Origin of the sequence: Zunongwangia atlantica 22II14-10F7, assembly GCF_002094855.1 — a bacterium.
GTDB classification, from domain to species: Bacteria; Bacteroidota; Bacteroidia; order Flavobacteriales; family Flavobacteriaceae; genus Zunongwangia; species Zunongwangia atlantica.
Map to the genome: position 1 here is coordinate 1 of NZ_ARYN01000011.1, position 57,671 is coordinate 57,671.

Annotated in this window: 50 protein-coding genes and 1 tRNA gene (1 of these 51 running past the window's edge); 20 read left to right on the forward strand and 31 right to left on the reverse strand. The window is 36.0% G+C overall.

The window, feature by feature from the left end; genetic code table 11:
- Nucleotides 1–364: 364 nt before the first annotated feature.
- The 17 genes from IIF7_RS12510 to IIF7_RS12595 form a co-directional block, all read right to left on the reverse strand.
- Complete coding sequence (locus IIF7_RS12510; RefSeq protein ID WP_084842042.1) at nucleotides 365–1,165, reverse strand: DUF4138 domain-containing protein; 801 nt, start codon at nucleotides 1,163–1,165, stop codon at nucleotides 365–367.
- 11 nt (nucleotides 1,166–1,176) lie between these two features.
- A complete protein-coding gene (traM, locus tag IIF7_RS12515; protein WP_084842043.1) occupies nucleotides 1,177–2,121 on the reverse strand; it encodes a conjugative transposon protein TraM in 945 nt (314 codons plus the stop codon).
- Between the two features lie 23 nt (nucleotides 2,122–2,144).
- Complete coding sequence (locus tag IIF7_RS12520) at nucleotides 2,145–2,756, reverse strand: conjugal transfer protein TraK (RefSeq protein ID WP_084842044.1); 612 nt, start codon at nucleotides 2,754–2,756, stop codon at nucleotides 2,145–2,147.
- A 32-nt stretch (nucleotides 2,757–2,788) separates the two neighbouring features.
- Complete coding sequence (locus IIF7_RS12525) at nucleotides 2,789–3,616, reverse strand: hypothetical protein (RefSeq protein WP_084842045.1); 828 nt, start codon at nucleotides 3,614–3,616, stop codon at nucleotides 2,789–2,791.
- The gene (locus IIF7_RS12530; RefSeq protein WP_245801627.1) at nucleotides 3,616–4,209 is read right to left on the reverse strand and encodes a type IV secretion system protein; all 594 of its coding nucleotides are present in this window, start codon (nucleotides 4,207–4,209) and stop codon (nucleotides 3,616–3,618) included. Before IIF7_RS12530 ends, IIF7_RS12525 begins: the two co-directional genes overlap by 1 nt.
- Nucleotides 4,210–4,226: 17 nt before the next feature.
- The gene (locus IIF7_RS12535; protein WP_084842046.1) at nucleotides 4,227–6,632 is read right to left on the reverse strand and encodes a TraG family conjugative transposon ATPase; all 2,406 of its coding nucleotides are present in this window, start codon (nucleotides 6,630–6,632) and stop codon (nucleotides 4,227–4,229) included.
- Nucleotides 6,619–6,903 carry a hypothetical protein gene (locus tag IIF7_RS12540; protein ID WP_176218951.1) on the reverse strand — a complete coding sequence of 95 codons (285 nt, stop codon included), beginning with the start codon at nucleotides 6,901–6,903 and terminating at the stop codon, nucleotides 6,619–6,621. Before IIF7_RS12540 ends, IIF7_RS12535 begins: the two co-directional genes overlap by 14 nt.
- A 34-nt stretch (nucleotides 6,904–6,937) precedes the next feature.
- Complete coding sequence (locus IIF7_RS12545; RefSeq protein WP_041578720.1) at nucleotides 6,938–7,225, reverse strand: hypothetical protein; 288 nt, start codon at nucleotides 7,223–7,225, stop codon at nucleotides 6,938–6,940.
- 567 nt (nucleotides 7,226–7,792) lie between these two features.
- Entirely contained in the window at nucleotides 7,793–8,317 is a 525-nt protein-coding gene (locus tag IIF7_RS12550; RefSeq protein ID WP_084842047.1) for a DsrE family protein, read from the reverse strand.
- Nucleotides 8,318–8,361: 44 nt separating this feature from the next.
- Nucleotides 8,362–9,465 (reverse strand): efflux RND transporter periplasmic adaptor subunit, encoded by a 1,104-nt coding sequence (locus IIF7_RS12555; protein WP_084842048.1) that lies wholly within the window; start codon nucleotides 9,463–9,465, stop codon nucleotides 8,362–8,364.
- A 3-nt stretch (nucleotides 9,466–9,468) separates the two neighbouring features.
- Nucleotides 9,469–12,630, reverse strand: coding sequence for an efflux RND transporter permease subunit (locus tag IIF7_RS12560; protein ID WP_084842049.1), 3,162 nt, complete (start codon nucleotides 12,628–12,630; stop codon nucleotides 9,469–9,471).
- 15 nt (nucleotides 12,631–12,645) lie between these two features.
- A complete protein-coding gene (locus tag IIF7_RS12565) occupies nucleotides 12,646–13,992 on the reverse strand; it encodes a TolC family protein (protein WP_084842050.1) in 1,347 nt (448 codons plus the stop codon).
- 550 nt (nucleotides 13,993–14,542) lie between these two features.
- Complete coding sequence (locus IIF7_RS12575) at nucleotides 14,543–15,211, reverse strand: P-loop NTPase family protein (protein WP_084842052.1); 669 nt, start codon at nucleotides 15,209–15,211, stop codon at nucleotides 14,543–14,545.
- Nucleotides 15,208–15,582 carry a hypothetical protein gene (locus tag IIF7_RS12580; RefSeq protein WP_317041873.1) on the reverse strand — a complete coding sequence of 125 codons (375 nt, stop codon included), beginning with the start codon at nucleotides 15,580–15,582 and terminating at the stop codon, nucleotides 15,208–15,210. Before IIF7_RS12580 ends, IIF7_RS12575 begins: the two co-directional genes overlap by 4 nt.
- Before the next feature lie 164 nt (nucleotides 15,583–15,746).
- Nucleotides 15,747–16,025 (reverse strand): helix-turn-helix domain-containing protein, encoded by a 279-nt coding sequence (locus tag IIF7_RS12585; protein ID WP_084842054.1) that lies wholly within the window; start codon nucleotides 16,023–16,025, stop codon nucleotides 15,747–15,749.
- Between the two features lie 286 nt (nucleotides 16,026–16,311).
- Nucleotides 16,312–17,169, reverse strand: coding sequence for an RteC domain-containing protein (locus IIF7_RS12590; RefSeq protein WP_084842055.1), 858 nt, complete (start codon nucleotides 17,167–17,169; stop codon nucleotides 16,312–16,314).
- A gap of 89 nt (nucleotides 17,170–17,258) precedes the next feature.
- Nucleotides 17,259–19,685, reverse strand: coding sequence for an aminotransferase class I/II-fold pyridoxal phosphate-dependent enzyme (locus tag IIF7_RS12595; RefSeq protein WP_084842056.1), 2,427 nt, complete (start codon nucleotides 19,683–19,685; stop codon nucleotides 17,259–17,261).
- Between the two features lie 238 nt (nucleotides 19,686–19,923).
- Between IIF7_RS12595 and IIF7_RS12600 the strand changes: the two genes are divergently transcribed.
- From IIF7_RS12600 to IIF7_RS12615, 4 genes are all read left to right on the forward strand, one after another.
- Nucleotides 19,924–20,292, forward strand: a complete 369-nt coding sequence (locus IIF7_RS12600; protein ID WP_084842057.1) for a DUF7793 family protein — start codon at nucleotides 19,924–19,926, stop codon at nucleotides 20,290–20,292.
- 134 nt (nucleotides 20,293–20,426) lie between these two features.
- Entirely contained in the window at nucleotides 20,427–21,377 is a 951-nt protein-coding gene (locus tag IIF7_RS12605; protein WP_084842058.1) for a helix-turn-helix domain-containing protein, read from the forward strand.
- Between the two features lie 113 nt (nucleotides 21,378–21,490).
- Nucleotides 21,491–21,922, forward strand: a complete 432-nt coding sequence (locus tag IIF7_RS12610; protein WP_084842059.1) for a MauE/DoxX family redox-associated membrane protein — start codon at nucleotides 21,491–21,493, stop codon at nucleotides 21,920–21,922.
- Nucleotides 21,923–21,982: 60 nt separating this feature from the next.
- Nucleotides 21,983–22,231 carry a DUF6520 family protein gene (locus IIF7_RS12615; RefSeq protein WP_084842060.1) on the forward strand — a complete coding sequence of 83 codons (249 nt, stop codon included), beginning with the start codon at nucleotides 21,983–21,985 and terminating at the stop codon, nucleotides 22,229–22,231.
- A 73-nt stretch (nucleotides 22,232–22,304) separates the two neighbouring features.
- Here IIF7_RS12615 and IIF7_RS12620 read toward each other — a convergent pair whose 3' ends face one another.
- The 3 genes from IIF7_RS12620 to IIF7_RS12630 are packed head-to-tail and all read right to left on the reverse strand — an operon-like array spanning nucleotide 22,305 to nucleotide 29,116.
- A complete protein-coding gene (locus IIF7_RS12620) occupies nucleotides 22,305–24,620 on the reverse strand; it encodes a zinc-dependent metalloprotease (protein ID WP_084842061.1) in 2,316 nt (771 codons plus the stop codon).
- A 19-nt stretch (nucleotides 24,621–24,639) separates the two neighbouring features.
- Complete coding sequence (locus tag IIF7_RS12625) at nucleotides 24,640–26,055, reverse strand: RagB/SusD family nutrient uptake outer membrane protein (RefSeq protein ID WP_084842062.1); 1,416 nt, start codon at nucleotides 26,053–26,055, stop codon at nucleotides 24,640–24,642.
- 10 nt (nucleotides 26,056–26,065) lie between these two features.
- Entirely contained in the window at nucleotides 26,066–29,116 is a 3,051-nt protein-coding gene (locus IIF7_RS12630; protein WP_084842063.1) for a SusC/RagA family TonB-linked outer membrane protein, read from the reverse strand.
- An 882-nt stretch (nucleotides 29,117–29,998) separates the two neighbouring features.
- On the opposite strand from IIF7_RS12630, the gene IIF7_RS12635 reads away from it, so the two are divergent.
- The 14 genes from IIF7_RS12635 (at nucleotide 29,999) to IIF7_RS12700 (ending at nucleotide 47,228) form a co-directional block, all read left to right on the forward strand.
- Nucleotides 29,999–30,265: a helix-turn-helix domain-containing protein gene (locus IIF7_RS12635; protein WP_084842064.1), complete on the forward strand. Its 267-nt coding sequence runs from the start codon at nucleotides 29,999–30,001 to the stop codon at nucleotides 30,263–30,265.
- 296 nt (nucleotides 30,266–30,561) lie between these two features.
- Nucleotides 30,562–32,127, forward strand: coding sequence for a type I restriction-modification system subunit M (locus IIF7_RS12640; RefSeq protein WP_084842065.1), 1,566 nt, complete (start codon nucleotides 30,562–30,564; stop codon nucleotides 32,125–32,127).
- Entirely contained in the window at nucleotides 32,117–33,256 is a 1,140-nt protein-coding gene (locus IIF7_RS12645; protein WP_084842066.1) for a restriction endonuclease subunit S, read from the forward strand. Before IIF7_RS12640 ends, IIF7_RS12645 begins: the two co-directional genes overlap by 11 nt.
- A complete protein-coding gene (locus IIF7_RS12650; RefSeq protein WP_084842067.1) occupies nucleotides 33,246–34,418 on the forward strand; it encodes a toll/interleukin-1 receptor domain-containing protein in 1,173 nt (390 codons plus the stop codon). Before IIF7_RS12645 ends, IIF7_RS12650 begins: the two co-directional genes overlap by 11 nt.
- Nucleotides 34,400–35,023 (forward strand): SLOG domain-containing protein, encoded by a 624-nt coding sequence (locus tag IIF7_RS12655; RefSeq protein ID WP_084842068.1) that lies wholly within the window; start codon nucleotides 34,400–34,402, stop codon nucleotides 35,021–35,023. The genes IIF7_RS12650 and IIF7_RS12655 overlap by 19 nt, the downstream gene beginning before the upstream one ends.
- Before the next feature lie 4 nt (nucleotides 35,024–35,027).
- Nucleotides 35,028–35,729 (forward strand): TIR domain-containing protein, encoded by a 702-nt coding sequence (locus IIF7_RS12660; RefSeq protein ID WP_084842069.1) that lies wholly within the window; start codon nucleotides 35,028–35,030, stop codon nucleotides 35,727–35,729.
- A gap of 2 nt (nucleotides 35,730–35,731) precedes the next feature.
- Entirely contained in the window at nucleotides 35,732–36,316 is a 585-nt protein-coding gene (locus tag IIF7_RS12665) for a toll/interleukin-1 receptor domain-containing protein (protein ID WP_084842070.1), read from the forward strand.
- Between the two features lie 6 nt (nucleotides 36,317–36,322).
- On the forward strand, nucleotides 36,323–37,867 hold the full coding sequence (locus IIF7_RS12670; protein WP_084842071.1) for an RNA-binding domain-containing protein: 1,545 nt from the start codon (nucleotides 36,323–36,325) through the stop codon (nucleotides 37,865–37,867).
- Nucleotides 37,864–41,070, forward strand: coding sequence for a type I restriction endonuclease subunit R (locus IIF7_RS12675; protein WP_084842072.1), 3,207 nt, complete (start codon nucleotides 37,864–37,866; stop codon nucleotides 41,068–41,070). The genes IIF7_RS12670 and IIF7_RS12675 overlap by 4 nt, the downstream gene beginning before the upstream one ends.
- Nucleotides 41,067–43,697 (forward strand): AAA family ATPase, encoded by a 2,631-nt coding sequence (locus tag IIF7_RS20990; protein WP_084842073.1) that lies wholly within the window; start codon nucleotides 41,067–41,069, stop codon nucleotides 43,695–43,697. The genes IIF7_RS12675 and IIF7_RS20990 overlap by 4 nt, the downstream gene beginning before the upstream one ends.
- Nucleotides 43,698–44,972: an McrC family protein gene (locus tag IIF7_RS12685; RefSeq protein WP_084842074.1), complete on the forward strand. Its 1,275-nt coding sequence runs from the start codon at nucleotides 43,698–43,700 to the stop codon at nucleotides 44,970–44,972.
- Nucleotides 44,973–45,110: 138 nt separating this feature from the next.
- Entirely contained in the window at nucleotides 45,111–45,527 is a 417-nt protein-coding gene (locus IIF7_RS12690) for a LexA family protein (protein ID WP_084842075.1), read from the forward strand.
- Entirely contained in the window at nucleotides 45,527–46,783 is a 1,257-nt protein-coding gene (locus IIF7_RS12695; RefSeq protein WP_084842076.1) for a Y-family DNA polymerase, read from the forward strand. Before IIF7_RS12690 ends, IIF7_RS12695 begins: the two co-directional genes overlap by 1 nt.
- A gap of 97 nt (nucleotides 46,784–46,880) precedes the next feature.
- Nucleotides 46,881–47,228, forward strand: coding sequence for a hypothetical protein (locus IIF7_RS12700; RefSeq protein ID WP_139801324.1), 348 nt, complete (start codon nucleotides 46,881–46,883; stop codon nucleotides 47,226–47,228).
- Between the two features lie 56 nt (nucleotides 47,229–47,284).
- Here IIF7_RS12700 and IIF7_RS12705 read toward each other — a convergent pair whose 3' ends face one another.
- From IIF7_RS12705 to IIF7_RS12745, 8 genes are all read right to left on the reverse strand, one after another.
- Nucleotides 47,285–48,811 carry a hypothetical protein gene (locus IIF7_RS12705; protein WP_084842078.1) on the reverse strand — a complete coding sequence of 509 codons (1,527 nt, stop codon included), beginning with the start codon at nucleotides 48,809–48,811 and terminating at the stop codon, nucleotides 47,285–47,287.
- 228 nt (nucleotides 48,812–49,039) lie between these two features.
- Nucleotides 49,040–50,479: a type IV secretory system conjugative DNA transfer family protein gene (locus tag IIF7_RS12710; protein WP_084842079.1), complete on the reverse strand. Its 1,440-nt coding sequence runs from the start codon at nucleotides 50,477–50,479 to the stop codon at nucleotides 49,040–49,042.
- Complete coding sequence (mobB, locus tag IIF7_RS12715; RefSeq protein ID WP_084842080.1) at nucleotides 50,476–51,510, reverse strand: MobB family relaxase; 1,035 nt, start codon at nucleotides 51,508–51,510, stop codon at nucleotides 50,476–50,478. The genes IIF7_RS12710 and mobB overlap by 4 nt, the downstream gene beginning before the upstream one ends.
- Entirely contained in the window at nucleotides 51,473–52,060 is a 588-nt protein-coding gene (locus IIF7_RS12720; protein WP_008615809.1) for a BfmA/BtgA family mobilization protein, read from the reverse strand. Before IIF7_RS12720 ends, mobB begins: the two co-directional genes overlap by 38 nt.
- 387 nt (nucleotides 52,061–52,447) lie before the next feature.
- On the reverse strand, nucleotides 52,448–52,645 hold the full coding sequence (locus IIF7_RS12730) for a hypothetical protein (protein WP_008615810.1): 198 nt from the start codon (nucleotides 52,643–52,645) through the stop codon (nucleotides 52,448–52,450).
- 14 nt (nucleotides 52,646–52,659) lie between these two features.
- The gene (locus IIF7_RS12735; RefSeq protein ID WP_008615811.1) at nucleotides 52,660–53,109 is read right to left on the reverse strand and encodes a JAB domain-containing protein; all 450 of its coding nucleotides are present in this window, start codon (nucleotides 53,107–53,109) and stop codon (nucleotides 52,660–52,662) included.
- 76 nt (nucleotides 53,110–53,185) lie between these two features.
- A complete protein-coding gene (locus tag IIF7_RS12740; protein WP_008615812.1) occupies nucleotides 53,186–53,524 on the reverse strand; it encodes a single-stranded DNA-binding protein in 339 nt (112 codons plus the stop codon).
- A gap of 828 nt (nucleotides 53,525–54,352) precedes the next feature.
- Nucleotides 54,353–54,426: transfer RNA gene (locus tag IIF7_RS12745), tRNA-Met, on the reverse strand.
- A gap of 172 nt (nucleotides 54,427–54,598) precedes the next feature.
- On the opposite strand from IIF7_RS12745, the gene IIF7_RS12750 reads away from it, so the two are divergent.
- Both IIF7_RS12750 and IIF7_RS12755 read left to right on the forward strand, forming a co-directional pair.
- Nucleotides 54,599–54,988, forward strand: coding sequence for an START-like domain-containing protein (locus tag IIF7_RS12750; RefSeq protein ID WP_013071941.1), 390 nt, complete (start codon nucleotides 54,599–54,601; stop codon nucleotides 54,986–54,988).
- A gap of 52 nt (nucleotides 54,989–55,040) precedes the next feature.
- Nucleotides 55,041–55,886 (forward strand): aminotransferase class IV, encoded by an 846-nt coding sequence (locus tag IIF7_RS12755; RefSeq protein WP_084842082.1) that lies wholly within the window; start codon nucleotides 55,041–55,043, stop codon nucleotides 55,884–55,886.
- A 34-nt stretch (nucleotides 55,887–55,920) separates the two neighbouring features.
- Here the strand turns inward: IIF7_RS12755 and IIF7_RS12760 are convergent, their stop codons facing one another.
- The 3 genes from IIF7_RS12760 to fmt all read right to left on the reverse strand — a co-directional run.
- Entirely contained in the window at nucleotides 55,921–56,481 is a 561-nt protein-coding gene (locus IIF7_RS12760) for a YqgE/AlgH family protein (protein ID WP_084842083.1), read from the reverse strand.
- Between the two features lie 125 nt (nucleotides 56,482–56,606).
- On the reverse strand, nucleotides 56,607–56,879 hold the full coding sequence (locus IIF7_RS12765) for an HU family DNA-binding protein (protein ID WP_084842084.1): 273 nt from the start codon (nucleotides 56,877–56,879) through the stop codon (nucleotides 56,607–56,609).
- A gap of 184 nt (nucleotides 56,880–57,063) precedes the next feature.
- A protein-coding gene (gene fmt, locus IIF7_RS12770) for a methionyl-tRNA formyltransferase (RefSeq protein ID WP_176218952.1) crosses the window boundary here: on the reverse strand, nucleotides 57,064–57,671 show its 3' portion. The gene runs 337 nt beyond the window's last position; the window shows 608 of its 945 coding nt (coding positions 338–945); its start codon lies beyond the right edge, outside the window; the stop codon is at nucleotides 57,064–57,066.

Genomic DNA, 57,671 nt, shown 5'->3' on the forward strand with positions numbered 1-57,671 from the left:
TTTGTTTGTTTTGGTCTAATTGCCCGGCATTAGTAAATAACTGAACCTGGATTTATGGTATGTTAATGCACCAATAGGAATTTCCTAAGTGAATAAATCTCAACATCGCTTAGGATGTTTATGGTTAAAAAACTTAGTATGAGTTTATCATTTTAATCGAATTCAATTATATATGGAAGGCCATTGATTTTGGTGAACTTTTTGTCTATTAATGTGGAATAGAGTAAAATGAAAAGAACTACAGAATCTTTATGGTTACCTCGAGTATAGAAATTAAAAGATTAAATGTCATTACCGGCGTCTAATCGGTTTGATAATAAAACGGGATACGGGGTTATAGGGTAATCAATAAATCATAAGTGATCTAAAGCCTTTTTCTTAATAAAATCTTCCTTCTCCCATTTAACTCTCGTAATTCCAATTGCAATTTTTCCTTACTACCCAATACAAATTTGGGCAGCACATATACTAACCGTACCGATTTGCTGTTATAGATCTTCGAAGGCATTTTGTAGGTATAAATCGGTTTCATTTCCAGTTTTTGAAAGGAAGATTTTCTTTTTTTGTTGCCACTAACGCGATATATCTTCAGAAAATCTATTTCGAAGGTAATTCCCGAAGTATTGGTAAGTTCCATTACCAAATAGGTTTCTGAAGCATTGTAAGTTATCCTTTGTAACTGAAGCTTGATACCTCTCTTACGTTTGGTCTTGGACTGTTTTTTTCCTGATTTCATCAAATACTCTGAAAACCGTTGAAAATATTCCTGTCGCTTTTCCAGACTATACTTCTTTTCTTTTGAAGGCTTAGGAATTACTTTGGCTGGGATTTCCGTTCCAATACTTTCGTCTGCGGAAATAAAGTAATTTATCTTGGGAAGTTCTTCGGTATATTTCAGCATATAGGAAAAGACCTTTCCGTCATCGGTGACCACTAAAAGGTTACTTTCTTCTCCGGGTTGAGCCTGTAATAATCCAAAATATTGCCGTTTTTCGCGGTTATATGTAAACACAAAATTGGATGCTCCGGTTATGCCCTGTCGGATAGCACTCGGAAAAAACAAGGCTACGTTCTTTTTATCATTCGCATATAAGGTGTCTAAAGCCTTTTGGGCATTGACTGGACTTACAAAAGCCAGTAATAATATAATAGTAAATGTTCTCATAAGATTTGATTTTAAGAATGTTCCTGTGGTATTTTTAATAGTAATTGATAGCCGTCTAGTACGGTCACTTTAACCTGACGGTTACTCCTGTTAAAAAGCTGTTTTATACCGCTCACCTGTGGCACTCCCGGCACTTCGATTTCATCCACGACATCACCTACTATTTGACGGCGCACCTCCTCCCGGAAACTGTTTTCGATATAGATACCTTCACTGCCATCGGCCAGGTCATAGGCCTCATAGGAAACCGGTCTTCCTTTAATATGCTCGATAGTAAGTAGGGTGCGATTGGGTTTAAAACTCACAAAGCCATAAAGAAGGGTATTTTTGGTAACTAATTTTCCATCGATCAGTGCAGCGCGCGAAAGCCTCATTCGAAGCCGGTAATGTTGTTTGATGGTCTGGGTACCATCGACTTGGACATACAATTGCCTATCGGTGTCTTGTACTATAGTATTTAGATTCTCTTTTGGCTCCGAGGCAAAAAACAGTTGATGTTCCAACCCCATTTCTTTGGCGGCCGCTTCCCGTTTTTTTTTATCGATTTTCTTGGGTAACGTATCGTTTTGGGATGGAGCAGAGGGTAGGGGAACTGCCTGCTCTTGCCGGTAGTTGCTGCTGGCATCGCTCATCGGTCCCTGCGAATAAATACTGTCGATCATCCGTCTTTTTTCTTTATCCCTTAAGTCAGGATCATAATTCCCGGTGGCATCCAGCAATTTTTCATCATAGATGCTCGGTGCATTGGTCTCGCGTTCCTCTTTGATGTTTTCCAAGGCTTCCAATTTTGTTTCATATTGTTTTTGGTCGCCCCCTAATTTGGGAACCGGTACCTGATGATTATCGATAGTATTTTCTTCTTCTTTACCAAAAGTAATGATGGAATAGGCAACGATAAACAGGACGACACTGGCCACAATCAGTATCATTACGATTTTATTCTTTTGAATTTTCATACGTATGGATTTAGTAATAAGTATTATTCAGGATTAATTTTTCGAAGGCTATTTTCAAAAAAGTCGGTGATGAGTAGTCCGTGCGGGTTGTGCGGAAAATTGCGGTCGATCTGCAAGAGTTGTCCAGCCGTTTTCAATTCATAGCGGTCAGTTACCGAACCACGGTTAATCTCAAAGATGGTGGTGGTACTAAATTGGTAGGGTTGATTTTGAAGGTCAACCTGTGAATCAATACTAATGATCTTTTGTACTAAGGAATACTGCAATAGTCGGTTAAAGACCCCTTCGGCCTGTTTTTGCTGATAGATGTCGGATACGGAACTATTTCCCAGCCATAAGCTCTTTTCGATATTGTTTTTGTAATTATTGACATTAAGCCCATAAAAATAGCGATGGAACAATTCCAGATGTGCCAGGGCTTCGACCTTCAGGTTTTCCCGCTGCTTTACTAATTTGAGGGGAATGATACTGCCTTCTTCATTAATTACGAAAGCATTGTTCTGGGATTCCCGATGGAGTTTGATAACCATTACTACGGAAATGATACAGACCACTGCCGAGCAAATTACCGAGGTAAGTACGATAAAACGATTGGTACGTAAAACCTTGTAAATATTTTGATAGGGTATTTTCATTTTATGTTTGATTTATACGGTTCTTAAAAATATTAGCCTCCAGTAAACAGTCGTAGGGTAAAGGTGCTGGCCTTGCGGTAGAGCTTAAATTTGAGCAGGACGATAAAACCGATGGAGGCACATTCGATGACCGGAGCAAAAAACTCGCCTCCCCAGTCCGTTCCAAAGAGGTCACTCCAAAAATGGCTGTTGATTTCGGTATAAAGGTTATTGATAAAAATATTGACCAGAAAGAAGGCTGGTACGAGCATATACGCTCCAGCATAAAGCTTAAAAAATGTATAGGCCAGCGAGCGGAATTTCTCAAATACGGCCAGGCTAATCACCAGAGGAAAAAATGCCTGCATTATTCCCAATAGAAAATAGCGCTCGGCCAAAAAGAGCGGATAGATAAACAGGTCCAAAAGCCATAGGATTACCCCAATAATAAACGCAAGAATTTTAAGTCCGTATAGCGGAGTTACCAAGGCTTCGTATAACATTGCCATTGCTTTCTTGGCGGCCTCCAGGGCACCTACATCCTGTTCAAGATCAACATCACTGAGCTGCAAGGGGAGGAGTGCCGGGGCCGTATCCCGATATTGGGCTTCTATGACCACGAGAATATTATCAAATACATCCAATACCTGTGTGGAGAAAATAACTAGTAGGACAATGGCAAAGTTTTTAAAAAGTTCCGTCGGGTTTAACCCCCAGGTATGTCCATCGGTAGCAGCCACACCTTCATTATATTTTTTAAGGATATTGATCAGAAAAAACAATACAGCCAGTGTTTTCATTCCAGTAATCGCATACTGGGAAAAATCACTGTCTTTGATCGTTTGAAAGACCGTGTCTACGTATTCGAGTCCCATTCCCATCAGAATTCCGTTTCACGATTATTGATATTGTCCTGCATTTTCCGAAATGAAATAATTTCCTTGTACCGGCGTGTTTTGTTCTGCACTTCGGCGACCATCTCATTGGATCTTGTTTCGTAATCTTTTAATACGGTTGCTCTTTCCGCATCGCTCATTTTTAGATAATCACTGGTTAGGATTTTATTTACATAATCCACACTCTCCATCGAACGGTCAATAATCTCCTCAAAGGATGCCGTCACCCGGTTGATTTCATCGGGTTTGATATACGGGGAGTTGAGGATTTCTTGCAAATCGTCCTGCACCATATTAAAGAGGTACTGGTTATTCTGAATCAGTTTTCCTACGGCATCCAATTGCTGAATCACATTGCTTACCTGTTCGATCCGTTCTTTCTGTTGTTTTAGAAACTCGACGGTCTTCAGTAAGTTCGAGGTTTGCTTGGCTGATTCGATTAATTGTTTTGCCAGGCTGATAAAATTCGTATTATCATACACCGGCATCCCCTGGGCCACAATGTGGCCTGATGAAAAGAGAGCAAGGGATATGGTTACCAAGAATTTTTTGATGTTTCGATTTATAGGATATTTCATAGAATGTTGATTTTGGATTATACTTTTTCTTTAAGGAAGCTTTCAATGGCCTTTTCCATATCATTAGTTTGATTATAAATGGCGATTATGGTCTCGTTCTCGCTACCATCGGTCAGATAGGCCGCATAGACTTCTGGGGGGACTTCCAATCGGAAAACGTTGCTTTCTTTCCCTATTTTGATAAACATTTCGGTGTATTTCCGCTCCCCGGTAAGGTTATTCCGAATGGAATATAATTGGTTCAGGTCGTGTGCAGAGAGGTTGAGCCTTTTCTGCAATTCTTCATAACCTTTTTCATTACGAAGGCTATAGATTACCTGTGTGTTTTCCAGAATACTGGCCGAAGTTGAATTGTTGGGTAACTGATTGATGGATTGCAGGATGATCCCAATAGCCCCATTCTGTTTTCGGATGGCTTGGTAATAGAATTCCACACTTTCCAAAACATTGTCAAACTTCAGTTGCTTGGCAAACTCATCAAAAAGTATGATGCCTTTTTCCGACCGGTTTTGCCAGATGGTTCGCTGGATGGCCGATTTAATCAGTTTGAGCATTACCGACAGGATTTCCTTATTATCACGGACTTCATCCAGTTCAAAAACGATCATCCGTTTGTCTTCAATCTTATAGGTTTGGTCGGCGCCCTCGTTAAATAAAAAGCTATACAGGCCTCCCTCCACATATTCCGAAAGGATATGCAGAAAATCATAGGTACTGAAATGTGCCTCCCGAATTCCTAATCTTTGTATGAGCGTGTTTTTATTGTCATCTACAAAGTGGTATAAAGAAACTAATGAATGCTTTTTACGGATTTCCCGATAATACTCTAAGAGTACCTTTTTCATTGCTACTTCTTTGCCTTTGGATACTTTTTGACCTTCGGCCAGAAGTTCCAGGAGGAATACCGACAGATCTTCCAAACGTTCGGGAGTTATATCGGCGTCATTGGAAATATAAAATGGATTAATTCCTAAGTTTTTTCCCTGCTCATAGCGTAAAATGATATGATCGTCAGGATAGAGTTTGGCGAATTTGGAATAGGAACCGCCCAGGTCGATAATGACCAATCGGACACCGCTTTCGAAATATTGACGAAGGATGTTATTGGCTAAAAAAGATTTCCCTTCCCCCGTGGGAGCGAAGATGGCAAAGTTGCGTGCCTTAATACGTTTCTTTTTTTCATCCCATACATCCTTTAAAACCGGGATATTATGTTGGCGGTCATTAAAAATAATCCCGATATGATCTGAGCGATAATTGGTGTTATTTATATTTAGGCATAGGGCGTGCTTAAGATCGGTTACATAAAGATCTTCATTAGAGAAATTGGAGGCAAAACAAGGATAAGAATTCAAAAAATAATGCTTACGCTCTTCTCCTTTGGGATAATATGGCAGCATATCCAGCTCCTTGAATTCGGTTTTGATTTTAGAAGCTATACGACCAAGTTGTTCCGCCTGCTGAGACCAAAAAATGATGTTGAGATGGCCACGAATAATCCGAGAGCTATCATCTTCATTGATGCGATTAACGATCTCACGGATTTTCTTTAATACGACTTTGTTCTGAGTTCCGAAGTTGGAGCTCTTAGAAAGCTCTTCGATTTTCTTTTCCAATACTTTTCGCCATTTGTGCTTATCATCCAGGTAAATGATATGATTGATGATATGGTCTTCGTCCAAATCCAATCCCAGTCCATCGATAAAGCCCTGATGAAAAGTGAAATGATCAGAAGTGAATTTTTCATTGATCTTACTGCTTTGTAGGCTTTCCCCAAAGCACTGTTCACTATTGATTGCGAGCACATCAAAATGATGATCACCAATGGCAATTCCTTTTTGATCTAGCCTGATATCTGTATCCACATCTTTATGGAACCCATTGAAATAAGAGTGGGTGTATTCCAAAATTTTCTCTCGTCCTAAGGGGGAAATGTTTATTTTTCTACTGTTATTGATAAAGGATACAGCATCCTTCACGGCTCCAATAAACTCTTTGACCTGATGATCTAACTTTTTGTGAATGCTTTTATCGGTCTTCCGAAATGGGTTGACATATTTGGAAGCTTTTAGATGCTTATCCAGGGGAAGCACAAAAAAAAGGTAGCTTTGGTGCTGTAAGTACTCCCGATTTTTAAAATAATGATGCGTAGCTTGTTGCAGGAAGGTTTCGCAAGGAAGTTTTTCAGCCGTATAAGTTGATTTTCGGTAATTATCCTGTTTCTCGATAACGGTTCCAGCCGGAAGTGATTTAAAGGCTTGGAACCAATTAGCGTGTAGGTCTTCAAAATCTTTTTCCGAGAGGGAATAGATTTCAGGCAGCGATACCCGATATCCCAGTACCACATTGCCATTGGACGCAAAAACCACATTATCCTGGATATTTAGGATGGGATGGTAAGCCGAAAGGTTAATCGTTTTCATCATAGAATGGGCTTAATTTCTTGTTACTGATATTTTGTGGAAATACCTTCTGGAAATGGAATAGTCCCGGATTTTGAACAAGTTTGCTCAGCAAAACATACAAGGCTATATTCCATAGCAGTATCGTTACAATCATCCCAAGGCTAAAAGAGAAAATGATAAGCAGTAGGGAGGCGATCACCGAGATCATTTGCAGGGCAAAAAGGGCGAGGGGAAGCCCTAAAATCATTGCCCGTTTTCGAATGTTCTTATAGGGAATAAAGGTTTTCATAATTAAAATTTATTTTTAAATGCCCCTTAGGGCCTTACACCACTATTCCGATGAGATAAGTAAAGATGCCTACCACGGCACCTGCGATGAGTACAAACACGAGCACACGGGTAATCCCTTTTTTCAGATCGGCATTTTCCCCAAAGAAATGCCCGGCATTAAATAGGAAACCCACCAAAAAGATGACCCCCAGGATAATGGGGAATATGGATCGGATGGTATTGGAAATATCATTAACGGAATCTTCGATACCGCCAATTTGGGCAAATAGGGAAGTGGATAGTAGCGAAAGCAAACTCGCCAGGTAGATAGATTTTTTCATAACGGAACGTTTTAAATTTTTGATTCGTTTTCGTTATGAGAAAAGTAATGATTTAGTATTTTAAATTACTGAAAAACAATTTATTGTGAATAAAATATTATTTGTGTGGTATTGATTTTCAGTGATGTTATTTGCCATCAAATTTTATGAAATTTGGAAGGGATGCTGTTAATAACTCGAAAAGTAAAAATGAAAAGAGTACCTGAAAACGTCAGATTGTTGGTTTTATTCAGGGAAAATGAATCAATTATATCATATCACAATAGCGTAGGAAACTAAATACTCTTATCTTTTTAATAAGATTATTCTATTTGATTTAACTATTTTTTGATAGCCCATATTAGAGATTTGAAGAAATCTCAAGACAATTTATATAATTCTAATCTGATTGGTTAATACTAAAGAGTTAAAGGTCAGTAAATAATAATTCGGAATAAAATAATGCATGAATTAGTTTCTATTAATAATTTGAAGAGTTGGACTGTTTTAATTTGCATAGATATCAGTTCCATAAAATGTATATTCCTTCAAATTCTTAACAAGTATATTTACTGACCTCTAAATGAATTAAGGCACCATAAAATAACCCTCACTTTCCAAAATTGGTAGCGTTAGGAGGGCAGATAAGGTTACTTCCCAAGATGGATTTAATTCACTTTCTTCAAAGTTCATTCCTGCCAAAGTTTGTTCGCAGAGGTATAATTTTACCCCAGCGTTATTAAGTGCTTTTACCAAATCTGTATTAGGATTTTTCTTATGATAACGTTTTTTGTAGGCTTTATCCGTCAAACTTATGGCAATGGCTTTTCCGTGAACCACGGCCGCTATTTCTATGTTCTGATCGGGAACCCCTGCGGCTTTCAATAGATTAAGTTCCCGGGCAATTTTCCATAGTCTCATATTTACTCCTTCCTTTTCAGCATCATTGTCTATATTAAAAACTAATTTATAGGTCTTATTTATATCGGGCTGGAAACTTAAATTTTTATCAAAATGTATTTTTCCATAGCTTTCGATTCTGGGAGTACTCCATTTTTGTGCTGTAATTATTTGTGTTAAAAGGAGTGCGATACCCCAAAAAATATGCTTCATACTATTCATTTTTAAATATGATTATTTTATAAAATATTACTTTTCTAATTTAATTGATTTTGTTCTGTTATAGCGTTTATGGACATTCCGTTTTTGAGGGTGGAATTTCCTTTCAAAATAACCTGATCCCTGCTATCAACATTTCCGAATATTTCTATCATTTTTCCTTGGGTAATTCCAGTAGTTATAGGAACCAATTGAATTTCTCCAGATTCTACTTTTGCGATCAACGTCCTTGTTGTAGTGGTGATAATACTACTTGCAGGAACTTTGAGGGTAGGCTCGTTCCGCTTTAATTTTAACGTTACTTCTGCATAAGCACCTGCACTTAAAACATTCGATGAATTATCAAAATCAAATTCAACCATCATCGAGCGTAACTTGGGATCAAGTACTTTACTACTACGCGAAAAGTTTACATCAAATTTTTTTCCGGGAGCGGAATTCAGGGTAAAACTAGCTTTACTATTTGGAGAAAGTGCATTTGCGTGTTTGGAAGGGATAGCCACTAGCAGACGCAGTTTATCTTCTCGAGCCAATTTTAAAAGTGGTTCCTTTCCACTTCCTACCAGGGCACCGGGAGAAACCATTCGGCTAGTGATCACTCCGTCAAATGGAGATTTTATATTACGATATTCTGCCAATTGTCCGGCGGCCGCTACTTCAGCTTTTACGGCGCTTAAAGCGGCACTGTCCCCCATAAATCGGGTTTTGGTCTGTTCCAGTTCTAAAGATGAAATTGCACCTTCAACCTTAGAGGCTTTGTGCATTCGTTGGTAGTTTTGAGCACTAAAACTTAGTTTTTCAGCTATTTCTCCCTGTTTTGCACGTGCGGCCAATAACTGTTGTTGAATTTCTGGAGCTTCAATACTTAATAGATGCTCCCCCTTTTTTACCACATCGCCCCGATCTACATTTAACTTTTCTACAAAACCTTCAACTTTGGCAAATAAAGTTACCTCTTCATAAGGTTTTAGTTCACCGGGAAGGGTAATTTCATATTTCAGCGTATCACTTTTTACGCTGGTAACCTGATAGTTGGGTTTTGAAGATTTATCTTCCTTTTTTACATTGTTTTCAGCATTACCGCATGCCATTAAAAGTAGGGCAAATAAGGAAAAAGAAATGGATTTTATATATAATTTCATTTGTTATGATTTTAAGTTTTTTTGATAGTATTTACTGTGTAGGTCGTCTGGATCTAACGAAACTTTTTTAGGTTGGGTATTGGCATAAGCAATACTATACATAAACGGTAAAACCAGTAAAGAGCTAAAGGTTGAAAATACCAAACCGCCAATTACCGCCTGTCCCAAAGGGGCCACCTGAGATCCGCCATCACCCAGTCCCAATGCCATTGGTATCATCCCGGCGATCATCGCCAGGGCTGTCATCAAAATGGGGCGAAAACGGGAAGCTACTGCCAGCCTGGAAGATTCAGCCGCATTTTCCAGTTTCTCTTTTCTAAAGAATTCTGCCTGATTTATAATAAGTACTGCATTGGATACCGACACTCCAACGGCCATAATCATACCCATATATGATTGCAGGTTAAGTGTACTCCCCAATAGTGATAAACTTAAAAGGCTTCCTGCCACCACAGCAGGTATAATCCCCAAAATTACCAATGAGGTCTTAAAAGATTGGTAGTAGGCTGTCAGCATCAAGAAAATTACCACAATAGCGACCAGCAATCCGGATTGTAAACCTGATAAAGTCTGGCTAAGCACATTTACCTCTCCGGCCATCCTTACACTATAGCCTCTTGGTGGGGCGTCCAGTTCGTCAAGGACTTTGCGTACTTTTTTGGAAGCACTTCCTAAATCAGAGTGATTGGTGTTGGCAGTTACCGTTACAAAGCGGTTAGGCCCTTTTCGGTTTACCTGTCCCGGTTCAGTTGCCAAACTCAAATCCGCAACGTCATCCACAATAGGAGTTGCAGCCCCTGGTTTAAGAGGAAGGTTTTTAAGTTGGTTTAATGAGTTCAACTGGTTTTCAGGTAATTGTACCTGAACCTGAAAAACCAGTCCGGATTTTGGATCTACCCATACATTTTTGTTCACAAACCGGGAAGAAGAAGTCGCCGTGGTAAGGGCTGTACTCACCTCGCGCATTGTTAGTCCAAGTTGCGCCACACGTTCACGATCTACATTAATTGAAATACTGGGATAGTCAATGGGTTCATTTAAATATACATCGGTAAGGTAATCCTCATCTTTTAGAGCATCTGTGATTTTACGGGCATATAAAGTAACCTGATCCAGATTTCTTCCCAGGACTTCAATGGCAATAGGAGTGTTGTAGCCTTGTCCCATAATTTTTTCTACCAGTTCCATCGGTTCGAAGGTGAATTCAAGTTCAGGAAACTTATTTTTAAGACTGCTACGCAAATTGTCTTTGAGCTCATCTACGGACCCTTCAAAAGATTCCGCTAACGAGAACTGTAAAATCGCCTCCTGAGACCCACTTGTAAATAAAAAGATCGGGTTAATTGGCGTGTTTGGAGAATGCATTCCTACAAATCCTGAAGTAACTTCCAGGTCTTCAGGTGTAATTTGTTTTCGAATGTGGTTTTCTACAGCCAGCACATACTCTTCCGTTTGATCTAAAGCAGACCCTATCGGAGCCTTAATCCGCAATTGTAAATCTTTAGAACCGCTGGGCGGCAGGATATCAGTTCCAATGAAAACGAACAAAATTCCTGATAAAGTGATTACAACAAGTGAATACCCAAAGAAAATAGGTGTTTTAAGGCGTTCATTGTGAAGAATAAATTTCAGGTATCGCTCTTTAAACCTATCAAACCGGGATTTCTTTGTAGCAGAATGTTTTTGAGGATGCTTTTTCATTATCCAGTTGGCCACCACAGGAATAAATGTTTGCGAAGCCAAAAACGAAGCAATCATTGCCGAGCCTACCGCAATAGATAAAGGCATAAACATATCCCGGGGAATTCCAACCATCATAAATGACGGAATTAATACCGCAAGAATACACAGCAAAATCAGTAATTTTGGTATTGAAATTTCCAATAAGGCGTCCAAAATCGCCCGCTGTTTAGTCTTTTCAGTTTCAAAATGTTGATGGATGTTCTCAATAGTGACCGTGGCCTCGTCTACCAAAATACCTATGGCTAGTGCCAGGCCACTTAGGGTCATAATATTGATGGTTTGCCCCAGTAAGTACAACATAATTATAGCGGTGAGTACCGCAATCGGGATGGTAAGCACTACAATTAAAGCTCCCCATTTATCTCCGAGAAACAAAAGTACCATTAGGCCGGTAAGGACTGCCCCTAAAATACCTTCGTGTAATAGATTGGAAAGCGCATTTTCAATGTAGGTAGACTGGTCGAACACGAACTTAATTGATACATCTTCCGGCAAGGCATCCGATAGCATCGGCATAGCTTCTTTTAAGTTATTTATGGCCGCCAAGGTTGAGGCATCTGCTTTCTTAATGATGGGGAGATAAACAGTGCGCTTTCCATTAGCCAGTGCATACGCGGTGGTTTTATCGGCACCATCAATAACAGTGGCCACATCCCGAACAAATACCGTAGGTCCCGAACCGGTTTTGACGGGTGTATTCATAAAGTCTTCGCGACTAAGTTCCAAAGTATTGACCGGGGCCATATAATTAGTATTCCCTATCTGCACATTCCCGGCAGGGGAGGGGAAATTATTTTTAGCTACCGCCTCTAATATGTTATCAGCGGTAAGCCCATATGCCTGCATTTCCTCAGGTTTTACATTAATTACCATCGTTCGAACGTTTCCGCCAAATGGTGCCGGTGCGCTAATTCCCGGAATATTTACAAAAGAAGGTCGAATACGGGTAATTGCCAGGTTTTGCAGCTCTCCGGTAGAGCGCTGGTCACTCTCAAAAACTATTTGGCCAACCGGTTGTGCACCGGCATCAAAACGCACTACTTGAGGAGGTACGGCTCCAGGAGGTAAAAAAGCCATAGCGCGGGATACCTGGGTGGCCACCTCGGCCTGTGCCTGTGCCATATCGGTACCGGGATAAAAACTTAACTTCATTAAGGTTAATCCTTGCACACTTTTAAATTCCATATTTTTAACACCACCTACAAACACGAGTACCTTTTGAAACTCATTGGACATAAATCCATCCATGTAGGCAGGGGAAAGCCCTCCGTAAGGCATCGCGATATAAATTGCCGGTGCTTCTACTTCCGGAAAAATATCTACTTTAATTTTTTGAATGGCCATTACCGAAAAATAGAGCAGCGCAAGAACTGTCACGATGATGGCTATCGGTTTTCGTAAAGCGAATCTGATTATATTCATTCGTTTTTCTATTTTTTAATTGAATATTGTGGTAAGCATTGAAAAATCGGCTTGTGTATAGGCATAATTGTTCCAATATTGCCAGTAATCGTAGTAAGCCTGAATTCGTGCTTTTTCGGTAAACTGAAGACTTTGCTGGATTTGCAATAAGGTGGTAAGGTTTATCAGTCCGCTTTCATAACGCACCTTAAACAATCGGTACGATTCTGAAGCTGAACGATAGGCATCTTCTGCTTCCTGAATTTCTTCTTTTGATTTTTCAATATGAAACTGTAGTGAATTTTGCTGTTCAGTTATGGAGCGTTTTACAGCTTCCTTTTCCAGAGAAACTCGTTTTTGTTCCTGTTGTACTTTTCGTGTTTTTAATCCTTTGAAATACCATTGGCTTAGATTCCATGTTAGTCCTACACCCACCAGGTAATTACTGATGGGTAATTCGTAACTGTCCTGAAATGCCCGGCTATTGTCACCATAACCTATTCCTCTTAAAAGTCCACCCGCAATCAGAGAAATATCGGGTAACACCTGATGGTCCACTATCTTTTCACGCACTTTGAGTGCTTCATCTTGATATTTTTTTTCTGTCAGTAAGGGATGATTATGGACTAAATTGTTCATTTCAGCTTCCCTGATCGAAAAGAAAGATTTTGGTATATTTTCAATATTTACTGCTTTTCCAGTATATTCCAATAGCTGATTTTTAAAATGGTTAGTTTGTCCTTCCCATTTTTTCTGTTGCGCTATGGCCTGCTTAAGTCTTGTTGATGCAATTAAGGAATCGGCAGCAGCGACCAGTCCAGATTGCACCAGGCTGGAAGATAACTTAACTAAGCTTTTATTGCGTTCGGCTTCCCGTTTTGCCCAGACTTGCATAGCTTTACCATGAATCCAACCAAAATACGCTTTAGTAATCTGATGTCTTAGTTCGAGAACTTTAATATCAAATCCTGTTTGTGCCTGTTTCTGGTTTACCTGGGCTAGTTCAATCTGGTCTCTGTATTTGCCAAAGCGGAGAAAGTCCCATTTTAAAGTAGCCGAGGCAATAGTGTTTACCGCGGTATTTCCATTAATACCTTCGCCACTTACATTAAAAAAGCCAGGTAATGGTACAAAAGCTCCGGCGGCGCCTTCAAAAGTTCCAAATGTATGTTGTGCCTGAAGATTAAGCTCTGGTAAGATTTCTTGTTTGGCAAGTCTATAATCATAATCTGCAGTTCTAATAATTGAGGTTTCTGCCTTAATACCTGGATAGGTAGCAGCCTCCTGATAAAGTTTTGATAACGGAATATTTTCTGAAGTTTGTGCACAAGTAAGTGAATACGAGAGCAGGAAGCATCCCATTATCAGCATTCCATATTTCATAATGCTATATTTTTTAAAATGATAAATAAAAATCAAAGGGAGTTCATACCGAAAAATACGGTATCAACGAAATAAAAAAGAAAAGAATGGAATGCTTAAGCGTAGTACTGTAAACGCTGGAGTTGGATGTAGAGAGGTTCCTTAAAACAGGAACGTATAGCTAATGTGAAATTTCGTTTAAAACGAAATGAAATATGGATTAATCCAATTAAAAAAGCTCCATAAAGTGAAAATAATAAAATTGGAGCATCTTTTAGAACTTTCAGTAAATAGGAAAAGTTATCCGAAAGGGTTTCAATAGCATTTTTAAAACCAATTTTGCAGGACGATAAAGTATTAAATGAAAGCTTGGGAAGTGATTTTTCTGAATGCTGGTAAAAATTTTCTACGTGACCGTTGGTTACCAAATTGAGTGCACCCTTTTTTAGGACACACGAATTGGTGAGGATCATCCAGAAGGAAAATAATATGAGAATATATTTATTCATAAAAATCGTAACACAAATTTAAGCGAAAAAATCAATTAAAAAAGTGAATTAGTCTTGTTTTGTTATTTCCTCTTATCCCTACTTCCCTTATCAAAAGCAACCAGATTAAATAGCTCCCGCATCCGGCTACGAACGCGATTACCATAGCGTTCTTCCAGTTCTTGGGCATTAAGATTGGTGGTGGCGTGGGTTTTTATTTTACGTTGGGTATCTAAATAAAGCTCGTAGCGCGATAATAGGACTTCACCCATTACATTGCAATCTTTTCCATAAAAGCGGCCAGGAGGTTCCACGCCCAGATCATCAAAACAGAAGAAACTGGAATTGCCATAATCCTCAATGGTTTTATAGCCTAAATGATTAAAACCGAACACTACATTTCGGCAGGGGATCATTTCATAGGGGCGTTGGTGCGGCACCATATGCCTAAGCAATTTCATCAGGCTTGTTTTACCGCAGCCGACAGGACCAGAAATCAGAAGACCCTTTTCAATATCAATTCCAAATTTCTCACAACCATCACGGTCTTTGATGAAATAGGAGCATAGCTTGTATAAAATCCTTTGGTCTTTAGAGTGAATTTTAAACTTTTTGCCAAACAATAATTTTCCTTTAGCGTCCAGATAGATAAGCATCTTTTTAAAATCATACTGGATCTCCTGGTTGCGGAGTTTTCCAAGTTGGTAGGCGACGCCACCTTCGGTAATAATATGTGGAGCTTTATATTTCATAGGGGGTCATCATAATTTTTATCGGTACTGGTCTTAAGGTTGTCCTGATATGGGACACTAAGCTTTTGTTTGTATCCATTTGCACTTTGAAAATTTGAATTTTTAAAATCCCCATGTTTGTTATTGTTTTTAGTGTTTTGCATAGTTTGTATATGTTTATTTATAGATACCACTGCTTGTCCATTACTTGTCCTATTGTTGGTACTGCTTTGGTTCACTACTTGTCCGGTACTTGTCCCAAAATCGAACATCTTGATTCTACTCCCTTTAAAAGGATTATGTGAGGGGATATACAAGATATAGTTCCAATGGCTCAACTCTTTAAGGCATTTATGGTAGGTAGATTTAGAACCAATTTTTGCATACTCCATTACTTCTTCCCGATTGATATAGAATTCCTGTCGAAAAAAATTACTGTTCCACAGTTGAAATAAAGCAACGTAAAGGCTGATGTGGGTGGGGTTCAATCGGTTGTCTTTAGAAAAATGTTCAAACACTGCATTTAAATGTTTGATATAATTAATTTCTACAGACATCAGAACTTAGTATGTACGCGATTGTTTTCCAGTACTTCCATTATCTCTCCGTAATTATAATAGAATACTCCTCCCATTTTCGTGTATGGAATAGTACCATTAATACGAAGGTTTTGGAGTGTTCCCGGAGAGATTTTGAGTAGTTTGAGAACATCAGTGGATTTCAGCCATTTCTTGTTAGGCAGACCATTTTGACTTTGTAGTAATTCTTTAATGTCTTCGAGCAGTTCCATTTTGAATTCCCGAAGATCGTCGGTAGTAATAATAGATGTTGGCATAATTGAATAGTTTTAAAAAGGAGCCATCTCATTAAATCATCTAATTCGATGACTCCAATAATTACACTTTCCTTAATGCAAACTTCAATGCTTTTCTTGGGAATATTTCACAAGATATACGTAATTGCTAATCAATTTTAACACTTTAATATTACTGGAATTTGGGTTGTTTTATGCTAACATTGTTTAATTGTAAGTAATAAATAAGCATAAATTTTATGGTAAGTTTTGTCGTAGCTACTGTTCGTAATTTCATCGTAATTACGAATACTTTTTTTGATGAATCTTAATTTCCATTTGAAAAATCATCATCCTTTTCCATCTTTTCATTAAACCGCTCTACTAATTCTTCAAGAAAGCGTGTTCTTTTTCCTTTTCTGGCTTTAATTTCAAAATAAGTTTTATAAAGATTGTCTAGGTTGATATCAAATAGCATTTCAAAATTAGCGGCTATTGATTTAATATCATCTTGTCCATTATTTATAGCTCTTGTAGTGTAAAGCGCATAAATAAGTTCTGTAAGAGCTGCCTTTGAAGAAGTCCATTGTAATGGTTTGGTAAATTGATGCTTAGAATGTTGCTCTTTACTTAGGGACTCAATTTCTTTAATTAAGTTTTTCACATATAAACTAAAACGGTTCATTCCTCTTATTCGAGCCCATAGCATATCTTTTGAGGTGAAAAATTTTGGATCTAAATAGCAAGCTTCTGGTAATGCATATACCGGGAATTGTTGGTTTTCTCGGGTAAAATATTGGTTATCCAAATAGTTTAATTCCTGCTCCATGTAATGCACAAAATCCCAATTATGATTAAAAAATTTATTGATACGACGGATTTTCTTTTTAAGGAAGGATAATTGGTTATTAACCCCAATTTTAGGCATTAAAAGTTCACAAGAACGGACTTCACTAAAATAAACTAGTAAACTAAGTGGTTCTGATTTGATGCTCTTAAAAAAGTGAATTTCTGCCTTAATATTATCAAACCCATGCTCTTCGACAATCTCTTTTAAAAGATAAAGCGCATTATTGCAAAGATGAATGCCTTCATTTGATTTTTTTAACGAAATTCTTTCGGCCAATAGTTCATCGTTCAACTTTTGGTTAAACTTATCAATTATATTTTTAAATTTTTCATTCATCCGCAACTAACATTAAATAAGAAAATTAACTCCGAATACTGATAACTAGAGAAGAAGAGGAGGAATGCTATAAAAATATAATATTAAAATCATTTATTAGCATCCATCATTTCTAAGAGTTCTAAGGAAAAGTTATCTTTCGCTTGGATGTAAGCGCTTTTTTCTCTGATTTCAGCTCCAACTTTTCGTTTTTCAAAACCAGCAGTTAATCCAAAATCAATTGTCTTAAAACCTAGTTCACCTGCTCTTTTTACGGTTTGAAATAGTAGCTGCCGATATACTTGATGATTAAAAGCATAATTATAATCCATACCCACAAATGCAGGAACATAGGTTTTACCTTCATTTTTATAGCAAAACATTACTCCTACAGGAATATCCTTCCTCGTATCTACAAATGATGCTTTCAGTATTAATACTATAAATTCCCACTCATCGCTGGCAGACATTAATTGTATCATATGCTTTGGAAATCCAAAGGTATTTAGCCCAAGGTTATTTTTTCTAACGTTTTCAAAAAGCATATAAAATTTTTCTACCTGATTTGATGGAACTTTATTTAAGATTTCAACTTCGAAATGAGCTTCGAAAGGTGCTATATCATTTTTAAAGTGTCTTCTTGATTTTGAAGATAAGGAACTCAAATAATTCTCTACACCTGTCCATTGTAGGTTTTCTATCATACCGGCTTCTGGCATCGATACTTTAAAATATCCGTGATTGTGAAAAAACTCATTTAAAATTTCGACGTTATCAAAATCCCTTAATACAATCATTGATGGATTCAATAAGTCATCTAATTTTTCAAGTTCTTTAAATAATCTATGCATGGCATCCTGCCACATGGGGTGATTATTATCCAAGTAAAGATGTGATCCTTCTGTAAAAAGAGAACCCATTGCTAAAACATATGAGGTCATATGATATGGATGTTTTAACCTTATATTTTCAATATTCTGAGATACCGAAGCTGGAGCAAGCATATCTTCTTTCCAAAGAGCATAAGTAAAATAAGTTGCTAATACAGGTTTACCCAATTGATCTCGAATTATAAAATAATAAAACTCCCAATTTTCTTCAGGTTTTTGGTTTTCTGAAAATGTTTGCTCTAGAAATTGAAGTCCATTCCAATCGAAAACACCATGATTTGCAAAAAATGAATTCCATAGACTTTTTTCTATAGAGGAAATACTACGTTCTGTCTGAACACTTAATGCTTCTGATTCATATTCAATAGCGGTATGTAGGGGCTTTTTTGATAAGTTAAATGCTTTTCGAACCCTGTCATTATTTGTAAAGGTATCTGCTAATGCTTTAGGGAAATGGTGGACCATAGCTTCTACTAAGGCTTTAATTTCCTTTTTTTGGTTATGTCTGGATATGGTTATTCTAATACCAGTGTTTTTAATCGGAACAGCTGGAAAAATTCCAAGATTTACAAAGAAGCCTTCTTTCATTAAACGATTTACAAAATTATATCCTGTGATGGGCATTCCTGTTCCAATATAAAAAACGGGAGAGTCATTGCGCTTTATAAGTGGTAAATCAGTTTTGGCAAGTTCGGAGTTAAAAAAATTAATACGAGTCAATAAATCCTGTTGTAGCTTATAAATTTCATCAGATAAATGAATTTCAGCAGAAGCTATCGCGGCCGCTACTGATGCGGGTTCCAATTGCGCTGAAAATGTGAGAGGACCTCCAAAAGTTTTAATCTTATTATACCTCTTTTTATTAGCACAAACTAATACAGAACCACTGGCGCCAAAGGTCTTACTCAGTGTACCAAATAACAATACATTGTCTGGCAGTTCTTTTAGTTTACTCATAATAAAACCCGTACCATTTTTGCCTGTCCAGCTCATCCCATGAACATCATCAAAATAAAAATGTAGTTGTGGATATTTATTACTAAGTTCCATAAGTTCCAATATGGGGGCTTCATCACCATACATTGAATATAAGCCATCGGCCATGTACCAAATTTTCCTATATTTTGAGGAAAGCTTTTTGACTTTGTCTTCGAGCATATTTAGACTATTATGTCGGATCATTTCAATTGGGACACTCCTTGTTTTTAGAGTTTTTGCCGCACTTTGAACACTCCAGTGTACTTGATGATCTAAAATAACTGCATCTTGATCAGACACCGCACTGGGAATAACTCCCATATGTCCCAAGCTAGTGTTTTTAGTAATAATTATAGGATGTCCATACATTTGATTTACTTTTTCTTCCAGACTACGATACAGAGGATGAGAGATATAGGTTTTTGAAAGGGGGAATTGTGTACCATACCGATATATAGCCTCTGCGGCGGCTTTTTTAAGTCTTTTATCTTGTTCTAATCCCAAGTAACCGGTGGTCCCGAAATGAAATAGTAGTTTCTCATTAACACTTATTTTTCTGCCGGTAAAAATATCTCCATCTGCATACAAATGCAGTACCCCTTGTTTAGTTGCATCAGTGAATACGTCATTGACAGTGTCTAAAAAATTGTTGCGTCTTATTTTAGCCATATAGAAATATATTTTATGAATTTAACAACTCACTTGAATTATGATATGGTAATTATCAATGATTTAAACTAATTATTATTCATGAGTTGGAAAGCTGTAAAACTGATATGTGAAGTTATTAATCCCTTACAGACCAATTAAAATCCTTTATAGATAAATTATAGAACATTAAATCTATGGGGTAAATATATTTTTTGTTTAAAAATCATTAATTTAATGAGTTCGAAAAGTACCAGTTATGAAGATTGAAAATAGTTTTGCATCATTGTGGGAAGAAAGTGGTATTTTATATTTTATTTATAATGATGATGTCATTATAGATTTAGCCGCTGCCATGCAAATTGTAACCGATAGGTTAACAGTACAAAAGGGAAAAGATTTTCCTATTTTATGTGATACTAGAGGAGTAAAAGATATTGATATCAGTGCACGTCGATATCTCGCCAGTGAAGGGGCTTTATTTATAAAGGCTATCGCTTTATTACACGACAATCCTTTATCGCGAATATTTTCTGAAATCTACGCTCAAGAAAATAAACTATCTATTCCTACTAAAATTTGCACCGATATAGAGGTTGCTTTACAGTTCCTTCAAGAGTATTTATAAAATAGAATTAAATTGTTTTAGTGCTTCATATTCAAAAGCAATAGCTAAGGTTCCTGTTTAATTTAGAACAGACTTTCAATGGTATTTTTCCAAGAGCTCAATCATTTTAATTATTAATTAAAACCTATTAGCTTATGTGTACCAAGGAAAATGAAAAGCGTTTAGAAAAAATTTATCTCCAACTGTTAGAGCTGTCAAAGGGTAATTTTTCCACCCTTATAGAACGAACCGGATATAAAGATGACCTAGAAGCATTAACCGCACTTGTTAATATGGTCACTGAAGAAATTAAAGATTCTTTTTTACACCAAGGTTATGTGAATTTCCATGATTCCTATATTCTCAATACTCAGTTGTTATTAGTTTTAGATGAAGATTTTCGCATTCTGGAAGTCAATAAATTAAGTCTTTCATACTTAGGTTTTAAAAATAAAAATTTAGTAGGGGAGCCTTTCGAAATTTTAATTGCTGCAAGATCAAAAACAAAATGGAAGATCATTATGAGTGCTATAAATAATTCATTATTTACCGAAAAATCTTTACAATTAATATTTCTTACTCATAACAACTTAGAACTTCCCGCTTTTTGTAGAATCATTCATTTTACCAATGATAACTTGTTTAAAGGAAAAACAATTATAAGTAGCTTTGATATGGTGCAAACCCGAAAATGTATTGAAAAAAGAACTCAGAATAGAATTCGGAGCCGTTCCTATTTTTATAAAACAAATAAAAAAAAGCAAACCGTTCTTCAACAAAATGATATCGAAAAAATAAGAGCAGTGGGAGAACACATCAAAAGTCATCTAGATGAGGATTTACCTTCATTAAAAGCTATGGCCCTTCAATTCGGGACCAATGAATATAAACTGAAAAAAGGTTTTAAAGAATTATATGGCCTTACTGTTTTTCAGTTTTTAAAAGAAGAGCGACTTCGAAAAGCGTATGTTTTAGTTGAACATTCCAGTGAATCATTCAAGGAAATTGCTAAAATAGTAGGCTTTAAAAATTCCACCCATTTTTCAAGAGAGTTTAATATTCGATATGGGTATCGACCAAGCACATTGCGAAACACTAAGGATTAGTTGCAATACTAAGCAAGAAAATAATTAATCCCTTATAGACTAGTAATTATACCATTGAGATCAATCTACCTTATTAATTTTATGCTATTCGATATCAATTTGATCTAATAAGCATGAAAGGACATCAAAAACATAGTAATCTTATTACGGAAATTATCAGTATGCTGTTCTTACTGTTATTTGTTTATGCGGCTGTAAGTAAACTATTAGATTACCAAAAATTCAAAATACAATTAGTTCAATCTCCGTTGCTTGCAACGTATGCTAGTATTTTAGTTTGGTTTATTCCGACTTTGGAACTAATTATAGCCATGATACTTTTATCAAAGTACAAATCATTAGGATTAAAACTATGTCTTGGTTTAATGATCGTATTCACAATTTATATCTGGTATACATTAAACTATAGTGATTATATCCCATGTTCATGTGGTGGTATTATAAGTGATTTAAATTGGACAGAACATTTGATATTCAACCTTTTTTGGATCGTATTTGCCATCATTGCAATTTCAACAAATAAAGGTGCAAAACATACTACGTAGTGTTAGGGGAAGACCGAAAACCTAAAATAGAGTAGGTCATAATTCTTAAACTGTAAAATTATGAAAAGTAATTTTTTAAAACCAATATTACCAACTTTCGTTATGCTGTTGGCTGTAGGCTTGGCTTTTGCCAATAATAATTCAAGTGATAGCGATCCAGATTATTATGATGATCCTTTGGTGCCTGGAATTCAGGTTATTTCTGAAGGAGTTGATTGTCCAACTACCGGTGAAAATCCTTGTTTGTATGAAGGATTTCAGGTGTATGATGACATGGGACTTACCGTTGAAAAACGATATAATCAATAAAATGTCGTCCCTATAAAAATGAGAAAAGGTGTCCCAAAAGACACCTTTTCGATTTTCGAAAATGGATTAAATTTTATTCTATTCCATCCAATTTTTTTAAAAGTAATTTTAGATGGCCATAAGTGTCAGGCTTTGTCTTTTTATCTAAAGATCTAGTTAATGCTGATTTTAAATTCAATAAGTTCACAGTAATAAGACTTTTTGAATGGGCACTATAATTTATATTACCAGTAGCATTTAATTGCCCTGATCTTTGCTGAATTCCTGCCAAAAGCGCATCTACATATAATTGCTGTAGCTCTTGCTTTCTATCATTTATTTGAACCACTTCTGTATTTAACTCATAAAACAGGCTTCTTTGAAGTCTCGTTAAAAATTCAGCTGTGATCCCTTCAAAACCTTTATGATTCTGTTCTAAATACTCTAGACGTTTCAAACGTCGTTGGTTAATGCTTTCCATTAATAAGCGTATCTGAAAATCCATGAGCTTATCTGGGTAAGTTGAATAATGATTCCTTGTTTTCCATTCTGGACATGCCAACCAATTAGGCGTTCGAAATGCATGCTTTACAAAGAAATCAAATGCATCTTCCTGTATGTCTAAACCTATTGGTGTATAGCTATTTCCGCCCTGTTCTCCTGATTGATAGTAAATGGTATAGCCTCCAATTAAAGATAATACCTGGCGCATTTGTTTAAACCATAATTCCAATACCTTTTCATATAGGCGATCAATCAAGGAGTGATCACTTTGGTTTTCATTTATCTTAGGCAATAGCTCCAAAACCTTTTTTATGTTTTTTAACCCCAGCCTTGTACTTTCAATAGGGTTGGTACTTTCTACAACTTCATCAGTTGCACCCGGTCCTATAAGTTCTTCTTGCCCAATATTGTATCGGTACCAGGGAATTGAATCTTGTTCTCGAACAATATTCTCCAATGCTTTTTTTTCTTCATCTAATGAAAAATCATCAAGTGGCGTATATGCCCATTTGATACTATAAATATCGGTGGGGCCGAGCTTTGGAATTAAAAGTGAAGGATCAATACTGTCTTTTGGTTGAGGAATAAAACTATATCGAGTATAATTCATAATACTTGGGCTGTATCCCATATCTAACAACCATTTTTCATCCCTCATCTTCTCAAAAGGATAAGTATATTCTCCATAATTTGCATCTTTTAAACCAAAGGCATGACCAGCTTCGTGAGCTACTAAAGCTTGAATCAATGCTCCTAAAAGCTCATCTGGTACAGGATATTGCTGCGCTCTATCATCTAAAGCCCCACATCTAATGATGTATTCATCCATAATACTTTGATAAGATGAACCTATTGAAATGTTTGCGCTTAAAATCTCTCCTGTTATTAGGTCTGTAATTACATAAGCTGAAGAGCCTTTTTTATTTTCATATCCCCTTACATTACGTTTGTCACCCCAGGATATCAAATTACGGTGGATACTATTAAAATTTAGATCAGAGTCATTAGCTATATCTTCTTTTACAACAATTGCATTTTCAAATCCTGCAGCTTCGAAGGCAGGTAACCATTCCAAAACTCCTGCCTTAACATAGGGTTTCCATTTTTTTGGAATAGCATCAGTAAGTATAAAAGTTATTGGTTTTACCGGATTACTAATTAACTGATTTTTATTCTTTTTCTCCAATCGCCATCTTGAAATGTTCGCTTTAGGTGTCTCTGCTTTATAATTGATAGGATTAAAGTTCATATAATCTGCACTAAAAAATCCTATACGATGATCAAAAGATCTTGATTTCATCGGCTTAGGCAGTAAGTAAAGACTATAATCTACTTCTTCACTCCAGGAACTTGACTTACCGGTATTAACTATGAATGTTTTTATAACGAGTTCGTTTTCAAAGAAATTGATTCCTTTTATATATGATTGGTTTTTTGCTGTACCTTGGCTAATTGTAGCTTTCCATCCCGATAAAAGCTTTTTTAAAAACATATCGGTAGCGTTGATCCAATAAATTTTTTCAGTGCTTTTTTCTTCGATAATTTCAAAGACGGCAATGATTTCGTTGCGCATAGAATTATCAGCAGTCATTGGAATTAAAACTCCAGAAGATGATTTTATAACTCCTGGTGTCTCCAAAAACAGATTACCAGCATGTTGTTTCCAATGCACGTATTTATTTTCCAATCTGGCACCCTCCTGATGATTTATGAATAGCATTGGTTGACTTAGAAGTATTTTAGGTATTCCTAAATAAAGTCTATCATTCTCAAGTTTTGCTTCGATAAAATTATCTAGGATATTATTTTGCTGAGTATCAGTTGTCACTAATGATTCCTTGCTGAAATTACCTGCAAACATCAAGACAGGAAATATTAGCATAAAAATTAAACTCCGATTTTTCATAACATCAGTGTTTTTTAAATTAATATCCTGGATTTTGTGGCAATAGATTAGGATTGAGTTCTAATTCTGATTCCGGAATTGGCCATATGGTGTCGGTGGTTTTCCAGTTTGGTTTTATTGATTCTAAGTTCGCTCCTGCCATTCCGGTTCTTTTTAAATCAAACCACCGGTGACCTTGTTCAGAAAACAATTCGACGAAACGCTCCTGAAATATCGCAGCTAATAAAGTGGATTGTGTCCTTGCAGCTGTATCATCAAGACCTGCGCGGTTTCTAATATTGTTTAAGTCATTTTGTGCACCTGAAATATTACCTAGCTGCGCTCTGGATTCCGCTCGAATTAAATATTGCTCTGCTAGTCTAAAGACAATGGAGTATTCCAATGATTCTACTTCGCTGAGTAATGCTTTATATTTATAAGGGAAATACAAAGATGTCGATCCATCTGCGCTTGTAAAATTGCCTACCCATTGCTCACGTCTTAAATCTTCCTCTTCAAAACTATTCATAAGCACGTTAGTTAATGCATAATGATTTCCAGAACTAGTTTGTATAATAAATTGATTAGCCTCGCTGGTATTTCTAATGTTCGTAGGATCAGGTTTAAATTGCCATATGGTTTCTACTGATTCCTTTAAAAAAACATTGCTCAAATTTGTTTCTAATTCAAACTGATCAATAAGTATTGTGGAAGTTGATTCCGCTAACTCCCAATTTTCGGTATACAAATAAACTCTGGCTAGCAAGGCATTTGCAGCAGCTTTGTTTGGTATTACCCGTTCTCCTGTGGGATCTGAAGCATCCATTAAACTTACGGCGAGAATCAAATCTTCTATGATAGCCTCATTAACTTCATTTACAGGAGTTCGTCCGGTAGTATTATTCATTCGATAATCGGGTGTGGTTATTAAAGGGATATCTCCAAATATGTTTACTAAAGTAAAATGAAGAAAGGCACGTACAAAGAGCGCCTGACCTTTAAACGTAGCCTTCTCTTCGACACTCAAAGCACTTGAATCTTCCACGCCATTTATAATATCATTTACGGCATAAATCAGAGTGTAAGCGTTATTCCAATAATTTGAAACATTACTGTTAATTGGGGTGATGCTATGAATATAAACCGATAGGTCATTGGAATTTGATCCGTAGTAATCCATTTCATCAGCATAGATTCCCATATCGGCTGACAAATCATAGCCCACTATACCCTGTTGTCTCATAGTGTAGTAAACATTTGCCAATGCAGATTCTACAGTTGCCGGATCCTCAAAAACAGTTTCAGAAACTAAAATGTTTTTTGGAGGATCGACTTCAACAAAGTCTGTACAGGAATTTAGTCCTATAATGACTAAAGCCAAAATATAGCTCTTTACAAACAAGATTTTGCGTTTTGAAATCGGAATGTAGATTGATTGTATTTTGTTGTATGTCATGATCTTATTTTTAAAAATTAAACTGTGCTCCTAAGGAAATTTGACGTAGCGGAGGTAATATGATATGGGAAGAATGTTCAGGGTCGGGACCATCGAAATTGGTCAAAGTCCATAAGTTTTGACCCTGTAAGTAAACATCGACAGCAAACTTCTCGCTCGCCTGATTTGGTATAGTGTAATTTAAAGTGGCATTACGAAGTCTGATAAAAGAGGCGTCCGATACTGCCATGTTACTTTGCCTAAATTGATCACGACTGGGATTTAAACTGTAATTAAGTCCTGATGTAGCGATCATTAAAGGTGTGTCATCTCCTGGTTGCTGCCATCTATTCAAATACGAGACTGAGGCATTTTGCATAAGACCCGGTGCAGCTTGCTGTCTATAGTTATTAAATGCCTTTTGTTTTTTAAACTGAAAAAGTAAATTTAAGGACAGATTTTTATACGTGAATGTGTTGCCTAAGCCTCCATAAAATTCAGGAGCTAAATCTTCGATCCACTGGCGATCTTCTAAACTGGTTATAACGCCATCATCATTATAATCCTCAAATTCATAAATCCCAGTTTCAGGATTGACGCCTGTAGCTTTATAAAGTTTTCGAATGCTAATAGGTTGTCCAACAACATAGGTAGATGCAAATGTAGAATTCTCTATATCGGGAAATGCTAACAGCTTGCTTTTAGGTATTGATATATTAAATGTTGTTGTCCACTTGAAATTTTCATTTAAAATATTCCTTGTATTTAAATCAATTTCCCATCCGGTATTTTGTACCGTTGCATCTAAATTACCCGTTAAACTGGTAAAGCCTGTGGTGGCAGCCAAAGGAATACCTACCAATTGATTGGAAGAGCGGTTTTGATACCAGGCTGTATTTATTAAAATACGATCCTTAATAAATCCAAGTTCTAAAGCAACCTCTAATTTCTTATTGACCTCCCAACCAAATAGGGGATTAGAGATGCCAGAGGGTTCCAGTACCAGAGTTCCGTTATATTCATATCCTGTTACATTGTAGGTGCTTAAAAACTGGTAATCTCCAATATTATCACTTCCGGTAGTCCCATAACTTCCCCTTAATTTTCCATAACTCAACATACTATCAGAAGGCATAAAATCTTCTTTGGTAAATAACCACGCCGCTCCGATGGCTCCAAAATTACCAAACTGTCTACCTGGGCCAAACCTGGAAGAACCATCCCTTCTTCCAGTAAAGTTTAGTATATACTTATCCAAAACTTTAAAATTTACCCGTCCGAAAAAGGCTTGATAATTATATACACTATTAGTAGATGATCTTATTTCTAGGTCACTTGCCGCAGCAATGTTATTGATAAGACTATTATTAGGAAAACCGGTACCATTAAGAACTAACTGATCGGTAGTTTGGCTTTGGAAAGTGCTTCCTATCAATACGTTAACCTTTAAATCTCCCCATTCTTTATTCCATTGTACCTGAGGTTCAATAATCCAGGAGTCTCTAGAAGAATCATTTGTGCTAATCGATGAATAGCCTTCAGGAGTAAAGCCAAAACTTGGATTTCTGGAGCTACTTAGCAGTAATCTATAGGAAGCAATCTGATAGTTATTATATCCTAAGTTACCAATGAGCTTTAAGTTTGGTAAAAGTTGATAAGACAAATTTATGTTTGCCGCTAAATTGTTTATTTCAGCAACATAATCATCATCCAAAACGGCCAGTGGGTTGTCCCATGTGTTATTTTCCCAATTAATATTGCCATCTTCGGTGTATAACTCAGGGGCATTGGGAGGTAAAGTATAGGCACTTCTGGTTAAATCGGTACGTGGCATCTGATTATATTCCTTCGTATAATTAGCCGTCATATTAAAAGTAAACCTCTCGTTCTTCGATACATGATTGATATTACTATGTAGAGAATATTTTTTATAGTTAGCATCCCCGGGGAATACCGTTGTTTCCTTTTGGTATGCTCCACTAATTAAAAATTGAGTTTGGGCACTACCTCCTGATATTGATAGTTGCGCTAAATTTCTAACTGCTGTACCGCCAATCAACTCTTTTTGCCAATTGGTATATCGGTTTTGATCCCAGGTTTTAAGATCAGGCCATACAAAGTCATAAGCTGAATTTTCCAATTGTGTACCATAGCCATCATTAATAACGGCTTCGCGTCTTAATTCTAAATATTCAGGAGTTTTCATAAGATCCAAGAAATGGGAAACCTTTCCCATAGAACTACTCAGATTGACTTTAAACTGAGTCTTGCCCTCAACTCCTTTCTTAGTAGTTATTAATACGACACCATTAGCACCCCTAGATCCATAGATGGCTGTAGCATCAGCATCCTTTAGCACTTCAATACTTTCGATATCTGTAGGACTAATAGCGTTTAAAGGACTTATATTTGCATTATTAATGCCTGCTGATAGTTCGGCAACTCCCAAAGATTGCGAACCCCACGGCACACCGTCAACGATGTATAAAGGTTCTGTGTTTCCGTTTATAAAATTTCTTCCGCGGATTTCTATATTATAGCCACCACCCGGCACCCCGGTGTTTTGTACAATATTTACTCCCGGCATATAACCCTGTATCGCCCCTAAAGGATTGTTAACCGGTTGTTTTTCTATCTGTGCAGCAGATACACTCGATATACTTCCCGTTCGTTCTCGTTCGGTAGTATTGTAATATCCGGCATTCACTACCACTTCGCCCAATGCCGTAACATCTTTATCAAGAGTTATATTAAGCGAGGTTTGGTTATTCACCAGTATTTCTTTGGCTTTATACCCCAATGCTGAAAAAACCAGGGTGTCATTTGTTGAAGCTTCGATACTATAGCTGCCATCAAAATCTGTTATAGTTCCTATATTGGTGTTTTTAATTTGGATACTTGCACCAGATATGGGAGTGTTATTTTCATCAGTAACTTTGCCCTTAATTTGCTGCTGTTGAGTGATAAATATCATCTCCTTAGATGTGGATCTGCTAAATACTTGTGTGGTGAGGAATGCAAAGCTCACGATAAGAGTATAAATAAGCAATCCCTTTACCTTGTTGAGAAAGGTATTTTTCATAATTTTGAATACGTTAAATTAAACTTTGTTTTAATTGAATCGCCCTCCAGTAACCCGTCAAAGTGATTGGAGGGTTTCTTTTTGCTGTAAATAAAGCCAGCTCAAAATAAGAATCGTTAATATTTTATCATAAGAGATTTTTTAGTTGATATAAAATATCATTAATCAATAGTAAAAGTGTATTCAGGCAGGCGATATGTAGGGTGAAAGCTGTGTTAACAGATTTTATACCTACCTGATACACATAGCTAATTCAGAAGTTTACCATAGGCAATTGTTTTTAAATGAATAGATAGCACACCTTAGCTTTGTAAGGTTTATTAATTATTTTGGGAAAACATGACATGGCCGGATACCATGAAAATAGGTGTAGTGGTGAATTACAGGAGAAAAAAGTATTGAAGTACCGGAGGCATTGTCATCACTAAGCCACTAATTATAATAATTGGCTTAGTGAGCGAATAGCCCAAATTATAGCGTCACTCCCGTAATATAGTAGTTTCCTATATAGGACACTTTGGTTTTTTAGGAAAAAGAATATGATGTATCGTGAAGGCTACATTATACTGTGCCTTACTAATAATAAAACTTATATTCCTAATACAATTCTTTATTTGGTTTATCATATTAAAACCATAAATTTTGCAAAAATCCAATTGAAAAATTAAACTCACTCCCGGGTAATGAGTAAAACTGCTTTTCACCTCATTATCTAAAAAGTACCAGTTTTTATTTAAAGGTTTAAAGCAATTATTGTATAACTCTTTCTATTTACAGATGCAATTAGTTTAAAGTTAAACAAATATAATAAAAAATCGGTTATATACAACCTGATTATATACAATCCTTTGTTTGCAATCTGATTGTTATAATTTTCTTATTATGAAAAAGGATAAGAAAAAAGATTACCATCCAATTGTTGAAGTCCTAGGTAAAAGAATAAAGGATGTAATAAAGGCATCATCGCTAGTACAAAAAAATGTTGCCCATGATGCGGATATGGATGTTGAAAATCTTCGGAAATACATGAGAGGAGACCAAGAAATGAAGATTAGCACTCTTATGCGTATAACTTCTGGATTAAATATTACTGTTAGTGAATTATTTGAAGGAATTGAAGAAGAAGTAAAAAGAAATAAACTTAAATAAACCAATTTAAACCGATTGGCTTTTTGTATTTTAAAAGTTCTAGAACAGCATTATTTATATCACTTATATGGGAAACCGTAATAATGGATATTAACCAATAATTATTTTGAGGTAGGAATAATTTAATTTTCGATTGCTATTTCAAAGAAACCTGTTTTTAGTGTTTGAAATCTATTTCGCATACTTGAAATAGAGCTACCATATTTTTCTACAAGCAGGAATTTCTCTTTTTGCTTCTATTTTTGTTAAAATTATATTTAAGTTTACGATATAATTTGACCCTATCTATTTAAATAATGGCAAAGAAAAAAAATGAAAAGACCAAAGCAATAGAAGAAACTCTTTGGCAATCGTGCGATAAATTAAGAGGTTCAGTTGACCCGGCAGAATACAAACACGTGGTGTTGGGTTTGATATTCCTAAAGTTTGCCAGTGATAAATTTGATGAACGTAGAGAAGAATTGATTGCGGAAGGTAAAGAAAAGTATGTAGAAATGAGAGACTTCTACAATATGAAAAATGTATTCTTCTTAGAGGAAATTTCTCGTTGGTCATATATTAGTAAGAATGCTAAACAGAATGATCTAGCCTTAAAAATAGATACGGCACTTCATGCCATTGAAAAAGATAACCCAGCTTTACAGGGAGCTTTACCCGATAACTATTTTTCTCGCTTAGGTTTAGACCGTACCAAATTGGCGTCATTGGTTGATAAAATCAATGAGATAAACACCTTAGAAGATGAATCCCAAGACATCATAGGTAGAGTTTACGAGTACTTCCTTAGAAAATTTGCCATAAAAGAAGGAAAAGGAAAGGGAGAATTTTACACGCCTAAAACCATAGTAAACTTAATGGCAGAATTGATAGAGCCGTACAAGGGAATTATCTATGACCCTGCTTGTGGATCTGGTGGTATGTTCGTACAGTCTATAAAGTTTATAGAAAGCCACCAAGGAAATAAAAAGGAAGTTTCTATCTATGGCCAAGAATCTTCCCCTACTACATATAAACTGGCAAAGATGAATCTTGCTATAAGGGGAATTTCTGCAGATTTGGGAAAAAAACACGCTGACACTTTCCATGACGATCAACATAAAGATTTAAAAGCTGATTTCATCATGGCAAATCCTCCATTCAATCAAAAAGATTGGAGAGGAGCAAATGAGCTGCAAGACAACCCACGTTGGAGAGGCTATGATATACCACCAAAGAGCAATGCCAACTATGGCTGGATCTTAAACATGGTGAGTAAACTTTCCGAAAATGGTGTAGCTGGTTTTATCTTGGCTAATGGAGCCTTATCTGGAGGTGGTGAAGAGTATAAAATTCGAAGAAAGTTAATCGAGAATAACTTAGTCGAGGCAATAATTATCATTCCAAGAGATACCTTTTATACCACTGATATTAGTGTTACCCTTTGGATTTTAAATCGTAATAAAAAGCAGCGTACTATTACTATTAATGATAAAGTAAAAATCTATCGTAATCGTGAAAAGGAAACTTTATTTATAGATTTGAGACGTTGGGGAAGTGAATATGAAAAGAAATATATTGAACTTACTCCTGGAGATATTAAAAAAATAGCAGAAAACTATCACAATTGGCAGCAAAAAGATTGGGAAACTACCTATAAAGATGTTCCTGAATATTGCCAATCGGTACATTTTGATAAGATTGCTGAAAACAATTTTTCTTTAGTACCAAGCAAATACATCCAGTTTGTAGATGGCGATAGCGGTATTGACTTCGATACCGAAATGAAGCGTATTCAGGGTGATTTTAAAGAGCTATTGCAAGAAGAAAAACAAAGTCAAGAACAACTCATAAATGCTTTTAAAACTTTAGGATATGAGTTATAAACCCGTTGGCAAATACATACAACTGATTGATAACCGTAATAAAGATTTAGCGGTTACCAATTTATTGGGTATAAATATCACGAAGAACTTTATGCCTTCGGTTGCCAATGTATCAGGTACAGACCTTTCAAAATATAAGATTATAGAAAAAGGGCAATTTGCTTATTCAGCTATGCAAGTTGGTAGAGACGAAACCATAAGAATATCACTTTATACAGATGACGAGCCTGCAATTATTTCCCCTGCTTATTCTGTAATCGAAGTAATAGATGAAAAAGAGTTACTGCCGGAGTATATGATGATGTGGTTTCAGAGACCAGAATCTGATAGGTATGGTTGGTTCATTAGTGATAGTAGCGTTAGAGCAAGTTTGGATTATGACCGTCTTTGCGAAATAGAAATCCCTATACCCCACATAGATGAGCAACGCAAATATGTAAACCTCTATAAAGGATTGCTGAATAATCAAAAGACCTATGAAAATAGCTTAGAAGATTTACAGCTGATTTGTGATACCTACATAGAAGATTTAATCAAAACCCAAGAGTCTAAAACATTGGGTACTTACATCCAACAATCTGATGAACGCAATACGGATTTAGAGATTGATAATTTACTTGGAATCAGTGTGAATAAGGTTTTTATGCCTTCTAAAGCAAATCAAAATGGCTTAAATCTATCGAACTATAAAATAGTCCGAGAACGTCAATTTGGATATGTGTCGGTCACCTCAAGAAATGGCGAAAAGATATCTATAGCCTTATTGGAAGGAGAAGCAGGAATAGTTTCAAGTACCTATACCGTCTTTGAAGTAATTGATAAAACAGTATTACTTCCAGAGTATCTGTTTTTATTCTTCAAACGAAGTGAGTTCGACCGTTATGCACGTTTCAATTCTTGGGGAAGTGCAAGAGAAACTTTTGATTGGAGTGAAATGTGCAGAGTTCAATTACCTATTCCAGATATAAAAATACAAGAAGCCATTGTTACTATTTACCACACCTTAGAAGCTCGTAAACGTATTAACAAGCAGTTAAAAGACAGTATCAAACCATTATGTCCTGTATTAATGCGAGGTGTTGTGGAGATGTTGGAAAGTAACTTAAAAGAAGTTAGCTATGAAATATAAATATCAACTCATAACATTAGGTTCAAATGTGCCTGAAAGACAAATAATAATTGACCAGATAAGAGTGGAGTTATGGAATCTTAAATTGCCTGAAGAATTCATTAAAGTCATTCCGGCATCCTCTATTGAAGATGAATATAAGGGTAACCAACCTGCATTTGCGCTGTATTTTGGAGACACTAGTAGCGATTTTAAGGATTTAGATGTTACTCAGAGGCTTCTGAAAGATGGTACGATGATTCTACCAATCTTTTATGACAGTTTTGAGAACGATATACCATGCGTTTTAGAAAATCAAAATGCTGTTAAATATTCAGAAAATGAATTAAATAGGATTACTAATGTTGTCTTAGAAGCTTTTGAATTGTTAAGAAGTACAAGAAAAGTATTCATCAGTTACCGAAGAGCAGAATCTACCGGTGTAGCTATTCAATTATATGAGGCTTTAGAATCTTATAATTTTGATGTATTTCTCGATACGCATTCAATTCAGAAAGGGGAACCTTTTCAAGATGAATTATGGCATCGTATGACAGATTGTGATGTTATTGTACTACTAAATACTCCTGGTTTTTTGGAAAGTCATTGGTGTAAAGAAGAATTTGCAGAAGCAAGTGCAAAGCAAATAGGAATTGTTCAGTTAGTGTGGCCGAATCATCAAATAAAGGATATTGACAAATCTTCTTATATCAGTTATCCAATTCAATTAACAGAAGATGATTTTTTTAATAAAGAGTTAGATAGTAAAGGTCGGTTTATTGAAGCAATGGTAGAACGTGTGCTTACTGAAGTGGAATCTGTTCGAGCAAGAAATTTAGCAGCTAGACAGGATAATTTAGTTACTGAATTTAGAAACATAGCAGGAAAAAATAAAAGAAAGGTAACTGTTCAACCCGAAAAGATTTTAACAGAAGATTTACCCAACGGAGAACATATAATATACATCCCTACTATTGGTATACCCCAATCTACAAGTTGTCAATCAGCTGAGATAAAAAAAGAGTTGATGGGATACGATGAGGTGTCTATACGATTGATATATGATGATTTACGCATACGTGATAAATGGTTGAAACATTTAGAATGGTTAAATGACAATTTCAGAAAGGATATAAAAACATTAAAAAAACAAGATTTTGAATTATGGCTACAAAAGGCGTAAAGAATATATTTCTATCTGCTAGTATTCCCCTGCCTAGTAGAGATGCAAAGTATATAGAAACAGCAGACATTATTGCAATTCGGGATGCAGTTATTGCATTGACAACAGTAGCATTGCCACGCCATAGAATAATATGGGGAGGTCATCCCTCAATAACGCCATTAATTTATTACGTGATGGAAAAATTGGATATGAATATCCAAGAACACGTAAAGCTGTACCAGTCAAAGTTATTTGAAAAGTTTTTTCCTGAAGATAATAATAAATTCGAAAATGTAATATTGACTGATATCATTGATAATGATAGAGATAAATCTCTACTTCACATGAGAGAAAGAATGTTGAATGAGTCAGATTTTGCAGCAGGAATTTTCATCGGAGGTATGGAAGGTATTGAAGGAGATATGCAAAAGGAAATTGCAGGGGAATATCAAATGTTTATTGAAAGACATTCTGAAGCTATTATAATACCTGTTGCTAGTACGGGTGCAGCAACTAAAATGATTTATGATAATTTCTTTCCAGAGGAATTGAAAAACACAAGGTTTGAAAAGGATTATGGGTATATGTCCTTGTTTCAAAATTTTTTAATGGATAAAATTTAAAAGTATGGCTAGAAATGTTTTTGTCTCTTATAAATATGGTGATATTAAAGTACCAGACCTTAATAAAACAGAAATAGGAGTAAATGTTTTTGGACAATTAACATATGTGTCAAGACCAACGAGGGTAAGGGACTATGTTGATGAATTGCAAGAAATACTAAATGATGAAGACAATATAAACCTTGGAGAAAAGGACGGAGAAAGTTTGGCTGAGTTTAAAGAGTCCACAATTCGCACCGCTTTGAAGAAAAAAATCTTTAGAAGTAGTGTTACTATAGTTATGATTTCAAAAGGGATGGTTGATCCTTTTAAAATTGAGATTGATCAATGGATACCCTGGGAGATTTCTTACTCATTAAGACAGATTACAAGAGATAATGGCTCTAGTAGAGCAAATGCAATTTTAGGAATAGTACTTCCTGATGAAAACAATTCTTATGATTGGTATTTAACTTACGATGCGGATTGTAATTGCACAAACCATAACACCTCTATACTTTTCAAAATAATCAGAGACAATATGTTTAATCAAAAATACCCAACTAGAACAATATGCAAAGGTCAACAAGTCTATTCAGGCGATTATTCCTATATTCCCAATATTCGTTGGGACAATTTTAAAACCAACCCAAATTACTTTCTGGATAAATCTATTGAAATAAGAGATAAGATCAAGGAGTATGACGTTCACATAAACTTAGATTAATAATGAGTTTTATAACTGAATCACAACTTAGAAATCAAAGAAGATCCTTAAAATCATCTTACACTACACTTAATGAAAGCTTAAACAGTTTTAAAGGAGAAAATAGTCTTTTTAAGACTAAAATTTTTCTCTCTCATAAACATGATGAAAGAAATTATTTGGAAGGGGCAATTTCATTTTTAAAATCTTATGGCGTAGATATTTATGTTGATTGGTTAGATGATGGGATGCCTAAAACAACATCAGGAAGAACTGCAGGTAGAATTAAACAAAAAATTAAGGATAATCATAAATTTATTTTGTTAGCTACAGAGAGGGCAATAAGCTCTAAATGGTGTAATTGGGAGTTAGGTTTAGGAGATGCAGCAAAGTATATCAACCACATTGCAATTTTGCCTATTAAAGAAGATTATTCAGATTTTTCGGGTAGTGAGTATTTAGAAATATATCCTTACATATTTAACGTTGATTATTATCAATATTTCAAAGGAAATTATAGGACAAAAGGAACTTATGTTGTATTTCCATCGATTAATGGCTATGATAAAGTTGTGCCTATTAGTGAATGGTTGAATAATAGAAATTAAGCAGTTATGCCAGAAACCAACCGGATAGAATACAAAGCACAACTCACCAAAGATTTAGATTTGGAAAAAGAAGTGGTAGCCTTTTTAAACTACCACGAGGGCGGTTTGGTCTACATCGGTGTCGATAAAAACGGCAATACCCTTGGTGTAGCAGACCCGGATGCCGATATGCTTAAAATAAAAGACCGCATTAAAAACAACATCGCTCCTTCGGCTATGGGCTTGTTTGATGTGGTGGCAGAAGAAAAGGATGGTCAGCCCATCATTAAAATCATTGTGGCCAGTGGTAGCGAAAAACCCTATTTCAAAAAGAAATACGGAATGACCGAAAAAGGCTGTTACCTCCGCATTGGCACAGCGGCAGAGCCTATGCCTCGAAAAATGATTGAGGAATTGTTCGCTTCTCGTACCCGTAATTCTATCGGTAAAATAAAGGCAAACCGACAAGACCTTAGTTTTGCGCAACTGCGTATTTATTACGAAGAAAAACGCAAACCACTCAACCAACAGTTTAAAAAGAATTTAGAGCTGCTTACTCCACAGGGCGATATTAATTACGCAGGCTATTTGTTGGCAGACGAAAACAACGTTTCGATAAAAGTAGCCAAATACAAAGGCACTACCCGTGCAGATTTAGCCGAAAGCAATGAATACGGTTATGGTTCACTCATTAAAGCTACCAAAAGCGTACTCGATAAAATAGAACTGGAAAACCGTACCCTTACCCAAATTACCAGTAAGGAGCGTTTAGAAAAAAGGCTTTGGAATAGAATTGCCTTACGTGAAGCTATTATCAACGCTTTTGTGCATAATGACTATACCCGAGAAATAGCACCCAAGTTTGAAATATTCCAGGACCGTATAGAAATTACTTCGGCTGGTGCTTTACCCGAAGGCTTGAGCGAACCTGAATTTTTTGAAGGTTACTCTGTTCCTCGCAACAAGGAGTTAATGCGCGTCTTTAAAGATGTAGACCTGGTAGAACAATTGGGTTCAGGCATTCCAAGAATACTGAAAACTTATGGTAAAGAATGCTTTCAGTTCTCTGCTAATTTCCTGCGTATGGTCTTTCCATCGGCAGAACCCGTCAACACCACCGACCAAGTTACCGACCAAGCAAGCGACCAAGTCGATTGGCAAAGTTTAGTTGATACGTATTTAGCAATAAAAAATGGAGTAGAACCAAATCAAGTAAATTTCTTAGAATGGTTGCAAACCAATATTCAAATCATATTACACGAACTTCAGGAAAGCTTCAGGATAACTTCAGGAAAGCTTCAGGAAAGCTTCGGGAAAGGATTTGAAATACCGAAAATACTAGGTTCAGAAAACACATCAGGTAAACCTTCATATAAGAAGCTGCCAAACAGCTTTATTATTTTGATGCTGTTGGCAATGGATGCCACTATTACGGCAGAAGAGATTTCAGTATTAATAGGTATTTCAGAACGCGCAGTGTTTTCAAACTTAGACAAACTCAAAAATGCCAATTTGATAGAACGTGTAGGTGGTAGAAAAGAAGGCTATTGGCAAATTATAGAACAAGAATGAAAAAATTTACAGAAGCCAAATTAGAGGAAGCATTTATAGAGTTATTGGGTAATGAGGGCTATCCGCATTTTATAGGAAATACCGTAAGCCGTATGCCCGAAGAGGTGTTGATTGAAGAAGACATAATCGAGTTTCTATTAACACAATACAAAAAAGAAGGACTAACCATTACCGAAGCTAAATCTATTTTATTACAGCTTAAAACCTTACCTGCTTCTGATTTATACGAAACCAATAAAAAAATAATCCAATGGCTGTCTGATGGTTTTATTTTAAAACGAGAAGACCGTAACCAAAAGGATATTTGGGTGTCATTAATTGACTATACAGGCTTAGACCGTCAAATTCAAGGAAAAAACTTAGACACTCTATTTGTAGGCGAATCCCAGGAAAAGTATGGAGACAATAACATCTACAAATTTGTCAACCAACTTGAAATTGTAGGTACAGAAAAACGCATTCCTGATGGTATTATTTACGTCAATGGAATACCAGTAGTAGTGTTTGAGTTTAAAACGGCTATTCAAGAGAATTGCACCATCCATAACGCTTATGTACAGTTAACAACACGTTACAAAAGAGATATACCGGAGCTTTTTAAATATAATGCCTTTTGTGTAATAAGTGATGGGGTAAATAACAAAGCAGGCTCATTTTTTGCTCCCTATGAGTTTTATTATGCGTGGCGCAGAATATCAGGTTTATCTAAAGATGTTGATGGTATTGATAGTATGTATACTCTTGTTCAGGGAATGCTCCATCAAAACAGATTAAGGGATATTATTCAAAACTTCATTTACATACCTGATACGTCTAAAAAGGATGAAAAAATAGTATGTCGTTATCCACAATACTATGCCGCTAGAGCCTTATACAACAATATTAAAATAGCCCAAAAACCAGAAGGAAACGGAAAAGGAGGAACATATTTTGGAGCAACTGGTAGTGGTAAGAGTTATACCATGCTTTATCTCACCAGGCTCTTAATGAAGAGTGCTTATTTTGAAAATCCAACAATCGTACTAATTACAGATCGTACCGATTTAGACGATCAGCTTTCAGGACAGTTTACCAATGCCAAAAAATATATAGGTGATAATACAATTAAAAGCGTAGAAAGCAGATCTGAATTAAGGGAGTTATTACAAGGTCGTGCAAGTGGAGGTGTTTTTTTAACTACCATTCATAAGTTTACGGAAGATATTGAACTATTGACAGAGCGTACCAATGTGATTTGTATTTCTGATGAAGCACATAGAAGCCAAACCAACTTAGATCAAAAAGTTAGAGTTACAGATAAGGGCGTGAAGAAATCCTTTGGTTTTGCCAAGTATTTACACGACTCTCTGCCCAATGCTACCTATGTTGGCTTCACAGGAACACCAGTTGATGCGACTTTAGATGTATTCGGTAAGGTAGTAGATGCCTATACGATGACCGAATCGGTTAAAGACGAAATTACAGTCCGCATAGTCTATGAAGGTAGAGCAGCAAAAATAGCCCTTCAAAATAGCGAATTAGAAAAGATAGAGAAGTATTACCAAGAAGCAGCAGAAGCTGGAGCAAATGAATATCAGGTAGAAGAAAGTAAAAAGCAATCTGCAAATATGAACGCCATTCTTGGCGACCCGGACAGGTTAAAAGAATTGGCAGCCGATTTCGTAAAGCACTACGAAAATCGAGTTAAAGAAGGAGCTACGATTAAAGGAAAGGCCATGTTTGTTAGTAGTTCTCGTAATATTGCTTATGAATTTTATCAGAATGTACTAGCATTAAGACCTGAATGGAATGAAGTAAAAGTTGCCGAAGAAGGTGCAGTGCTTACAGATAAAGATAAGAGGGAAATCAAACCTATGGAGCGTATCAAAATGATTATGACACGTGGTAAAGACGACCCTAAAGATTTATATGATTTATTAGGTACTAAAGAATATCGTAAAGAATTAGACCGGCAATTCAAAAACGAAAAGTCAAATTTCAAAATAGCCATTGTCGTTGATATGTGGCTAACCGGTTTTGACGTTCCTTTCTTAGATACTATATACATAGACAAGCCAATTCAGCAACATAACTTAATACAAACTATATCTCGTGTAAACCGTAAGTTTAAAGGTAAGAATAAGGGTTTGGTGGTAGATTATATTGGTATTAAGAAGCAAATGAATTTAGCCCTAAAAAAATATTCAGAGGGTGATAAAGACAATTTTGAGGATATACAACAGTCATTAATTGTAGTAAGAAACCATTTAGACCTATTAGCGAAGCTTCTTCACAAGTTTGATAGCACAAAATACTTTACCGGTTCTGCGTTAGAGCAATTGAATACACTTAATATGGCAGCTGAATTTGTACAGTTGACAAAAGAGATGGAAACCCGCTTTATGGGCTTAGTGAAAAGACTAAAAGCGGCCTATGATATATGTGCAGGTAGTGAAGAATTGACACAACAGGAAAGAGATTACACCCATTTCTACTTAGCGGTTCGTTCTATTGTTTTTAAACTCACTAAAGGAGATGCGCCAGACACTGCTCAAATGAATGCCAAAGTAAGAGAGATGATTAAAAATGCCTTACAAAGTGATGGTGTAGATGAAATCTTTAAAATGGGGGAAGAGACCGAAAAAGAGCAAGACATTTTTGATGAGGATTATTTAGCCAAAATTGATAAAATTAAATTGCCCAATACAAAGATTAAATTATTACAGCAGCTATTGGCAAAGGCTATTGGAGAAATGAAAAAAGTCAATAAAGTAAAAGGAGTAGACTTTTCTAAAAAAATGGAATTTCTAGTACAGAAATACAATCAAAGAGATGAAAATGATCTTTTACGAAGTGAGGTGTATGAAGAAATGGCTGACCAATTAACAAACCTTATATGGGATGTGTATAAAGAATTTAAAGCAGGTGATGATTTAGGGATTAATTTTGAAGAAAAAGCATTCTACGATATTTTAAAAGAACTATGTATAAAATACGATTTTACCTATCCTGAAGGTAAACTAATAAAGTTAGCCCAAGCAGTCAAAGATTTAGTTGATGGGCAGGCTAAGTTTCCAGATTGGAATAAAAGGGACGATATAAAATCTGCTTTAAAAGTAGGTCTAATTCTTTTATTAGATGAACACGGTTATCCGCCGGTCGAACGGGATGAGGTATATCAAGAGATTTTTGAGCAAGCCGAAAATTTTAAGAGAAATCGATGAATCAAGAAGAAATAAATAATTTGATCCAGGATCAATGGATCCAAAAGGTCATTGCCTCTAATGAGTTCTTTTTTCAAAAAGGCCAAGACACTTTAAAGCAGTGGCTGGAAATGGAGGTGGATGATGAGCTAAGAGAATCATTAATCAATTTCTCTACCGATTATACTCAATTTTTAGAAATTTCCGAATTAGAACCAAATTTTGAAAAGATCAAAAATTTGCTTTTTGAGATCATTTCCTATTGTGATGATAAAGCTCGCGATAAGCATTTATATAATCAATATGGTGATAAAAGAATTCTAGCAAAAGCCAGTGTGAGGATGAACAATTGGGTTGACGGCTTAATAAAGTTAAAATTTAAAAATGGTGAAATTAAGGCTGCTTCTATTCGTAATGCTTTTGATTACTTACTTTCACCACAAGACAATTCGACGATATTAAGTAGTAATCATCGAGAGATGATAGCTGAGAACCTTCTGGATAAGAAGTTGGATCCTCAGCTCTTTGTCAAGGAGTTAAAAGACTATTTCAAACCATTCAATCTCAATGTTAAAAATCAAGATAATTATACTTATCTCTTATCTTGTATAATCTATTCAATTAAAGATAAATGGCAAGATGAGGTTGTGGGGTTAATGGCTTCAGATAGTACGGGTTGGCAGGCAAATGAACTCAATTTAGATGCTAAATGGGAAGGTTTGATTTTATGGAACAGCAAAAAACCAACCAGGGGGCCAAAGGTTTTGAAGTTTCTAAAAAATAAAATAGAAGATACAGGTTATTTTCCTCTTTATTATAGTGTGAATAAAGAAGCTATCTATTGTGCTAATATTATTGATTTAGCTATTAATCAGAAAGAGCTCGATACCATAAATTCAAAATATAATACTTTAAAGAATTTTAATTCCGATTTTAATGGATATACTGATGGTAAAAAATCAGCAAGAATTGTATTTGTAGCAGAGGGAATGGAAAAAATTGCACCAATCCCGGTTTCAGATTTTGATTTTTATAAATGTAAAGCTCCTAGACAAGATAATCTATCTCCAATTAAAAATATTCTTGAAGTTCAAAAAAGAACAATTCATCATACCTCTGATAATATGCCTAAAGAGCTCAATCAAATACTTTTCGGTCCTCCAGGAACCGGAAAAACATATAATACTATTAACAAAGCATTAGAGCTTTGTGGGGAAGATTTGAGCGGACTAAGTCGTAATAACATCCAAAAACTCTATAAAAAGAGGGTAAAAGAGGGTAGAATTGTTTTTACAACATTTCATCAAAGTTTTAGCTATGAGGATTTTGTAGAAGGTATTAAACCAGTTTTGGATGAAGCTGATAATAATACGATTAGTTATACCATAGAAGATGGAATATTTAAAAAATTATGTGAAAAAGCTAAAGTTTTAAAATCAGAGCAATTAGATTTCAACTGGGAAAATCGTTCATTTTATAAAATGTCGTTAGGCGGCAAATCTAATCCAGAAATACATTCCTGGTGTTTAAATGAAAATAAATTAGCACTTGGTTGGGGAAGTGATAATGACTATTCAAATTTAAAAAAGATAAGTTCTTGGGAACAATTCAGAACAAAGTTCAAACAAGATTATCCGGAATTAGAAAAAGAATCAACATTTAATAAATCTGCGATATTCCGTTTTTTAAAAATGAAGGTTGGTGATGTTGTGGTTGCTACTATAGGTAATAAAATCATAGATTCTGTTGGTGTTGTCACCGGCGAATATGAATTTGATGAAAATAACGAATTTGGATTTCATCATATAAGAGACATTCAATGGATTGCTAAAGATCTGTATGTATCCCCTGAAAAATTTTTTAAAAAAAATATATCACAGCAAACCATCTATGAGTTCTATGACAAAGATATAATCCTTGATTCATTTAAAGAATTAACTACAGCTGAGGAAAATGAGCCTAAACCTTACGTTTTAATAATCGATGAAATAAACCGAGGGAATGTCTCACAAATTTTTGGTGAATTGATTACGCTAATTGAAGCAGATAAACGAATGGGTAAAGACGAAGAAATTAATGTTACACTACCATATAGTAAGGTTTCATTCGGAGTACCGAGTAATTTATTTATTCTAGGAACAATGAATACAGCAGATCGAAGTGTCGAAGCTTTAGATACTGCGCTAAGAAGAAGGTTTAGCTTTATTGAAATGCCTCCAAAACCTAAACTCATTAACACAGAAGGTAAAGCTGAAAATGGAATGGTAAACGGAATAGAACTTTCAGCAATATTAGAGAACATTAATAAGCGAATTGACAAGTTATTGGATAAAGACCATATGATTGGTCATAGCTATTTTTTATCAGTAGAGAACCTAAATGGATTGAAATCAGTTTTTCATAATAAGATAGTGCCTTTACTTCAAGAATACTTTTTCGGAGATTATGGAAAAATAGGGTTGGTGATTGGTTCAAAATTCTTTGACATTCAGAGTGATCAGGTAGATGAAGATTTCTTCGCACCTTTTGATGATTATGATAGTAGTCCATTAATCGAAAGAAAAGTTTATCATTTAAAAAATATTCAAGAAATGAGTGATCAGCTATTCGTAGATGCTATAAACGACTTACAGCGTAAAAACAAATAATTGAGGAAAGGGAAAGAATCTTTTACGGTATTCGAACATGATTGTCTTCGTATAGGTCGAGGCAAGCAAAAGCTTACGAATGAACAATTAGAAGCCCTGCAATTATTCTATGGTGAAAATGGAGTTCCCTTTTATTCTTTAATTCATCATGGTGTTCGTTTCAATGAATATGTTGGTGTAATTCAAGTTGGCAAAACGGTTATAGAAGTGCTGCCTAAAGCAGATAAGGCAAATCCCAATGATGAAAGTGTTAAAACGACTTGGAGAAACGTCTTAATTAGTATGCTGTATGCGGTGGGTATATTTGACATTCATGCTCCAAGCAATAGTAATTTAAGATTACGCTCAAACTCTATTCTTGATCTTTATTTCGATTTATTCATCAAAGAAATCGAATATCTACTACATAGAGGACTGGTGAAAAAATATCGTAAGACATCTGGAAATAGAAGCGCATTAAAAGGTAGTATTCAGTTTGGTAAGCATATCAGTCAGAACTTAGTTCATCAGGAACGATTTTATGTAAGGCATACCATTTACGATACACAGCACGATATACACGCAATACTCTACAAAGCCTTAAAATTACTAAGTTTTATTAATACCAATGTACAGTTAAGCAGTAGGCTAGGAACTTTATTACTAGATTTTCCAGAACTTTATGATATCAAAATATCGGAATACCTATTTGATAAAATTGCATTAGACCGTAAAACGGAACCCTACAGGAAAGCACTGGAAATAGCCAAGCTTATTTTACTCAACTATCATCCCGATGTAAAAAAAGGGACTAGTAATGTATTGGCCTTAATGTTTGATATGAATCTACTTTGGGAGCGATTTGTTTATGTTAGTTTGAGAAAACATAAATTAGCAAACACAAGCATCGCAAGTCAAAATACAAGAAACTTTTGGAAGCCCCAATCAGGCTATCGCAGCAAAATGAAGCCCGATATTGTTTTAAATAAAGGAACTGATAAATGTTTGGTGCTAGATACTAAATGGAAAAATTTAAACGGCTATAATCCATCCCCGGAAGATTTAAGGCAAATGTTTGTATACATGAAATACTATGGAGCAAAGAAAGTAGCTCTAGTATACCCGGGAGTAGAAAACATAAACCAATCAGGACAATATTATGATCATAGCTCGCAGGATTCAATGCATTTGAGTAATGAGGAATGTAGCGTTATCTCCATTAAAGTTGAAAAGGACGTTAAAGCATGGCAAAAAAAGATTTATGAAAATATTAGCCAGTGGTTTTATCATTTTTGAATTAGGAAATTTTAGGTGGATTTTTCAATCTGTTTTTCACTTTTGGTCAATGAAGTTTCGTAGCATATATTTAACTATGGATTATATCCAAAATTATGGAAATATACCTAATTTTGAAAACTCGTATCATTATGAGTTATGAAAATTTACAAAAATTATTCTTTAGTTGTACTTCACTTACCACTGTTTCATTGTGGTATATCAGCAGGTTTCCCATCACCTGCAGACGATCATTTAGAAGATAGAATTGACCTGAATCATGAGTTTATTAAGAACAAGGAAGCCACATTTTTTGGTAGAGCCGAAGGGGATAGTATGGAAGAAGCAGGTATAAGTAACGGGGATTTACTGGTTATCGATAAAAGTTTGAAACCAAAAAGTGGACAGATCGCCGTTTGTTTTTTAGATGGTGAGTTTACAGTAAAGAGAATACGAATTGAAAAAAATGTTATTTGGTTAATAGCGGAGAACAAGAAATATAATCCCATCAAAGTAACCGCTGATAATGAATTCGTGATATGGGGAATAGTTACAAACGTCATTAAATATTTATAATGTTTGCACTAGTAGATTGTAATAATTTTTATGCTAGTTGTGAGCGTGTATTCAACCCCTCACTTTGTAATAAACCTGTTGTGGTACTATCGAATAATGATGGTTGTGTCATCGCACGTTCCAATGAAGCCAAAGCTTTGGGAATTCCAATGGGGGCACCTGCATTTCAGTTTGAGAAAGACTTTGAAGCCAAGGGAATTCATGTTTTTTCGAGCAATTACACCTTATATGGTGATATGAGTAATCGAGTTATGAATATCCTCTCTACGTTTACACCGGAAATAGAAATTTACAGTATTGATGAGAGCTTTTTAAAATTCGAAGGATTTGAACTTTATGACCTGGAAACATTGGGAAAACAGATGATAGAGAAAGTATATCGCCATACCGGAATTCCAATTAGTGTGGGTTTAGCTAAAACTAAATCTTTAGCCAAGGTTGCCAATAAAATTGCAAAAAAATTTGCTGAAATAACAGGAGGGGTTTATGCTATTGATTCAGAACTAAAAAAGGAGAAAGCGCTACGCTGGACTAAGATCGGAGATGTTTGGGGTATTGGACGTCAGCATGAAAAACGTCTTTTAAATATTAAAATTTATAATGCCTGGCAATTTATACAATTGCCTAATGAATATGCCAGAAAGGAAATGAGTGTGGTCGGTCTTCGGTTAAAAAGAGATTTATCCGGAGAGTCTACTTTGGATTTTGAAGAAATTAAAAACAAAAAAAATATTGCCGTGACACGTTCTTTTGAAAAAATGTATGAGGATTATGAAGATCTACGGGAGCGTGTGAGTACCTATGCAGCAAAAGCCGCTTATAAATTACGGAAGCAGGATAGCAATTGCACGTTAGTGTATGTCTTTCTACTTACGAATAAGTTTAGAAAGGATTTAAGACAATATAAAGCGAATTTGGTGGTCAACTTATCATATCCATCAAACTCTACTATAGTATTAACTAAAGCTGCTTTATACGGATTAAAACGAATTTATAGGAAAGGTTATCAATACAAAAAGGCAGGAGTAATTATAATGGGGATAAGCCCGGCCTCAGAACGACAATTATCACTATTTTCTAATGAAGATCCAAGGCATCATGTTTTGATGAAAGTGATTGACCGGTTGAATCGTACTGAGAATGGCAAGGTTAAATTTGCAGCTCTGGATCTTGGAAGGACCTGGAAAATGAAACAGGAAAGACTTTCAAAAAGATATACCAGTAGAGTAGATGAGATCATAAGAGTGAAATGTTAAGTTTTATTTAGGACTACTCTATATAAAATTGAATTATTTTAACCTAATGATAAATAGGTGTTTATGTTTTTTAGTCCTTAGTTTTTATTGTCATTCGTTGATTGGCCAACATTATACTTCTCCGTTTACACATTACCTGACCATTAATGAATTTGATGTAATTGATAGGGAGATCGATATCGATACCACTAAAAAGGAAATGAGGCTTACGACTTTTGATAATAAGGGGGATATCCCAACAAAAATTGTTCAAGCCTATACGATTATGGGAGAGGTGGAAGATTTACCTGATGGAGGGAAAGGTTATTTATTGGAGCATAAAATGGGTAAATTAAAATACAGAGCCATGTATCTACCTAATGATGGAGCTCCTTATTTTCTGATGGAGCGATTTGAGGTACCTGCGGATCATTTGGAACGGATGGTAAGGTTTTTATTGGATTAGCGAATTGATGCTATAAACTTCGGAGTTATATAAGTCATGCCAATATTTAGTTTAAATTATTTGGTGTTGAAAGAATGACTATTTTGCTTTCTGTCAGGATTGTAAATTACGACCTTATACATTCCTCGTGGTAAATTAACCGTAAGTCTATCAGAAGTCGAGTAGATATTGAGAATGGGAACAGCATTTTCTTTGTAGATAGAATACTCCTCCTGATTATAGAATTTCACTAATGCCGGATTGGATTTTGGAGTGATTGTGGCTGTTATTTGAAAATCTTTTTCCGGGTACACTTTTTCCAAAGAAGGCTTTATATGATTTATAAGGTAATAGTCATTTATTTTTTTGGTTTGACCTTTAATAAGTTCGAATGGGATAAGGCTTAATTCGTGGGAGGAATCCCCCACAAATTCTACCTGGTTAATACTAAGCGGATCAATAGACGACATTTCTTTAAAAAGCGTAGCCATGCGTTTCCCGTTTTCGGTAGGGGATTCGAGAATATGATCAATACCAGCATGTACCAATACTTTTGCATTTGGATCTGCAAGAATTTCCATAAGCTGCTGCGCTTGTCCTAATTCCCTATTGATTTTCGGATCTTGATTTTCATAAGACACCAGCTTAAAACCTAATGCTGCAGCTTTTCGAACAAGATGTGCAAAATAAGCTTCTTGAATATAATAGCCCGAGTTAAGGGTAGGGTATGGACGCGTTTCATTAATTTTGGAAGCCTGTAAAGGATTGGTCAGTGCTTCTAATGCTAAATGAGTATAGCCTATTTCCTTTAGATCTTTTAATAAAGAAGTGGTGAATATCCGGTGTTTTGGATACCAGTGATTTTCGTTCACCATGACCACCCGGGTGTGCTTTGCCTCACTTAAAATCTTATCAATGACTGCATCTCCGTAAAATACTTTCGTGGTATCCAGCTTTGAAAGCATTTCAGATTGTTTATCTATCCTTTTACGCTCGTATTGCTGTATCAGGCTGTCCTGAGTTGGATTGTTCTGCATAAAAGAATTAATGGTAGCAAGATATTGAAATTGCATCCATTGTTGTTGTAGGCTATCTGAAACCGGAGCATCGATAAGTGTTTTAGTAGCGCTTAAATAATTGATATCCTTGCGTACCTGATTGAATACATCAGCATAGGAGAGGGCATTAGTAGAATCAATACGAAAGCTAACCGAATTCATGATATCTGCACCATCCTTAAGCATGCTTTTCAGTCCCTTGTTGTCGTTCATCGCTTGCATAAGCATGAAAAGCGATTGATCATCCTTTTGTAATTTATAAATTAGGCTTAATCGTGTCGAATCTACAGATAGAAGCCTTAGGGAATCATTGCCTTCTTTTTGACTGGATAAAAACAAAAAGGTTTCATATTCAGGATTGACATTGGTTTTGGTATAAGCCAGCAGGTTTTTTAGCTTGAGTTGATTGTACGGACGTAATATAGTTTTAATATAATTTTTATCGACCTTTTCTAAATCTTGAAATTTGGTATCACCGAAGTATTTAATAGTTAGGGGAATTTCGGGATTTATTAATCGTGAGCCGTTGGTATAATTATATTTCAAAAGAGGATGGTAGGAAGTACAACTTGTTATGGCCAGGTATAATAGAATTATTATAGATTTTGATAAGGTGCTCATGTAAAGAATTTGTTCAAATATATAAAACTAAATGATTAGTTGAAATAAATTAGTTATATATCCAATTTTTGATCGGGGATTACAAGACACATATGTAAAATAAATTTTAAATATCAAGAGATTTTACAGTATCAATGAAATTGGCCCTTAAAATCAAGAAAAAACCATTCGAATATCATTATAGATTTGTTGCAGGTTAAACTGAAGGTCTTTGTCTTCGACACTCAGTGCGGATTGTGGTACCTGCTTTTCAATTTTCGGATGCAGAAAACGTACCAATTTATCCTTTCCATCCGCAAAGGCCACAAATTCCCCTTGTTTCAATCGAAAAAAAGCATCAGCCCTTCGTTTAGAGATTTCTCTTTCCCCTTTGGTAATTCGGCTTTCGTAACTAAAGCCACTGCTTTTACTCACACTTTTTGTTGGAGCTTTAATGATCTCAAAAAAGCGTTCGTAGTATTTAGCCGTATCGGGGTCATTCACCTTTCCAAAAAACTGGTAGGAGAGGTTGCTTAGGATCGCTTTGCTGGCTTTATCGCCATACAACAGATCGTTCTGTACCTTGTCCTGCATCACATAGACGGTAGAAATATCATAGCTCCGCAACGTAGCCGGAATGCGATGCATATTGGGCAGTTTAAGAGTCGGCGCTTCTTCCAGAAGTAAAAAAGAGGATTCCCGATGACGGATACTCATTTGTTTGATAATTGTATGCATTATCATTGCAATGACAGGAGAGTAAGCCCCATCGTATTTTGGATGGTTGACTAGGGCGATCACCGCCGGATGTTCCGGGTGGTTGATATCCAGGGGCACTTCATCTTTAGAGAGTACATAGAACAGTTTTTGTGAGCTGATCTTTTTAAAAGCATTGGCCAGGGTGCTTTTCACTCCGGCAGTCTGTTTTTCTGATTCTATTCCATTGATAAAGGCGCTGGCCATACTGCGCGCCGTAAGATCTGACTTTAAAAAGGCGACCAGTTTTTTAGTACTGACCAATTGAAACAAGGCAATAATGTGGGGCAGGGTGCAGCAATCAGGATAAGCGGTTTTCATCTTCCAGATCATCCCGCTTAATAAGCCTTCGACGGCATCGGAGAAAAACTTATTACTGCCAGTGCTAGCCGATAGGTTTTGTTCTAGCAGGTTTTCCATCAGGACCCGGGAAACCTCATTCACACTTTCCTCATTGGGCAGGTATTTTGGGGCAATAGGATTGACCCGATAATGGATCTGATCAAAAGCGATGGTATAGAAGTTCAAGTTTTTATTTTTGAATAGGGGATAGGCCATTTCCGTGAGTTCAAAATCTTTATAATCGTGAATCACTCCACAAAAACCATATTCACTAAAATGCTGCAAGAAGTTATAGATTACGCTTTCGGTCTTTCCACTTCCTGCCGAGCCAATGATGGAGGCACCCCGGCGGATATTATCCGCTTTAAAATTTCCGTTACTCAACTGAAAACGCACCTGGTATTTTTTATCCCCTGGTGCTTTGCGCTCCGCGAAAAAGAGTCCGTATACCACCGCACCCAGGAACAAAGCCGGGGCGAAGATATAGAGGGTAATATGTTCCCATAGCCAGTTCATATCCCGATCGATCCTGATTCAATAGCTTTGCCCACCCCTTTTTTCAGTTGATTTAGGGCTTTTATCGCCAGCTGAAACTTATTTGTAGGAATGCTTAGTACCGCCGTATTCACTCCTGATTGCTGTAATAATTTAAATGCCATTGCCTTTTCATTGGCCGGGAGCTTTGTAATCGTAGAAAAATACAATTTCGGATTTTTAAGAAAGGTTTTTCGAGCGGTATAGCTTTCCACATAATTACGCTTATAACGGAATAGTTGATCAAAGGTTTTCTCTGAATTTTTGATAAAAGCATTACGATCAAACCCCCGTTTAATCATCTTGCCGTGCATTTCTACTTCTGAGGCTTTGTGCTTGCTTCCTGGGGAAAGACTGTAGCGGTTGGAGGCATCCTTTCGGCTTACAATGATATGGATATGACTTTGCGATCCCGGTTTGGCCATTCCCCGCACGATGCGTTTTCCGTCCAATTGATAGGGTGCTGCTGCTTCCAGCCGTTGGATTTTTTGTTGAAGCGTCTTAGTATTCCCAATTTGCTCTCCCCGGTTGATACTTCGGATATCATTTTTCAATTCCAAAATCTTCGTTGCATAAGGCTGATTTTCCCGAACCTGCTTATCGGTCCCTTTAAACGTGCGCTGACGTTCTACCTTGGCGTAATATTTAATATCCGTAATAGCCACTGGGCGACCATCAATTTCCCGATGAAAAGCCTTGGCATATTCCTTCATCGCTTCCCGGGTATAGCGTTTGAGGGCTTCCGGGGAATCCTGAATGGCTTTAAGTTCCCGACCGCTTGGATTTAGGGTAATGGAATAGAACTTGGGTTCTTTATTTTTAAGTTTAGCCGTATTGTCATCGATTTCCCGGATGACTTCTTCGGCAGCTATTTCATCGTGCTGCTGATCAAAAAAATGTTCCAGTTCGGGAAGCGGTTTCCCTTCATTTTCCTTTTCCAGGTAATCCACAAAATCGGCAGCACTTTGCGCATAATTACCCTGCACTTTCTGAGCGGTGATGGTGATGTACATTATTAATTTTTTTATTGAGTTCTTTTTTGAGGTGTTCCAATTCCTCTGTATTCATATTCAGCTTATAATATCCCTTCCCAAAAGTCCCTTTCACATAGGATAAATGTTCCAGTAGGTTTTTTGTGTTATTTCGGTAGGTGTTGAGCTTTTGTTGCATCTGTTCATAGCGGTTTTTGTAATGCTCCAGTTCGCTATCGCGTGAGAAAGGTTCCGGTGTCCCAAAATCAAACTGTTCCGCTTCCTTTTCTTCCTCGTCTACCTTGTTCATTTCCTGAAATAAGGTATCCAGCATTGCCTTGGTAGGCAGTGTCTGTTGCTTTTCAATATTCCGTACAATAGCAATCAGGGCATTAATCCTTTTTTTGGTCGCATCCGTTTTTACGCCAAGATTGTCATTAGGGTCAAGATTGTTCCATTTGAAGAAGTTCAACATTGCCTCCAGGGTTTCCGAATGCGACTTGGAAATGTCTTTGGAAAATGCCCGAAAACGCTCGGCAATATCTTTTTTGATATTGATCCCTGAAAAGCCGTATGTTGAAAATTTCTTCATTTTTGCTGCAAAAAAGTGACTGTTTACAATGGGTTCCAGGGGTTTTGCTGCAAAGTCCTGAAAATCAATATAATTTAAACATAATTAAACAACTGATTATTAGTGATTTACATAGAAATTGGCAGCCGAGACACCGCTATGCGTGTCACCCTCTTGCTCTTCCAATTTCCGTCCCGCAGGGACCCAAATTTCCAGACATTCCACTAAAGCGGAACGCCTTTATTATTTTATGGATTGGTCATTTAAGGAAAGTCAAATCACCCAATAATTGGGATTAAATAATGACCAAAAGTGTTATTTGTCAACCTTCTAAAGATACGATTTAAAAGAAATAAGCCATAGAAAAAGCCCTCATTTAATAAGGGCTTGTTTGGTGTTTTTTAGTCTTTACATATTGAATACAAAATTATAATTGTATAGATTTCGTATCGCTTCCTCTTCCAACAGGGTGTCGTAATTAACGTAGTGTTGTTGGGCATAGCTCTTTAACTGCTTTCCGAAACGATTTTCTACTTCTTTTTTAGACATCGAAAGCAAACGTTCCTGTGTTTCACTATCAAGGTTGGTATAATTCAAATAGATCATCATCAAATTTTAAATTACAACAATCCATTATCGGCGAAACTATAATAGTCCCCATTGGGAGCGATAATGATATGATCCAAGACTTTCACGTCAAAAAGCTGTGCTGCCTCTTTAATTTTACGGGTCAATCGCTTGTCTGCTTCACTAGGTACAAGTTTATAGCTTGGATGGTTATGAGCAAGCAGGATTCCCACGGATAAGGTCTTCAATACAATCGCAAAAAGGATGCGAATATCAACTAAAGTACCCGTAATACCTCCAATGGATAAAGGATAAACCCCTTTCACTTTATTGGAATTATTCAATAACAGGATTTTAAAGCTTTCCTGTAAACCTATGGTTCCTTTATCCCAGTTATTATAAAGTAATTCCGCTGCGTGCTTAGAACCTTTAATCGGGTCAGATTTTAATGTTCCGATTTTTTCCCGGTAGCTTATCTGTATTTCATTAACTTTGTCTTTCATTATTAGCTTATTTAATGGGTTAATAATTAAAAGAGGGCGCAATTTTCGACGGTGACGCCCTCTTTGTTTTTAAGAATTAGGCGTTACCACCCATTAATAGGATTTCAGAAGCTAGCACTTCGGTAACATATCGTTTTACCCCTTCCTTATCCTCATAGAAACGGGAAGTTAATTTTCCTTCCACGGCAATCTCTTTGCCCTTGCTTACATAATTTTCAATGATTTCAGCGGTCTTGCCCCAAGCCACGACCGTATGCCAGTCGGTAGCCTGTACCTTTTCGCCTTTACTGTTTTTGTAGTTTTCATTGGTCGCCAATGATAAGCGGGCTACTTTTTTGCCATTGTCAAGCTTGGTTGTGCTAGGTTCTTGCCCTACATTTCCGATTAACTGCACTTTGTTTCTTAGATTACTCATAATTAAAAGTTTTAGAGGTCTGCCTTCTAAGCAGACGGTTACACATTGATTAAAAAAATTGATTTACTTATTATATCCGGTAGCGTTTTTCTTTTTTTGATTTTTTTAGTTTCCCTTCTGGATCGATATGTTATTGATGATTTCATATTAAACTGTTTTGATTTACTTCCCATAGAGCCGTATAGCTGTTATCTTTTTTTGATGCTTACACGATTTCAATATTTTGGATTGATAAGGACTTATAAAAGCGAGTAGGGGAGCGGCTTATGCAGTCCGGTTCAACTCCAAAATGTTGGTGTTTTGCGACCAAAAAAAGAATAACTGTACGGCGTGGGTGGGAATCAAAAACCTAAAATGAAGAATCAGTAACCTTCAGGAAGGGAAACTAAATGCAAGAATGGAAATTAGAAATCTCAATTATAAACCTGATCGAAAATATGTAGAGGTTATTAATGAATTGTGTGGATTTAAAAATATTTATTTCGACCTATCTCAATCTATATGAGATAAGCCTCATTTAATCTTAAACATTCAGTTTAAAAGAAAGTTAGACTTTTAAATTTTTGCAGAAATTCAGAAATCTACCACCACTTAATGGTGAAACAGTTAAAAATGATCTTAAATATTAAACTTAGAAAATGACGTAAGAGTTATTTTCTCGATTAAATTTTCGGAAAAAACTTAGAATTTGGTTTCAATTGCTATCAAATGAGATCATTCTAAATCACTCATTTTAATTTATTTGAAATACGTAAAATTCTGTACTTATTCTGTACTAGGTGTAAAAAGAAAAAGCTTCACATCTCTGTGAAGCCTTGATTTTCCTAGTAGCGAGACCGAGATTTGAACTCGGGACCTCCGGGTTATGAATCCGACGCTCTAACCAACTGAGCTATCTCGCCGTGTTGTGCAGTATCACTGCCTTTACAAAACATTTGAGCTGTACTGCAAATGCGGGTGCAAATATAATAACAATTTGAAATGCCACAAATAATTTTTTCGAAAATATTTAAAATGTTTTCTTTTAATGTTACCAATTAATATATATATTGCTCAAAACTAATAAATCAAAAAATGGAAGATAAGATAAAGTACGAAATGGAATTTCCAATTCACGCTTCTCCTTCATTGCTGTATCAATATATTTCAACTCCCTCAGGATTAAGCGAGTGGTATGCTGATAATGTTAATTCACGCGGAGAGTTATTTACTTTTATCTGGGAAGGTAGCGAAGAGCAGGCAAAGCTCGTAAGCAAAAAAAGTGATGAGCGTGTAAAATTTAGATGGGCAGAAGAAGAAGGCACGCCCTATTATTTTGAAATTCGTATTCAGGTAGACGATATTACCAAGGACGTTTCTATAATGATCACCGATTTTGCTGAAGATGAAGATGAGGTAGAAGAAGGTAAAATGCTTTGGGAAAATATGATTTCAGACTTAAAACAGGTACTGGGATCGGTTTAATATTCGATATTTAAAACTTACCTTTGCCCCGCTTATAAAACGGGGCTTTTTTATGATCAATTTTAACGGACAAATACTGCAGGAGAGCGAAGCGAATTTATCGATAACCAATCGAGGTTATGCTTATGGGGATTCTGTATTTGAAACCATACGTGTAATTAATGGCAAAGTAATGTTTTGGGAAGACCATTATTTTAGATTAATGGCTTCTATGCGTATTATGCGAATGGAAATTCCGCATGAGTTCTCACCAGAGTTTTTGGAAGAACAGATTATAGATCTTATCAAAGAAAATAAGCTTCAGGATAAGCCGGTGCGTGTAAAATTTTCAGTCTTCAGAAAAGAAGGAGGATTGTATACGCCAGAGGTTAGGGATATCGAATATTTTATACTTACTTCAGAAATTCAAAATTCATTTTACACGCTTAATGAAGATTTTTATGAAGTTGAACTTTTTAAAGATCATTATATAAATTCTGGTTTGTTGTCTACAATTAAAACCAATAATAAAGCAGTAAATGTTTTAGGTGGTATTTTTGCGAAGGAGAACGATTATCAGAACTGTTTGCTGGTAAACGAAAAAAAATCTGTTGTAGAGGCTTTAAATGGAAATCTTTTTGTGGTAAAAGGAAATAAAATTAAAACTGCACCACTTACAGATGGAGCCCTAAATGGTATTACCAGAAAGCAATTGGTAAATATGATTAAAAAGTTGCAGGAGTACACTTTTGAAGAAGCTTCTGTTTCCCCTTTTGAATTACAAAAAGCAGACGAACTTTTTATCACGAATGTAATTGTTGGGATTCAGCCAATATCAAAATACCGTAAAAAAGAATATAAAAATACGGTGGCTAAAGATCTTCTTGCCAAATTAAATGCAAAGGCAAGATTGGGTTAATTAGTGGTCAGGCTAGGAGAGAAGGATTCTATTTCTAGTTGTAACTAGGGTTTTCTGGTGCATTAGACCATAAAACATAGTCGCCGCCCAGTTGCATCATCTGGTCTTTCCAGAAAGAATCATAAGGACGTTCGATAATACTTTTTTGGTCTTCGTTGGTTACAACAATCCACGAATTTGCATCTAATTCGTTATTTAATTGTTCAGCGTCCCAACCAGAATACCCCAGGAAAAATCTTATTTGGTTTTCATCGATCATATTTTGGGAAATTAGCGTGGTTACGGCATCAAAATTTCCTCCCCAATAAATACCATCTGCGATTTCTACGCTATCTGGAATTAGATCTGGGATTCGATGAATAAAGTAAAGATTATCCTGTTCTACGGGCCCTCCATTATAAATCTGGAAATCTACATTTAAACCAGGGATTAAATCATTAAGAGTGAAGTCTAATACCTTGTTTAAGATAAATCCTACAGAGCCACGTTCAGAATGTTCGGCCAAAAGTACGACAGACCTGTTGAAGGAGATATCTCCAATAATCGAAGGTTCTGCTATTAAAAGGTGGCCTTTAGAGGGTTTAAGTGCAATCATAGGCATACTTTTTAACTAATCTAACTAATTATTCTTAACCTTACAATAAATTTTAGAAAATTATGCATAAAAAAAGCTTTCCTTGTGGGAAAGCTTTAATACTTTAACTAAAATAGTGATAATTATTAGTTTACAGCTTTTTGTAAATCTGCACCAGCTTTAAATTTCACTACATTTTTAGCAGCAATCTTAATTGTTTTTCCAGTTTGTGGGTTTCTACCTTCACGTGCTGCTCTTTTAGACACAGACCAAGATCCAAAACCTACTAGAGAAACTCTGTCTCCTTTTTTAAGAGAAGATTCGATTCCTCCCAAAAATGATTCTAATGCTTTTTTAGCCGCAGCTTTAGAAATACCTGCGTCCTCAGCCATTGCGTCGATTAAATCTGTTTTGTTCATAATTTGAATTTAAATAATTGTTGGTTAAACATTCTGTTCAATTGCTCTTACAAATTTATATGGATTTATCGCCTATGCAAGTAATGGCGTGGGAAAACGAGGTGTTTGTTGATAACTTTGGCAAAATGTTAATAATTGGGAGGCGAATTTATTGATTTTTTATGATTTCAGTATTTACAAGGGCTTAGAGCATATAAGCATCATTTTCTAGCCTTAAACCGTTTAGCAAATCTTTTACCTTCATTTTTCGTTTTCCGGGAAGCTGAATTTCATTAATAAGAACATAACCATCTTTAGTGGCTACTTTAATTTGATGATTATCAATACTTAGCTTTCCTGGCTTCTCTGTATGCTCTTTTAAAATCATTTCGCTATCAAAAACCTTAACGTTCATTTTGTCTCCATTTTGCAAAAAGCACCATGCGGCTGGATATGGATTTAAACCACGTATAAGATTAAAAATAGTGCTGGTACTCTGTGTCCAGTCGATTTTGGTATTTTCTCGAGTTAATTTTGGAGCGGGTTTAGGATCTTCCTCTTTATTTTGTGGGATAGTTTTTACCTCGCCACTTTCAATAAGTTTTAGCGTATCTACAATAAGTTCCCCGCCAAGTTTCATTAAGCGGTCGTGAACAGATCCTACATTTTCGGTAGCCTCAATTTCGATCTCTTTAGACTGAATTATATTCCCGGTATCGATCTTTTCATCTATAAAAAAGGTAGTTGCTCCAGTTGTTTTTTCACCATTAATCACCGCCCAATTTATCGGTGCAGCACCGCGATATTCTGGTA

Excerpts from the sequence above, each read along its gene's own strand:
- IIF7_RS12635 (WP_084842064.1), top strand. The coding sequence starts at position 29,999 with ATGAAAAAGGATAAGAAAAAAGATTACCATCCAATTGTTGAAGTCCTA.
- IIF7_RS12545 (WP_041578720.1), bottom strand. The coding sequence starts at position 7,225 with ATGAAAAAATCTATCTACCTGGCGAGTTTGCTTTCGCTACTATCCACT.
- IIF7_RS12695 (WP_084842076.1), top strand. The coding sequence starts at position 45,527 with ATGTTTGCACTAGTAGATTGTAATAATTTTTATGCTAGTTGTGAGCGT.
- IIF7_RS12560 (WP_084842049.1), bottom strand. The coding sequence starts at position 12,630 with ATGAATATAATCAGATTCGCTTTACGAAAACCGATAGCCATCATCGTG.
- IIF7_RS12590 (WP_084842055.1), bottom strand. The coding sequence starts at position 17,169 with ATGAATGAAAAATTTAAAAATATAATTGATAAGTTTAACCAAAAGTTG.
- IIF7_RS12565 (WP_084842050.1), bottom strand. The coding sequence starts at position 13,992 with ATGAAATATGGAATGCTGATAATGGGATGCTTCCTGCTCTCGTATTCA.
- IIF7_RS12730 (WP_008615810.1), bottom strand. The coding sequence starts at position 52,645 with ATGATCTATTTGAATTATACCAACCTTGATAGTGAAACACAGGAACGT.
- IIF7_RS12620 (WP_084842061.1), bottom strand. The coding sequence starts at position 24,620 with ATGAAAAATCGGAGTTTAATTTTTATGCTAATATTTCCTGTCTTGATG.
- IIF7_RS12765 (WP_084842084.1), bottom strand. The coding sequence starts at position 56,879 with ATGAACAAAACAGATTTAATCGACGCAATGGCTGAGGACGCAGGTATT.
- IIF7_RS12720 (WP_008615809.1), bottom strand. The coding sequence starts at position 52,060 with ATGAAGAAATTTTCAACATACGGCTTTTCAGGGATCAATATCAAAAAA.
- IIF7_RS12750 (WP_013071941.1), top strand. The coding sequence starts at position 54,599 with ATGGAAGATAAGATAAAGTACGAAATGGAATTTCCAATTCACGCTTCT.
- IIF7_RS12555 (WP_084842048.1), bottom strand. The coding sequence starts at position 9,465 with ATGAAATTATATATAAAATCCATTTCTTTTTCCTTATTTGCCCTACTT.
- IIF7_RS12665 (WP_084842070.1), top strand. The coding sequence starts at position 35,732 with ATGAGTTTTATAACTGAATCACAACTTAGAAATCAAAGAAGATCCTTA.
- IIF7_RS12755 (WP_084842082.1), top strand. The coding sequence starts at position 55,041 with ATGATCAATTTTAACGGACAAATACTGCAGGAGAGCGAAGCGAATTTA.
- IIF7_RS12585 (WP_084842054.1), bottom strand. The coding sequence starts at position 16,025 with ATGCCAACATCTATTATTACTACCGACGATCTTCGGGAATTCAAAATG.
- IIF7_RS12735 (WP_008615811.1), bottom strand. The coding sequence starts at position 53,109 with ATGAAAGACAAAGTTAATGAAATACAGATAAGCTACCGGGAAAAAATC.
- IIF7_RS20990 (WP_084842073.1), top strand. The coding sequence starts at position 41,067 with ATGAATCAAGAAGAAATAAATAATTTGATCCAGGATCAATGGATCCAA.
- IIF7_RS12675 (WP_084842072.1), top strand. The coding sequence starts at position 37,864 with ATGAAAAAATTTACAGAAGCCAAATTAGAGGAAGCATTTATAGAGTTA.
- mobB (WP_084842080.1), bottom strand. The coding sequence starts at position 51,510 with ATGTACATCACCATCACCGCTCAGAAAGTGCAGGGTAATTATGCGCAA.
- IIF7_RS12580 (WP_317041873.1), bottom strand. The coding sequence starts at position 15,582 with ATGGAGTATGCAAAAATTGGTTCTAAATCTACCTACCATAAATGCCTT.
- IIF7_RS12655 (WP_084842068.1), top strand. The coding sequence starts at position 34,400 with ATGGCTACAAAAGGCGTAAAGAATATATTTCTATCTGCTAGTATTCCC.
- IIF7_RS12595 (WP_084842056.1), bottom strand. The coding sequence starts at position 19,685 with ATGGCTAAAATAAGACGCAACAATTTTTTAGACACTGTCAATGACGTA.
- IIF7_RS12520 (WP_084842044.1), bottom strand. The coding sequence starts at position 2,756 with ATGAAAATACCCTATCAAAATATTTACAAGGTTTTACGTACCAATCGT.
- IIF7_RS12610 (WP_084842059.1), top strand. The coding sequence starts at position 21,491 with ATGAAAGGACATCAAAAACATAGTAATCTTATTACGGAAATTATCAGT.
- IIF7_RS12660 (WP_084842069.1), top strand. The coding sequence starts at position 35,028 with ATGGCTAGAAATGTTTTTGTCTCTTATAAATATGGTGATATTAAAGTA.
- IIF7_RS12600 (WP_084842057.1), top strand. The coding sequence starts at position 19,924 with ATGAAGATTGAAAATAGTTTTGCATCATTGTGGGAAGAAAGTGGTATT.
- IIF7_RS12575 (WP_084842052.1), bottom strand. The coding sequence starts at position 15,211 with ATGAAATATAAAGCTCCACATATTATTACCGAAGGTGGCGTCGCCTAC.
- IIF7_RS12535 (WP_084842046.1), bottom strand. The coding sequence starts at position 6,632 with ATGAAAACGATTAACCTTTCGGCTTACCATCCCATCCTAAATATCCAG.
- IIF7_RS12615 (WP_084842060.1), top strand. The coding sequence starts at position 21,983 with ATGAAAAGTAATTTTTTAAAACCAATATTACCAACTTTCGTTATGCTG.
- IIF7_RS12740 (WP_008615812.1), bottom strand. The coding sequence starts at position 53,524 with ATGAGTAATCTAAGAAACAAAGTGCAGTTAATCGGAAATGTAGGGCAA.
- IIF7_RS12690 (WP_084842075.1), top strand. The coding sequence starts at position 45,111 with ATGAAAATTTACAAAAATTATTCTTTAGTTGTACTTCACTTACCACTG.
- traM (WP_084842043.1), bottom strand. The coding sequence starts at position 2,121 with ATGAAAATTCAAAAGAATAAAATCGTAATGATACTGATTGTGGCCAGT.
- IIF7_RS12670 (WP_084842071.1), top strand. The coding sequence starts at position 36,323 with ATGCCAGAAACCAACCGGATAGAATACAAAGCACAACTCACCAAAGAT.
- IIF7_RS12550 (WP_084842047.1), bottom strand. The coding sequence starts at position 8,317 with ATGAAGCATATTTTTTGGGGTATCGCACTCCTTTTAACACAAATAATT.
- IIF7_RS12760 (WP_084842083.1), bottom strand. The coding sequence starts at position 56,481 with ATGATTGCACTTAAACCCTCTAAAGGCCACCTTTTAATAGCAGAACCT.
- IIF7_RS12650 (WP_084842067.1), top strand. The coding sequence starts at position 33,246 with ATGAAATATAAATATCAACTCATAACATTAGGTTCAAATGTGCCTGAA.
- IIF7_RS12530 (WP_245801627.1), bottom strand. The coding sequence starts at position 4,209 with ATGAAATATCCTATAAATCGAAACATCAAAAAATTCTTGGTAACCATA.
- IIF7_RS12540 (WP_176218951.1), bottom strand. The coding sequence starts at position 6,903 with ATGAAAACCTTTATTCCCTATAAGAACATTCGAAAACGGGCAATGATT.
- IIF7_RS12625 (WP_084842062.1), bottom strand. The coding sequence starts at position 26,055 with ATGACATACAACAAAATACAATCAATCTACATTCCGATTTCAAAACGC.
- IIF7_RS12510 (WP_084842042.1), bottom strand. The coding sequence starts at position 1,165 with ATGAGAACATTTACTATTATATTATTACTGGCTTTTGTAAGTCCAGTC.
- IIF7_RS12630 (WP_084842063.1), bottom strand. The coding sequence starts at position 29,116 with ATGAAAAATACCTTTCTCAACAAGGTAAAGGGATTGCTTATTTATACT.
- IIF7_RS12525 (WP_084842045.1), bottom strand. The coding sequence starts at position 3,616 with ATGGGAATGGGACTCGAATACGTAGACACGGTCTTTCAAACGATCAAA.
- IIF7_RS12645 (WP_084842066.1), top strand. The coding sequence starts at position 32,117 with ATGAGTTATAAACCCGTTGGCAAATACATACAACTGATTGATAACCGT.
- IIF7_RS12605 (WP_084842058.1), top strand. The coding sequence starts at position 20,427 with ATGTGTACCAAGGAAAATGAAAAGCGTTTAGAAAAAATTTATCTCCAA.
- IIF7_RS12640 (WP_084842065.1), top strand. The coding sequence starts at position 30,562 with ATGGCAAAGAAAAAAAATGAAAAGACCAAAGCAATAGAAGAAACTCTT.
- IIF7_RS12710 (WP_084842079.1), bottom strand. The coding sequence starts at position 50,479 with ATGAACTGGCTATGGGAACATATTACCCTCTATATCTTCGCCCCGGCT.